Here is a 42041-nt window from a genome sequence, read left to right on the forward strand (position 1 = left end):
TGGCGCTGGGGCAAGAAGAAGTAGGTCGATGCACAAAGACTACACCTGCAAGAAATCATCTGGCCGCGCGGCGTGAACCGCGTATAATTGGCTCGCTGCCGCAAGGCGGCAAACGCTAGGGGTCCTGCCTTTCGCTGTGGAAACACAGTGCAAGCGCGGGTGAGAAATACCCTCCGAACCTGATCTGGATAATGCCAGCGAAGGGAAGCTTTAGGATGAACGCACCCCGCCTTTCCGCGTGCGCGCAGCCGAACCTCCTTAGCTGGCTCCAGGCTTAAAAATAGTCTAGCCAAGGAGCCAAAATGAACGCCAACCCGAAATTCCTCTCCGCCACCGCCACGGTCGACGCAGCCGCCATCGCGCCGCTGCCCAATTCGCGCAAGATCTACGTCGAAGGCAGCCGCCCCGACATTCGCGTGCCCATGCGCGAAATCAGCCAGTCCGACACGGAAGCGTCGTTCGGCGGCGAAAAGAATCCGCCGATCTACGTCTACGACACCTCCGGCCCCTACACGGACCCGGACGTGCAGATCGACATCCGCTCGGGCCTCGATACGCCGCGCCTGCCGTGGATCATGGAGCGGGCCGACACGGAAGAATTGCCCGGCCCCACCTCCGACTACGGCATCGCCCGCCTGGCGGACCCGAAACTGGCCGAGCTGCGTTTCAACTTGCACCGCAAGCCGCGCCGCGCCATCGCCGGCAAGAACGTGACGCAAATGCACTATGCGCGCCGTGGGCTGATCACGCCGGAAATGGAATTCGTCGCCATCCGCGAAAACATGCGCCGCCAGGAGTATTTGCGCGAACTGCAAGCCTCCGGTCCCATGGGCGAACGCCTGGCCGACCTGATGGGCCGCCAGCATCCGGGCCAGTCGTTCGGCGCCAGCATCCCGGCCGAAATCACGCCGGAATTCGTGCGCGAGGAAATCGCCCGCGGCCGCGCCATCATTCCCGCCAACATCAACCACCCGGAAGTGGAACCGATGATCATCGGCCGCAATTTCCTGGTGAAAATCAACGCCAACATCGGCAATTCGGCCGTCACCTCGTCGATCGGCGAGGAAGTGGAAAAGATGACCTGGGCCATCCGCTGGGGCGGCGATAACGTGATGGACTTGTCCACCGGCAAGCATATCCATGAAACGCGCGAATGGATCGTGCGCAACAGCCCCGTGCCCATCGGCACCGTGCCCATCTACCAGGCGCTGGAAAAGGTCAATGGCAAGGCCGAAGATTTAACTTGGGAAATCTTCCGCGACACCCTCATCGAGCAGGCGGAGCAGGGCGTCGACTATTTCACCATCCACGCAGGCGTGCTGCTGCGCTATGTGCCGATGACGGCCAAGCGCCTGACGGGCATCGTCTCGCGCGGCGGCTCCATCATGGCGAAATGGTGTCTGGCGCACCATCAGGAATCGTTCCTGTACACGCATTTCGAAGACATCTGCGAAATCATGAAGGCGTACGACGTGTCGTTCTCGCTGGGCGACGGCCTGCGCCCCGGCTCCATCTACGACGCCAATGACGAGGCACAGCTGGGCGAACTGAAAACCCTGGGCGAGCTGACGCAGGTTGCATGGAAGCACGATGTACAGGTGATGATCGAAGGTCCGGGCCACGTGCCGATGCAACTGATCAAGGAAAACATGGACTTGCAGCTGGAGCAGTGCGGCGAGGCGCCGTTCTACACGCTGGGACCATTGACCACCGATATCGCGCCCGGCTACGACCACATCACCTCGGGCATCGGCGCGGCCATGATCGGCTGGTATGGCACGGCCATGCTGTGCTACGTGACGCCGAAGGAACACCTGGGCCTGCCCAACAAGGCGGATGTGAAGGACGGCATCATCACCTACAAGATCGCGGCGCATGCGGCCGACCTTGCCAAGGGCCATCCGGGCGCGCAGATCCGCGATAACGCCCTGTCGAAAGCCCGTTTCGAATTCCGCTGGGACGACCAGTTCAACATCGGCCTGGACCCGGACAAGGCGCGCGAATTCCACGATGAAACCTTGCCCAAGGATTCGGCCAAGGTGGCGCATTTCTGCTCCATGTGCGGCCCCCATTTCTGCTCGATGAAGATCACGCAGGAAGTGCGCGAATACGCGGCCGGCATGGGCATCGCGGAAGACCAGGCGCTCAAGCAGGGGATGGAGGTGAAAGCCATCGAATTCGTCAAGAACGGCGCCGAGCTGTACCGCAAGGTCTGAAGGAGAGCGTGATGCCTGCATTGATATCCATCACGCTCAACGGCGCGCCGCACCAGGTGCCGCCGGGACAGACACTCGATCAATTGATTGCCGCGCTGGCGCTGGAAAACCAGGCGCTGGCGCTGGCCGTCAACCGCAACGTCGTGCCGCGCAAGGCGTGGCCGGGCAAGACCTTGCAAAGCCAGGATCAAGTGGAAATAGTCCGCGCCATCGGCGGCGGCTAGACTAAGGAAAAAGCAATGACAAGTAATAACAACGACGACCTGCTGACCATCGCAGGCAAACAGTATCAATCGCGCTTGCTGGTGGGCAGCGGCAAGTACAAGGATTTGCCGCAGACGCGCGAGGCGACGGACGCGGCCGAGGCGCAAATCATCACGGTGGCCATCCGGCGCGTGAATATCGGGCAAGACCCGAACGCGCCCAGCCTGCTCGACTTCGTGCCGCCGGACCAGTACACGATTTTGCCGAACACGGCCGGCTGCTACAACGCGAAAGACGCCGTCTATACCCTGCAACTGGCGCGCGAACTGCTGGGCGGGCGCAATCTGGTGAAGCTCGAAGTACTGGGCGACGAAAAGACCCTGTTTCCGCACATGCCGGAAACGTTGATTGCGGCCGAAGCGCTGGTCAAGGACGGTTTTGACGTGATGGTTTACTGCAGCGACGACCCCATCCAGGCGAAGATTCTGGAAGACATCGGTTGCGTGGCCGTCATGCCGCTGGCCTCCCTGATCGGCTCGGGCATGGGCATTTTGAATCCGTGGAATCTGTCGCTGATCATCGACCAGGCGAAAGTGCCCGTGCTCGTCGATGCTGGCGTGGGCACGGCGTCGGATGCGGCCATCGCCATGGAACTCGGTTGCGATGGCGTGCTGATGAATACGGCGATTGCCGGCGCGCGCGACCCCGTGCGCATGGCCCGCGCGATGAAGCTGGCCGTGCGGGCCGGGCGCGAAGCGTTTCTGGCGGGACGCATGCCGCGTAAATTTGCTGCGTCGCCGTCGTCGCCGATGGCGGGCCGCCTGGCGTGATGGTGCCAACGTTGCCGACGGTGCTGGTGTTTGCCGGCGCCGATCCTTCGGGCGGCGCCGGCATCGCCGCCGATATTGTCGCCATTGCGGCGCAGGGCGCGCATGCGCTGCCCGTCATCACGGCGCTGACGGTGCAGGACAATGACCGCGTGTTTGCTGTCGAGCCTGTGGCGCCGGCATTGCTGCGCCGGCAGGCGCAGGCGCTGATCGACCAGATGGCGATTCATGCCGTGAAAATCGGCATCCCCGGCAGCGCCGCGAATGCGGCCGTCATCGCGCAACTGATCGCGCAATTGCGGCAGGCCCGCCCAAGCTTGCCTGTCGTGCTCGATCCCGTGCTGGCCAGCGGCCATGGCGACGTGCTCAGCCGGGACGACGCCGTGCTGGCGCTGGCGCCCTTGCTGCCGCTGACGACCGTGATCGTACCGAACGGGCCGGAAGCGCTGGCCCTCGGTGGCGCAGAAAACCTGCGCGCGCGAGGCTGCCAGCACGTGCTGGTGACGGGCGGCCATGGCGAAGGCGAGGTGATCATCAACCGCTGGTTTGACGCCGGTGGCGGCGAGCGCGAGTGGCGCTGGCCCCGTCTTCCCGGCGAATTCCACGGCAGCGGCTGTACCCTGGCCTCCGCCATCGCGGCGCGCCTGGCGTTGGGACAGGCGCTGCCCGAAGCGCTGGATCTGGCGCAAAGCTATTGCCATGCGGCCCTGGCCGGCGCGTATGCGATTGCGCCAGGTCAACTCATGCCGCAACGATTTTTTACATAAGGAAAACATCATGCGTGGACTGTATCTGGTCACCCCGAACTGGGATGACACCGACCGCCTGCTCGACGTGAGCGAGCAAGCCCTGCAGGAAGGCGTGGCGCTGCTGCAATATCGCCACAAGAGCGCCGAGGCACAGCAGCGGCGCGAGCAGGCGGGCGCCTTGCTGGCGCTGGCCCGCAAGTATGGCGTGCCCTTCATCATCAATGACTTTATCGAACTGTGCGAAGAACTGGACGCGGACGGCGTGCACGTGGGTGGCACGGATGCGTCCGTCGCGCAGGTGCGCGCGCGCTTGGGCAAGGACAAGATCGTCGGCGCTTCCTGCTATGGCGACATGGCCCTGGCACGGACGGCCGAGGCGGGCGGCGCCAGCTATGTGGCCTTCGGCGGTTTTTATCCGTCGTTGGTGAAAAAGTACCCGGTGACCACGCCCCTCGATATCGTGCTGCAAGCGAAACGCGAGATCGCCTTGCCGTGCGTGGTGATCGGCGGCATGACGCCGGACAACGCGGCACCGCTGGTCGCGCGCGGCGCCGATATGGTGGCGGCCATCAGCAGCGTATTTGGCAAGGACTACCAAGCAGATGATGTGGATATCGCGGTGCAGCAATTCAATCACTTGTTTGCGGCATGAACACGGGCAGGGAGGGCTGATTTGAGGGAATAATCGGCATATAATAAGAGCATCATTCATTACCGAGGTCCCCCACCCATGAGCCAGCCAGCCGCCGCGAAACGCCTTATCCTGATCGTTGACGATGACCAGCTCCTGTTGGAATTCCTCGGCGAAGTCCTGCGCCATGCCGGCTACGAGACGGCCCTGGCCAATTCGGCCGAAGTGGCGCTGCAGCTGGTCGCCCAGCGCGAGCCGGACCTGGCCTTGCTCGACATCCACATGCCGGGCATGTCCGGCCTGGAACTGGCCAAGCGCCTGCATGGCGAGACGGGCGTGCCGTTCATGTTCCTGTCCGGCAGCGGCGACAGTGAATCGGGCAAGCAGGCAGCCGCCTACGGCGCCGTCGGCTATGTCGTCAAACCCGTTGATGAAGGCCGCTTGATGCCCGCGTTCGAAGCGGGCCTGGCGCGTGCCGACGAGATCCGCCAGCTGCGGCGCACCGAGCTGAACCTGAACGCGGCGCTGGCCGCCGGGCGCGAAACGAGTTTGGCCGTTGGCTTGCTGATGGGCAAGTTCCAGACGGACCGCAACACGGCCTTCGAGGTCCTGCGCGACCACGCCCGCTCCAGCCGCCGCAAGATCAATGAAATCGCCAGCCAGCTGCTGCTGGCCGAGGAAACCCTGAACGGCTTGCACGGCGCTTTCCTCAACCGCGCGAAAACCAAGTAAGCGTTTCAACCATACACAGGACATACATGAAAACCAAAGCAGCGATTGCATGGAAGGCGGGCGCGCCTTTGACCATCGAAGAAGTCGATCTGGCCGGCCCGCGCGAGGGCGAGGTACTGGTCGAAATCAAGGCCACCGGCATTTGCCACACCGATTACTACACCCTGTCGGGCGCCGACCCGGAAGGCATCTTTCCGTCCATCCTCGGCCATGAAGGCGCCGGCATCGTCGTCGATGTGGGCCCTGGCGTGAAAAGCCTGAAAAAGGATGACCACGTCATTCCCCTGTACACGCCGGAATGCCGCCAGTGCAAATTCTGCCTGTCGCAAAAGACGAACCTGTGCCAGTCGATCCGCTCGACGCAGGGCCGCGGCCTGATGCCGGACGCGACCTCGCGCTTTTCCATCGACGGCAAGCCCATCTTCCACTACATGGGCACGTCCACTTTCTCGAACTACATCGTCGTGCCGGAAATTGCCCTGGCCAAGATCCGCGAAGACGCGCCGTTCGACAAAGTCTGCTACATCGGTTGCGGCGTGACGACGGGCGTGGGCGCCGTGCTGTTCACGGCCAAGGTCGAGGCGGGCGCGAACGTGGTCGTGTTCGGCCTGGGCGGCATCGGCCTGAACGTGATCCAGGCGGCCAAGATGGTCGGCGCAGATAAAATCATCGGCGTCGACATCAACCCCGCGCGTCAGGCCATCGCGCGCAAGTTCGGCATGACGCATTTTGTCAACGCCAACGAAGTGGAAAACGTGGTCGATACCATCGTGCAGCTGACGGACGGCGGCGCCGACTATTCATTTGAATGCATCGGCAACACCACCACCATGCGCCAGTCGCTCGAGTGCTGCCACAAGGGCTGGGGCCAGTCCATCATCATCGGCGTGGCGGCGGCCGGCCAGGAAATCTCCACGCGTCCATTCCAGCTGGTGACGGGGCGCGTATGGAAGGGTTCCGCCTTCGGCGGCGCGCGCGGCCGCACGGACGTGCCGAAGATCGTCGACTGGTATATGGAAGGCAAGCTCAATATCGACGATTTGATCACGCACCGTTTGAAACTGGAAGATATCAACCAGGGTTTCGACTTGATGAAGAGCGGCGAATCGATCCGCTCCGTCGTGCTGTATTAATGAATTGAAATACGCCGTACCACGGCGTTTTTGCGGAGGCTGCGGCCTCCGTTTTTTTTTGCCCCGCTTCCATCCATCGTCTATGCTTGCCGTCCAGGCAGGGTTTTTTGCGGCCTGTCGCAGCGCGCTGGAGGCCAGGTTCACTTGCCGCTACAGTCAACGCTCCACTACTTTTGCGACGAGGCAGCCATGTCCATTTCCCACCGTTTGATCCTCAGCCTGGCCGGTATCGTGCTTGGCGGCAGCGCGCTGGCCGTGCAGCCGCCGCAGCCGACCGCGCCACCGGCCCCGCCCGCGCCGCCCAGCAAGCAAATCAATATTTCCATGGGCAGCGGCGATGGCTATGCGCTCGTCGACAGCAGCGAGGATAGCGTCACCATGGCCGGCACCGATGTCGATGGCCAGCAGATCAAGCAGCTGCAGCGCTCGCTCAAGGGGCAGTTCTTGTGGTTCCGCGACCAGGGCAAGGGCTATGTGACGCAGGACGCCGCGCTGCTGGCCCGCGTGCGCGACGCCTGGAAGCCGTCGCAAGATCTGGGTTTTCAGATGAGCGGCCTGGGCAAGCAGATGAGCGAGCATGGCAAGGCGATGGGCGAACTGGGCAGCAAGATGGGCGCCCATGGCGCGGCGCAGGCGAACGTCGGTGCGCGCGATGTGGCGCAACTGCAGGCGCTGGGGCGCCAGCAGCAGGAACTGGGCCGCAAGATGGGCGAGGCGGCACGCCGCCAGGCGCAGGCGACCACGGAGACGGCGCGCCGCGCGGCCGGACGCGAGGTGGAACGCCTGCAGCAGCAGATGGAAGATGCGCAGGACGCCATGGAAGAGGTCAACGACCGCATTGCCGCCGCGCAAGAACGCGAGGCGGACAAGGTGGATGTGCTGTCGCGCCAGATGGATCAGCGCGGCAAGCCGATGGAAACGCTGGGCAAGCAAATGGAAGCGCTGGGACGCCAGCAGGAAAAGGCGACAAAAGCCGCCGACAAGACCACGCGCCAGGTGATCGCCCAGGCGCTCAGCGAAGGCAAGGCCAAGCTGGTGCGCTAGATTTGGTTCCAGGCGGCCGCCACGGCCCGGTATTGCGCCGGCAGCTGCCCCCTGGCCTCGTCCGCGCTGGCATACACCTCATCCTGCACGGTTTCCCAGCGAGAGTCGCAGCTGAAACGGTACACGCGCGCCTCGTCGCCGTAGCGGCATACGGCCAGGCCGTGGATGGCGATGGGGGCGGCGCCGTGCTCGTCGGCGACATGGCCGAACGGCAGGTCGGACCAGGCCCAGGCCAGTACGCGGGCGCCGTCGAGGTGGGTGGGTGGTGTCATGGGATACAGGCCGCTGTGTGGGGACGCCGATTGTAGCGCGCACATGGAAAACTGGCGCGACCGCTGGACAAATGCACAGTATTTTTAGCCATGCCGGTATAATCACGGGATGCAAAATCTTCTTCACAACCTCAATCCCGAACAATACGCCGCCGTCACCTTGCCGGCCCAGCATGCGCTGATCCTGGCGGGCGCCGGTTCGGGCAAGACCCGCGTGCTGACCACCCGCATCGCGTGGCTGATCCAGACCCAGCAGGTATCGCCGCCCGGCATCCTGGCCGTGACGTTTACCAATAAAGCCGCCAAGGAAATGCTCACGCGCCTGTCGGCCATGCTGCCAATCAACACGCGCGGCATGTGGATCGGCACCTTCCACGGCCTGTGCAACCGCTTGCTGCGCACGCATTACCGCGACGCGGCCTTGCCGCAGACATTCCAGATCCTCGATTCGCAGGATCAGTTGTCCGTGATCAAGCGCTTGTTGAAGGCGAACAATATCGATGATGAGAAATTCCCGCCGAAGACGGTGATGTATTTCATCAACAACGCCAAGGACCAGGGTTTGCGCGCCACGGATGTGGAAGCGTATGACGCGCACGAGCGCAAGATGGTCGAGCTGTACCAGCTGTACGACGACCAGTGCCAGCGCGAAGGCGTCGTCGATTTTGCCGAATTGCTGCTGCGCACGTACGAATTGCTGAGCCGCAACCAACCGCTGCGCGAACACTACCAGGCGCGCTTCCGCCACATTTTGGTGGACGAGTTCCAGGATACGAATAATCTGCAATACAACTGGTTGAAATTGCTGGCCGGCCACGGCAGCCGCGATGGCGGCGCCCTGTTTGCCGTGGGCGACGATGACCAGAGCATTTACGCCTTCCGCGGCGCGAATGTGGGCAACATGAGTGCCTTCGAGCACGAGTTCCAGGTGAAGAACTTGATCAAGCTGGAGCAGAACTACCGCTCGCACGGCCACATCCTCGACAGCGCCAACGTGTTGATCGCGAACAATAGCAAGCGCCTGGGCAAGAATCTGCGCACGGACGCGGGCCATGGCGAGCAGGTGCGCGTGTATGAAGCCAGTTCCGATTTGCAGGAAGCGCAGTGGATCATCGAAGAGGCAAAAAGCCTGATTGCCGATGGCGCCTCGCGCAGCGAAATCGCGATTCTGTACCGCTCGAATGCGCAGTCGCGCGTGATCGAACACGCGCTGTTCTCGGCCAGCATTCCGTACCACGTGTACGGCGGCCAGCGCTACTTCCAGCGCGCCGAGGTCAAGCACGCGATTGCCTATTTGCAATTGATGGACAATCCGCACAATGACTCCGCTTTCTTGCGCGTGGTCAATTTCCCCACGCGCGGCATCGGCATGCGCTCGATCGAGCAATTGCAGGCCGCGTCGGAACAGTACGGCATTTCGCTGTACGCGTCCGTGCCGTATGTGGCGGGCAAGGCGGGCAGCGTGCTGGCCGGCTTCGTCAAGCTGATCGAAGGCGTGCGTTTTGAGACGCAGCAATTGTCGCTGCCGGAAATGGTCAGAGTCGTGCTGGAAGCGAGTACCTTGCTGCAACACTATCAGAATGAAAAAGAAGGCGCCGACCGCATCGAAAACTTGGAGCAGATGGTCAGCGCGGCCAGCCAGTTCGTTTCCGAAGAAGGTTTCGGCCAGGCGGCACCGGCCCATCTGGGGCCAGCCGCCCAGGCCCAGTCGGGCGCGCCCGTCGTCAACCAGGATGGCATCGAAATTCTGGATGCCGATGCGCCGTTGCCGGCCGTCATGTCGCCGCTCTCCGCGTTTTTATCGCACGCGTCGCTGGAAGCGGGGGACAACCAGGCGCAGGCGGGCCAGGATGCGCTGCAGATGATGACCGTGCACTCGGCCAAGGGCCTGGAGTTCGACAACGTGTTCATTACCGGCCTGGAAGAGGGCTTGTTCCCGCACGAAAGCAGCTCGAAGGAAGACAATGGCGTGGAAGAGGAACGCCGGCTGATGTACGTGGCCATCACGCGCGCGCGCAAGCGGCTGTACATGAGCTTTGCGCAGACGCGCATGCTGCACGGCCAGACGCGCTACAACATGAAGTCGCGCTTCTTTGACGAGTTGCCGGAAGAAGCGCTGAAATGGCTGTCGCCGAAGGTGCAGGCGAACTGGTTCGGCAACCGCAAATCGGCCTGGGACGAGGCGCCCAAGGTGGCCAGCTTGGGTTCGGACAATGCGATTGCGCAAAAGATCGCGCAAAAAGCCACGGGCGGCGGCTGGCGCATCGGCGAATCGGTGGCGCACGCCAAGTTCGGCGAAGGCGTGATCGTCAATATCGAAGGCGGCGGCGGCAATGCGCGCGCGCAAATCAACTTCGGACAGCACGGCATGAAGGTGCTGGATCTGGGAATTGCCAAGCTGGAACGGCTGGGACGGTGATGTAGAACGCGGGATGGCTGACGATGGCGTCGGATTACGCCTTCGGCTAATCCGACCTACGCCTGGAACGGTGATCTGGTCTGGCGCGTAGGTCGGATTAGCGCAGCGTAATCCGACAACATTGTTGGCGTGCAAGGCATTCGATATATAAAAAGGGGCAGCCTGCGCAGGCTGCCCCTTTTTACATCTGACCGGCGATCACTCGCCGGCCTTGTCCAGCGACACCGTCTTGCCCTCATCGACGGGCACGCCGAAGATCTGGCGGTAGGCGGCGTAGAACGAGCAATGCATGATGATGGTGAGTATCATCGACAGCGGCATCATCAGCTGCATCATCAGCGGCGTGCGGCCAAAGATGACGGCCAGCAACTGGCTGGTGACGACGCTGATGGCGAACCAGGTGGAAGCGAAGACGATGAAGGCCGACAGCGAACGCCAGACGGCGAAAAAGCTGAAGAACAGCGCCTTGCCCAGGCTGACTTGCTGCCAGTAGATCAGCGGCGCGGCAAAGCAGAAGGCCATGGCGGCCGGCACATACAGCACGATGGCCAGCAGGATGCCCAGACCCAGGCGCGATTCGGGGATGGCGGCGCGCGCCGCTTCTTCCGTCAATTGCCCGGTGACCAGTTGCCACAGCAAGCCGTCGTCCACCAGGGTCGAGGCGCCGATGGCAACGATGGCCATCAGGATGTACAGCACGCCCAGGCCCAGCAGGGAAGGAAGCGCGGGCTTGCGGAAACCCGAGATCAACAGGCTGGGCAAGACGCGCTTGCCCTGGTCGATATTCAGGCAGCCTTGCACGAAGGCGATGGAAAACACGGGCACGAGGATGACGGGCAGCATTTGTCCCAGCACGGGCACGATGCTGACGGCCAGCATGCAGAACATATAGCCGAGAAACAGCATCGACATGCCGCCAGGTTGCTTGCGAAACAGGGAGAATCCCTGTTTCACCCATTGCCAACCTGTACTTGCAGGTAATTTTTCCATGTTTAAAACAGTTCCGGGGCAGGTGTGGCGATACGTTCGCGCAGAATGCGTTCGAAATGCGTGGGGTCGTGCGGGGTCAGCATTTCCGCTTCGCGCGGCTGGTAATAATCGTACAGGCGCGACAGCCAGAAGCGCAGCGCGGCGGCGCGCAGCATCGCTTGCCATGCCGTCTGTTCTTCGTGCGTGAACGGGCGCACGGCGCGGTAGGCATCGAGCAGGGCGCGCACTCTCGCCTTGTCGAGCACGCCCGTGGCCAGGTCCACGCACCAGTCGTTGACGGTGACGGCCACATCGAACAGCCAGGTGTCGCAGCCGGCAAAGTAAAAGTCGAAAAAGCCCGTCAGGCGCTCGCCGTCAAACATGACGTTGTTGCGGAACAAGTCGGCATGCACGGGACCGCGCGGGATGGCTTTATAGGTATCGCAGGCAGCAAAGGCGTCCTGGAAATGGATTTCAGCGCGCAGCAAATGCGCCTTGGCATCGTCGAGGTGGTGCAAGACCAGCGGCGTGGTGGCGTTCCACCACTGCAGTCCCCGCAAATTCGGCTGCTGCAGGGGGAAGTCCTGCGCCGCCAGGTGCATCTTCGCCAGCATGGCGCCGACAGCCGCGCAATGCACGGCTTGCGGCGCCATCTGCGAGCTACCGTCGAGTTTGCTGACGATGGCGGCCGGCTTGCCTTGCAGGGCCGTCACCAGCTGGCCATCCGCGTTGGCGATCGGCGCGGGCACCAGCACGCCCCGGTCCGCCAAATGGCGCATCAGTTGTAGATAGAACGGCAATTGCTCGAAGCTGAGGTTTTCAAAGATCGTCAGCACGTACTCGCCGCGCTCCGTGCTCAGGAAGAAATTGCTGTTTTCGATGCCGGACGCGATGCCCTTGAGCGCCAGAGGTTTGCCGAGTGGAAACTGCGTGATCCACTGGCCGATATCGTCCAGGTGTAGCGCGGTAAAAACTGCCATGGGAAAGGGAAGAATGGTCTAAAAGGTCAAAAAAAAAGCCGGCTGCCCCGCAAGTGGCCGGGGCAGGGCAGAAGAGAGTGGCTGCTTACTTCGCTGCTGCGGGCGGTGCTGGCGCGTCCGCTGCCTCTTCATCGCGTTGTTTCTGTTTCTTCTTGCCCAGATCAAATTCCAGCACTTTCCATTGCGGGCCGCGCAGGGCGTTGCCGTTGGCCTGGTCGGCGCCGGCGGCCGGTTTCATGTAATAGGTGCTGCCGCCGCTGGTGACTTTCACTTCGCTGGTGACACCCGCTTCGCGTTTTTCGGTAATCTGCTGCTTGGCGGGGGCCGGCGCCACGGTGATGGGCGCTTCGCCCATTTCCTCGATACGTTCGAGCTGTGGCGGCGCTTCGCTCGGTTTGGCCGGCGTCTGGGCGCTGGCAATGGCCGAACCTGCCAGCAGGGGCAGGGCGAGGAATGTCCAGAGTGTCGATGTACGCATCATGATGGGTTCGCTTCCATGTGTGGGACTGCAGCGCGTGCAGTGGTGTAATGCCGTCAATTTATCTATAAGGCATTGTAACAAACTGGTAGGCAATGCTGTTTAAATGAGGCGAAATGGCTGGCAGTGGCAGCCCGCGTGCCCGCACGGGGCCGCCAGAGTGGCAAAAACGGCAGGAACGAGACGCGTTGCGGCCGGTGGCGCGGGCCTAAACTCTGCGATAATTGGGCGAACTTCCACCCGCCCGCCGCTGTTTCTTCCCGGTTGGCGCGGCTCACCTTATTTTATTGGCATTATGCAAAACACCCTGCTGTTAGTCGACGGTTCCAGTTACCTTTATCGCGCCTTCCATGCGCTGCCCGACCTGCGCAGCCCGGACGGCTATCCCACGGGCGCCATGCACGGCATGGTCAACATGCTGCGCCGCCTGCGCGCCGATTATCCGGCCGCTTACATCGCCTGCGTGTTCGATGCCAAGGGTAAAACTTTCCGCGATGATATGTATCCCGAGTACAAGGCCACGCGCGCCTCGATGCCGGACGACCTGCGCTTGCAGATCGAACCCATCCACGAAGCCGTGCGCGCCATGGGCTGGCCCATTTTGATGGTCGACGGCGTGGAAGCCGATGACGTGATTGGCACCCTGGCCGTGCAGGCGGCCGCCGCCGGCATGAACGTGGTGGTGTCCACGGGCGACAAGGACCTGGCGCAGCTGGTCAACAGCCAGGTGACCCTGATCAATACCATGAGCAATGAAAAGCTCGACGAAGCGGCCGTGCTGGCCAAGTTCGGCGTGCCGCCGAACCGCATCATCGATTATCTGTCGCTGATCGGCGATACCGTGGACAACGTGCCGGGTGTATCGAAATGCGGCCCGAAGACGGCCGTCAAGTGGCTGACCTTGTATGACAGCCTGGAAGGCGTGATGGAAAACGCGGCCAAGGTGGGCGGCGCCGTGGGCGAACACCTGCGCACGGCCCTGCCATGGCTGCCGCAGGCGCGCGCCTTGATCACCGTCAAGACCGATTGCGATCTGTCGGGGCACATGACGACCATCGCCGACTCGCTGGTGGCGAAGCACGAAGACAAGGAAGCGCTGCTGGCCTTCTTCAACCGCTACGGCTTCAAGGCCCTGCTGCGCGAGCTGGGCGCGGCGCCGCCTTTGACGTCGCCAGTCGGCGCACCGGTAGCCACGACGAACACCACGGGCGACATGTTCGCCGATGCCACACCTAAGGTGGAAGCCGAGTATGAAACCGTGCTGACGGACGAACAGCTGGATAAATGGATTGCCCTGATCGATGCGGCGCCGTTGACGGCCGTGGATACGGAAACCACCTCGCTGGAACCGATGACGGCGCAAATGGTCGGCATTTCCCTCTCTGTGGCCGAGCACGCCGCCTGCTACATCCCGCTGGCGCACGACTACGCGGGTGCGCCAGATCAGCTGATGCGCGAACATGTGCTGGCGAAGTTGCGCCCGTGGCTCGAAGACGAGACTAAACCCAAGCTGGGGCAGAACCTGAAATATGACAGCCACATCTTCGCCAACCATGGCGTGGCCCTGCGCGGCATCGTCCACGATACCTTGCTTGAATCGTATGTGTTCGAGTCGCACAAGAAACACGACATGGACAGCCTGGCCCTGCGCCACCTGAATTACACGACGATCCCGTTCGAGGATGTGTGCGGCAAGGGCGCCAAGCAGATCACTTTTAATCAGGTGGAGGTGGAACAGGCGGCCAGGTATGCGGCCGAAGATGCCGACGTCACTTTGCGCTTGCACAATGCCATGTGGGGCAATGTGGCGAATGATGAAAAACTCACCTTCATCTATGAAAAGATCGAGATGCCGACGGCCGTGGTCCTGCAAAAGATCGAGCGCAACGGTGTGCTGATCGACGATGCATTGCTCAATATTCAGTCGGCCGAGTTGGCCATCAAAATCCTGGAGCTGGAAAAGAAGGCGTATGAACTGGCCGAGCAGCCGTTCAACCTGGGTTCGCCCAAGCAGATCGGCGAAATTTTCTTTGAAAAGTTGAAGTTGCCGGTAATTAAAAAAACCCCGACGGGCGCGCCCTCAACGGACGAGGAAGTGCTGCAAAAGCTGGCCGAGGATTATCCTCTGCCGAAAGTGCTGCTCGAATACCGGGGCATGGCCAAGCTGAAGTCGACCTACACGGATAAATTGCCGAAGATGATCAACGTCACCACGGGCAGGGTGCACACGAACTATGCGCAAGCCGTGGCCGTGACGGGCCGATTGGCGTCGAACGACCCGAACTTGCAGAATATCCCCATCCGCAGCGCGGAAGGCCGGCGCATCCGTGAAGCGTTCATCGCGCCGCCCGGCAGCCACATCGTTTCGGCCGACTATTCGCAGATCGAATTGCGCATCATGGCGCATATCTCGGGCGATGAAGCCATGCTGCGCGCATTTGCCGACGGCATCGACATTCACCGCGCCACAGCGGCCGAGATCTTTGGCGTGCCGGCTGCGGAAGTGCAGAGCGAGCAGCGCCGCTACGCCAAGGTCATCAACTTCGGTTTGATCTACGGCATGAGCGCGTTCGGCCTGGCCGGTAACCTGGGCGTGGACCGCACGGCCGCGCAAAGCTATATCGACCGCTACTTTGCCCGTTTCTCCGGCGTAAAACAGTATATGGAAGACACGCGCCAGCAAGCGAAGGCGCGCGGCTACGTGGAAACCGTGTTCGGCCGCCGTTTGTGGTTGCCGGAAATCAATTCGCCAAACGGCCCGCGCCGCCAGGGCGCGGAACGGGCCGCGATCAACGCGCCGATGCAGGGCACGGCCGCCGACCTGATCAAGCTGGCCATGATCGCCGTGCAAGGCTGGCTGGAAACGGACGGCTTGCAAACAAAAATGATCATGCAGGTGCACGATGAACTGGTGCTGGAAGTGCCGGACGCGGAGCTGGAACTGGTCAAGCGCAAGCTGCCGGAACTGATGGCGGGCGTGGCCGAGCTGAAAGTGCCGTTGACGGCCGAGGTAGGCGTAGGCAAGAACTGGGACGAAGCGCATTGATGCTGCGTCGGCTTACGCGGGGCATGCCCCGCTAAGCCGACCTACATGTTTACTTGAGTTACTTGAGCAATGACCGTAGGTCGGCTTAGCGCAGCGTAAGCCGACATTTTTTTGTCAACACACCTTTCAGGAGAAACGCATGAGCGACATGATCACCGATTGTGAAAGTTTGCTGGGCCAGAGCAGCTTGTCCGGGCCGGACGGCCGGCGTGGTTTCCTGAAGGTGGCGCTGGGCGCGGGCTTTGCCGTGGCCGTGCTGCCCGTGGCGGCGCAAAACGTCATCAAGACGGATTCCGCCGGGCTCGTCGCGGGCACCATGTCGGTGATGGTCGATGGCCAGGCCGTGCCCGTGTATGCGGCCCAGCCGGAGGGCAAGACGGGTTTGCCCGTCGTGTTGGTCATTTCGGAAATCTTTGGCGTGCATGAACATATCGCCGACATGGCGCGCCGCTTCGCCAAGCAGGGCTACCTGGCGCTGGCACCCGACCTGTTCGTGCGCCAGGGCGATCCCACCAAGGTCAGCAGTATTCCGGAACTCATGAAAGGCATCATCGCCAAGACGCCGGATGCGCAAGTGATGACGGACCTCGATGCGGTTGTTGCGTGGGCGAAACAGAATGGCGGCGACACGAGCCGCCTGGGCATCACGGGCTTTTGCTGGGGCGGGCGCATCACCTGGCTGTACGCGGCGCACAATCCGGCCGTCAAGGCGGGCGTGGCCTGGTATGGCCGCCTGGTGGGCGAAGCGACTGCCTTGCAGCCGAGCAACCCCATCGATATCGCCCCGACCTTGAAAGTCCCCGTGCTGGGCTTGTATGGCGGCAAGGATACGGGCATCACGCAGGAATCGATCGCGAAGATGAAGGAGGCGCTGGCCAAGGGCGGCAACCAATCCGAGTTTGTCGTGTATCCCGATGCCGGCCACGCCTTCAACGCCGATTACCGCCCCAGCTACGTGGCGGCCGATGCAAAAGACGGCTATGCGCGTTGTTTAGCCTGGTTCAAGACACACGGCGTGGCGTGAGCCACAACAGAAAATACCTGAATTTTCCGGAAATTGAACCGAAAGACGCACCGGGCTGTAATGCCCGCTGCGCGCCAATGCAGTACAATTGCATCTTCATCGCGCCACGCTGTCGCCAAACGCGCAAAAAAATTAAATAATAGATAACAACGCATTCATCAGGCCAGACGCCAGCATCGCGGGCGCCAGTGACCCGGCGCCATTTTGAGGTAAGAAAATCATCGATCCCGTCCTTATATCCATTTTGCTCGCGACCACGATCGCGGGCGTCTTCAGCATTACCGCGGCGGCGATCTTTTCGTTTGCATTCCTGTCCAAGGTGGTCGAGCGCATGGTCAGCTTGTCCGTCGGCATCATGCTGTCGACGTCCTTGCTGCACGCCTTGCCCGAAGCGTTCGAATCGCAAGCGGACCCGCGCAGCCTGTTCGCCACCCTGCTGGCGGGCTTGCTGGCCTTCTTCATGCTGGAAAAATTCGCCATCCTGCGCCATTCGCACCACCACGAAGGCGATGGTCACCAGCATGCGCACGGCCACGACAAGCACGAGGCGGGCAAGGCCGGCTGGATGATCCTGGTCGGCGACGGCATGCACAATTTCACGGATGGCATTTTGATCGCCGCCGCCTTCCTGGCCGACCCGAAGCTGGGTCTGGTCACGGGCCTGGCCATCATCGCGCATGAAATCCCGCAGGAAATCGGCGATTTTATCGTGCTGCTCAATGCGGGCTTTTCGCGCCTGCGTGCCTACATCTTCAATCTGCTGTGCAGCCTGATGGCCGTGGCCGGTGGCTTGCTCGGCTATTTCACCCTGGACCGCGCCAGCAATTTGATTCCTTACGTGCTCGTGTTCGCCTCTTCCGGTTTCATCTATATTGCGTTGTCCGACCTGATGCCGCAGATGCAGCGCCGCGCCACCCTGCGCGAAACCATTCCGCAAGTGCTCTTGATCGCATTGGGTGTGTGCATCGTGCTGTTTTTGACGCATAAGCGCCACGGTGGTTGATACGCCATTCTGTCGGCGCAGTGCCACCTATGCTATATTGCCTTTCTGACTAACTTGTCCAGAAAGGAGGAAAATATAATGGAAGAAAATTTGTTGCTCGCCTTGTGGCGCGCACGCTCTTTAAGCGCATTTGCCCGCTCTTGCCCACGTTCTATCGCGCTGCGATAACCTGGCCAGAGCAAAGTTACCCTCCTCTACGAGTCCTTTCCTGGTACTCCGTTGTCGTTAGCGCTCCTGTTAACGCGGATGCTTGCATCCCGAACAAAGACAAGAGCCATGACCACCCTTATCTCTACCCAAGCTTTACAGCTGGATACCCACGACGGTTTCCTCTTCAATGAACTCGCCTTTACCTTGCGCCAGGGCGACCGCATCGGCCTGATCGGCCACAATGGCTGCGGCAAATCCACCTTGCTGGGCTTGCTCAGCGGCACGCGGGAAGCCACTGCCGGCACCATCCACTATGCCCGTGCCTGCCGCTTGCAGCATGTGGAACAGCATTTGCCGTCGGAACTTGCCAGCCTGAGCCTGTACGATGCCTTGCTGGCGCCCGTGCTGGAGCAGCCGGAACTGCATTGGCGTGTCGACAGCCTGCTGGCCGAGTTAGGCTTCGAGCACGAGACGGCGCAAGTGCCCGTGCATTCCTTGTCTGGCGGCCAGCACACGCGGCTGCTGCTGGGGCGCGCCCTGCTGCAGGAACCGAACGTGCTGCTGCTGGACGAACCGAGCAATCACCTGGACTTGCCGTCGCTGCTGTGGCTGGAGCAATTCCTGCTGACATGGCGCGGCGCCTTCATCCTCGTCTCGCACGATCAGCGCCTGCTCGACAACGTGGCCACGCGCAGCTGGATCTTGCGCGATAGCCGCCTGTACGACTTCGACTTGCCGTGCGGCCCCGCGCTGGCGGCGCTGGCCGAGGCGGACGTGGCTGCCGCCGCCCGGCATGCGGCCGAACAGAAGGAAATCGACCGCCTGGCCGTCAGCAGCACCCGCCTGGCCTTGTGGGGCAAGATTTACGATAACGTCGGCATGGCGCGCAAGGCCAAAAGCATGCAGCGGCGCATCGACAAGCTGCAGGACGAGCAATCGTTCGTCAGTGATGGCGCACCCTGGCGTTTGAGTTTGCGCGGCAAGGCGCTGGCGGCCGACCAGCTGCTGGCGCTGGACGGGCTGGACGGGCTGGACGTGCGCGCCGTGCCCGCTTCTCCCGCGCTGTTCCAGATGGGTCAGCTGTGGCTGAAACCGGGCGACCGGGTCGCCTTGCTGGGCGCCAACGGCAGCGGCAAGTCGTCCTTGCTGCGCCTGTGCTGGCAAGCGATCCAGGCGCAGGAGGAACGTGCTGACTTGCGCTACCACCACGCGGCCAACATCGGTTACTACGACCAGTCGCTCAGGCAACTGGCCGACGATGCGGATTTGTCCGACGCCTTGTACCCGTTTGCCGTGCAGAACGAGGCTGCGCGCAGCCAGGTGGCGCGCAAGCAAGCCTTGATTTCAGCCGGTTTCCCGTATGCGCGCCATGGCCAGACGGTGGCCACCCTGAGCGGTGGCGAGCGGGCGCGGCTGCTGTTCCTGGGGCTGTCGCTGGCCAGCTATCATTTATTGTTGCTCGATGAACCCAGCAACCACCTGGACATGCAGGGCAAGGCGGAGCTGGGGCAAGCCTTGCGCGGCTTTGCAGGCGGCTGTTTATTGGTGTCGCATGACCGCGACCTGATCGAAACGGCCTGCAACCGCTTTTGGGTGGTGGCCGACGGCCAGCTGGAAGAGTGGCCAGACGCGGCCAGCGCATATGCACGGCTGAGCGCCGAGGACGGGCCGGCGTTGACGCCCGCGCCGCGCGTGGAGCATGCGTCTGCGGTGCTGACGGACATCGACCTGCAGCTGGAGCGTTTGTGCGAACTCGAGCAATTGCTGGCGGAAGACCAGGCGAGAAAACCGCGCCACCAGAAGCCTGCCAGCCAGCAGGCGTGGCAGGCGGAGCTGGCGCAGTTGAATCAGGTGCTGGGGATAAGTTAATAGTTATCCACGGGTGAAAAAATAGCGGACCATCTGGTCCGCCATTTTTTTAGCTGCCCGTCGCCACCGGCCGCGCCGGATCGGCGCACCATTCGCTCCACGAACCGGGATACAGGGCCGCGCCGCTTAAACCGGCCACTTCCAGGGCCAGCAGGTTGTGGCACGCCGTCACGCCGGAGCCGCACTGCATGATGGCCGCTTGCGGAGCGTCAAACAGGGCGCCGAAATCGCGCCGCAGTTCCTCCGCGTTTTTGAAGCGGCCGTCCGCCTGCAAGTTATCCTTGAAGAAACGGTTTTTCGCGCCCGGGATATGGCCGCCCACGGGGTCGATGGTTTCGTTTTCGCCGCGATACCGGTCGGGGGCGCGCGCGTCGATCACGCTCAATGCCTGGGTTTCCAGGTTGGCGATGACGTCCTGCACGCTGACCGTGCGCGTCAGGCTGGCTTTTTCCCTCAGATTGCCGACAGGGCGCGGTGCCACGGGCGTGACCAATGGGAAACCTTGCGCCTGCCAGGCGGCCAGGCCGCCGTCGAGCACGGCGACGGCTGGGTGGCCGAGCCAGCGCAGCAGCCACCACAAACGGGCGGCGAACATGCCGCCCTGGCCGTCATAGGCGACCACTTGCGTGTCGTCATCGATGCCCCAGCCGCGCAAGTTGGCCAGCAGGGCGTTGCGGTCGGGCAAGGGATGCCGTCCCGTAAAGTCCGCGCCGCGCGCCGTCTTGGGACCGGACAGGGCCGTGTCGATATCGGCAAACTGCGCGTTCTGGATGTGGCCGGCGGCAAACGCGTCGCTGCCGGCCGTCGGGTTGAGCAAGTCGTGGCGGCAATCGAGGATGACCCAGTCGCTGTCATTCAGGTGGCTGGCCAGTTCGCTGGCCTGGATCAAGGTGGTGTACATCAGGAAACGCTCCTTTACACTTCGCTGGCGATGGGATCCGTGCGCGCGATCGCCGCGCCACGGGCCGTGTTGCGGGTATTGTAATAGGTGGCGGCGATGCCGGAGGCGAGAATGATGCCGATGCCGGCCCAGCCATGCCAGTCGAACAGGTCGCCAAAGATCACCACGCCCCAGAAGCTGGAAAAGACGATGCCTGTGTATTGCAAATTGGCAACAACGAGCGTTTTGCCCAGGCGGTAGGCGCGCGTCATGGCCATCTGCGCCATGGTGGCGCACAGGCCGATGGCGGCCAGCAAGCCGATGCCGTAGGCGCTCGTGTGCGCATGCCAGACGACGGGGCCGCCGCCGGCGCTGGCCACGTTGCCGATCACGCCGGCGAGGAAATTGACGACCGAGAAATAGAAGACGACCCGGTATTCGGGCTCGCCCAGCAAGCCCAGTTTGCGCACCTGCAAGTAGGCGAGGGCGGACAGCATGCCGGAAATCAAGGCCGTGATGGCGCCACCCAGCTGGTCCGTCTCGAACACGGGTTGCAGCAGCAGGGTCACGCCGACAAAGCTCATGGCAATGGCCGCCACCAGCGGCCACTCGACCTGTTGCATGCCCTTCCACCAGCCGCCCGCGAGCAAAATCACGGCGATCCAGATGGGCGCCATGTAATTGAGCGTCATGGCCGTGGCCAGCGGCAGGATGGCGATGGCATAAAACCACAACCACAGGGCGATCACGCCCACCACGCCGCGCCACAGATGCTGGCCCGGCATCGTGGTTCTGAAGCTGCCACCTTGATAGAGGATCGTGCAAGTCATGACGGTCATGCCGATGATGCCGCGGTACATGACGATTTCGGACGTCGAATACATCTCCGACGCCAGTTTCACGCACACGCCCATGATGGCGAACATGAAACTGGCGAATAACATCCAAAGTGACTGCATGAGTAAATCCTGACGATGAAAATGAAAAAGGGCCGCGCAATGCGGCCCTTGAGGGAATTACAGTTCGATATTGCTGCGGTACCACTCGTGGAAATGCTGCATGCCGTCTTCCATCGGTGATTGGTAAGGGCCCACTTCGTTCTCGCCGCGCGCCATCAGGGCCTTGCGACCCGCATCCATGCGCAGGGCGATTTCATCGTCCTCGACGCAGGTTTCCATGTAGGCAGCCCGTTCCGCGTCGACGAAGTCGCGCTCGAACAGCACGATTTCCTCTGGGTAATAGAACTCCACCACGTTGCGCGTCTTTTGCGGACCGTCGGGCCACAGGGTCGAGACGATCAGCACGTGCGGATACCATTCGACCATGATGTTCGGATACAAGGTCAGCCAGATGGCACCATACGGTGGTGCTTCGCCGCCACGAAATTGCAGTACTTGCTCCTGCCATTTCTTGTAGGCGGGCGAACCGGCCTGCTGCAGGCCGCGGTGCACGCCCACCGTTTGCACGCTGTAATCCTTGCCGAACTCCCAGCGCAGGTCGTCGCAGCTGACGAAGCTGCCCAGGCCCGGGTGGAACGGTTCCACGTGATAATCCTCGAGGTAGACTTCGATGAAAGTCTTCCAGTTGTAGTCGCACTCGTGGATTTCCACGTGGTCGAACATATAGCCGGAAAAATCGAGTTCTTTCGAAACGGACAAATCTTTCAATTTTTCCATCACGTTGTAGCCATTTTGCTCGAACAGCAAGCCATTCCAGCTTTGCAGCGGCGTTTTCGACAGGTTCAGGCACGGCGTCTCGGGGAAATGCGGCGCGCCGATCAATTCACCCTTGAGGTCGTAGGTCCAGCGGTGCAGCGGGCAGACGATGTTATTGGCATTGCCGCGGCCATTGAACATCAGCGCCTGCCGGTGGCGGCATACGTTGGACAGCACTTCGATGCCATTGGCATTGCGCACGAGCATGCGCCCTTCGTTCTCAGACGCCAGGGTCGCAAAATCGCCGGTTTCCGGCACCATCAGCTCATGCCCGACATAGCGCGGGCCGGCTTGGAACAATTGCTGCATTTCACGCTGCAACAGCGTTTCGTCAAAATAGACGTGGACCGGAAGTTGCGCGTTTGAACGCGCCAGCTTGGCGTGAGTAGCCAGATCGGACATCCCAACCCCCCATAAATGTACAACGGTCAGCAGTGCCCCAGGCCATTCCCTGGGCAACCGCTACAGAGAGAAAGAATCCGCAAAGACCTGAATTCAAATTTGTTGAAACGGTATTTCGGACAGAACCGGCGATTATAGCGCGTATCGGCCTCGGCATTGCCAAACCCCTTCGGCAAATAGGCTACTCTAATGATAAACATTGTCATTTACCGTGCAATTTCCGACCGATGGGGGGGATTGCGCTAGAATTCACTGCCAAGCTGGTAACGTCTTCCCCTTTGAGCACGCCGATTGCGCTTAAGTTTTCACTTAATAGTGTGGTTTGTTCTAAAATAACGCTTCTATGCTGGCCGGGAGTCCCCGGCGTCTCCCTACATACCCCTCGTGCCACGAAGAGATCTGAGTCTATGTCGAAGAAATTAACTGCCGCTGCCGCAGCGCCGGCCTCGTTTGAAGAGGCGATGGCGGAACTGGCGCAGCTGGTAACGCAAATGGAAGCGGGCCAGTTGCCGCTGGAAGCATCGGTCGCGGCGTATCAGCGCGGCTCGGAACTGGTCAAGTATTGCGCTACCCAGCTCGATAGCGTCGAGGCGCAGGTGAAAGTACTGGAAGGCGACATGTTGAAACCGTTCGTGGATGCCGGCGAGGCCGCTCAATGATGGCCAGCGTGCACGGCGTCACCTTCGGCGACTGGATGCAAGCCACCCAATCCGGTGTGGAAGGCCGGCTCGACCAATTCCTGCCTGCGGCAGACGTAGTGCCGCACAAGCTGCACGCGGCCATGCGCTACGCGCTGTTGGGCGGCGGCAAGCGCGTGCGTCCGCTGCTGGTGATGGCGGCCGGTGAATTGTTTGATGCCGATCAAGATACCCTCGCGCGCGCCGCTTGCGCGCTGGAAATGATTCACGTGTATTCACTCGTGCATGACGACATGCCGTGCATGGATGACGATGCCTTGCGCCGTGGCAAGCCCACCGTGCACATCGCTTACGATGAAGCGACGGCCCTGCTGGTCGGCGACGCGCTGCAATCGCAGGCGTTCATGCTGCTGGCCGATGGCGCGGCGATTCCGCCCGCGCGGCAAATGGCCATGCTCCAGCTGCTGGCGCACGCGTCCGGGTCAAGCGGCATGTGCGGCGGCCAGGCGATCGACCTCGACAGTGTCGGCCTGGCCTTGACCTTGCCGCAGCTGGAACAGATGCATCAACTCAAAACGGGCGCCTTGCTGCGCGCGGCCGTGATCCTGGGCGCGCTGGCGGGCAAGGACTTGACGCCAGACGAGATGACGGCGCTGAACGCGTATGCGCGCGCCGTCGGCCTGGCCTTCCAGGTGGTGGACGACGTGCTCGACGCCACGGCCGATTCGGCCACCCTGGGCAAGACGGCGGGCAAGGATGCGGCCGCCAACAAGCCCACTTACGTATCGATACTGGGGCTGGAACCATCGCGAGCCCTGGCAGAACAATTGCGGTGCGACGCCCATGCGGCGCTGGCGCCATTCGGGGACAAGGCACGCCGTCTGCGCGAGCTGGCAGACCTGGTCGTGCAGCGGAAGGCATAAATGAAACTGTTAGAAACCATCAATGAACCAGCGCAAGTGCGCAAGCTGGCCCGCTCGCAACTGGTGCCGCTGGCGCAGGAATTGCGCAGCTTCCTGCTCGATTCCGTCTCCAAGACGGGCGGCCACCTGTCGTCCAACCTGGGCACGGTCGAGCTGACCGTCGCGCTGCACTACGTGTTCAACACGCCGCACGACCGTATCGTCTGGGACGTGGGCCACCAGACCTATTCGCACAAGATTCTCACCGGCCGGCGCGAGCGCATGCACACGCTGCGCCAGAAGGATGGCATTTCCGGCTTCCCGAAGCGCGACGAGAGCGAATACGACACGTTTGGCACGGCGCACTCGTCAACGTCCATTTCCGCCGCGCTGGGCATGGCGCAGGCGGCCAAGATCAAGGGCGACCCGCTGCACGCGATCGCCGTGATCGGCGATGGTTCGATGACGGCCGGCATGGCTTTCGAGGCGATGAACAATGCTGGCGTGCAAGAAGACGTCAACCTGCTCGTGATCCTGAACGACAACGACATGTCGATCTCGCCGCCCGTGGGCGCGCTGAACCGCCACCTGGCGCGGCTGATGTCGGGCCAGTTCTATGCGGCAGCCAAGAATGTCGGCAAGTCCGTCTTGCCCGGCCCCGTGCTGGAATTGGCGAAGCGCTTCGAAGAGCACGCCAAGGGCATGGTCGTGCCCGCCACCATGTTCGAGGAATTCGGTTTTAACTATATCGGCCCCATCGATGGCCACGACCTCGATTCGCTGATCCCGACCTTGCAAAATATCAAGCAATTGAAGGGTCCGCAATTCCTGCACGTGGTGACCAAGAAGGGGCAAGGCTACAAGCTGGCCGAGGCGGAGCCGATCCTGTACCACGGCACGCCGAAGTTCAATCCCCTGGAAGGCATCAAGCCGGCCACGGCGCCGGGCAAGATGACGTACACGGAAGTGTTCGGCAATTGGCTGTGCGACATGGCCGCGCACGACAAGCGCCTGGTGGGCATCACGCCCGCCATGCGCGAAGGCTCGGGCATGGTCAAGTTCGAACAGCAATTCCCCAACCGTTACTTTGACGTTGGCATTGCCGAGCAGCATTCCGTGACCTTCGCCGCAGGCCTCGCTTGCGAGGGCTTGAAACCCGTCGTGGCCATCTATTCCACGTTCCTGCAGCGCGCCTACGACCAGCTGATCCACGACGTGGCCCTGCAAAACCTGGACGTGACGTTCGCGCTGGACCGCGCCGGCCTGGTGGGCGCCGACGGCGCCACGCACGCGGGCAATTACGACATGGCGTTTTTGCGCTGCATCCCGAACATGGTCGTCATGGCCGCGTCCGACGAAAACGAATGCCGTCAAATGTTGACGACGGGTTACCACTATCCGGGCCCGGCCGCCATCCGCTATCCGCGCGGCGCCGGTGCCGGCGTGGCCATCGTGCCGGAACTGACCAGCATCGAGATCGGCAAGGGCGAGCTCAAGCGCCAGGGCAAGCGCATCGCCATCCTGGCCTTCGGTTCCATGGTGGCGCCGAGCGTGGCGGCGGGCGAGAAGCTCGACGCGACGGTGGCCAACATGCGTTTCGTCAAGCCGCTCGACGTGGCGCTGGTGAAGCAACTGGCGCATGACCACGATTACCTGGTGACGGTGGAAGAGGGCTGCATCATGGGCGGCGCCGGTTCGGCCGTGGCCGAGGCGCTGGCTGCCGAAGGGATCGTCAAGCCGATTTTGATGCTGGGCTTGCCCGACGTCTTCATCGACCATGGCGACCCCGTGCAACTGCTGAAAAGCGTGGGCCTGGACGCTGCCGGCATCGCCGCCTCGATCGAACAGCGTTTCCCGGCAGTAGGGCCGCGCCTGGCGATGGTCAGTTGATCTTGATATTGCCCCAATAAAAAAGCGACGCCATGCGTCGCTTTTTTATTGGGCTGTGGCCGGCTATTTGCGCAGCGGCTTACACTTGAGTAAGAGGTAAATCGTGTAAATATGCGCTGCCAGCGTGATGAAGGGGCCAAGTATCATGCCCAGCACATAGCCAGCCAAAAAGACCAAGCCTATCTTTTTCAGATGCTGTTTGACGACAGACCAGCGCTTGATGGCAATGGCGATCATGACGGGGACAGTGATCAGTCCCGACATGGCCAGACCGAGCAAGGCCATGATGCCATATTTGGAAAAATAGCCGGCGGCCAGTATCAATCCCGCAAACAGCACGGCGATGCCGAAAAACAGGGGCAGCACGGACGGGGCGTGGCCACCGTCTTCCATCGGCAGGGGCGGTGGCAGCCTGTATTGCGTGACCTTGTTGGCCGCATCGTAGGGGGTATCCATATACGAAACGCCAGCGTCGATCTGTTCCTGGCGCGTGGCGCCCACCCCCAGATCGTTATTGGCAAAGATACCGCTCATTTCACGTTCGTTGTCCATTTTTTCGCCGGTGATTACATGAAACGTGCATGGGTCGTCTGGGGATATGGCGCACCGAGCAGTTCTGCGGTTTCCTTGCTCCGAATGGGGAAACTGCGGCCCAGATGCGTGGCATCGAGCGTAAACAACGGCGTGCGATCAGTGGGATCGAGGGCAACGACGGCATCGACGACAAAAACCACGCGGTATTCAAACTGGTGGACGTGGGCGGCGACCGTATGGCCCAGCAGGATGACCGGTAATGACAGCGCCTTGCCGTCAGGATTGGCGACCTTTGCCAGCCTGCTTTCAATGTGGCGCGCAGCGTCTTCACTGGGCGGCCGGAATATGGCTGACTGCGCCGCTTGCGAGGCAGGCACGCTACCGCCGAGCACCAACAATCGCCAGCTGTCGCGCTGTATGCCCGGCGTGTTCGGTTTGGCGAAGTACAGCTCGCGGTCCTCGGACCAGGCCAGCTGAAACGGGAAGCCCTTTTCCTTGTCGTCATAGTGTTGCAGCTGCAAGGGCTCGGCCTTCCGATAGTAGATGGAAAAGTGCTTGTTGGCACGGGCGTCCGCAAAGGCCGCGTCGAGCAGGGCGCGATTCGAGCGGATCAAGTCCGTGCGTTGAAAACTGTCTTGTACTTTCGGAAAACCTGCAATGAAATCGACGGCCAGCAGGGTGTCGTCGCGCTTGGCTGCTGACCAGTACATCTGGCGAAAATGCTCCGAAATCCGGGTTTCTTCTGCATTTGGCTCTTGCGGGGAAGCAGGACCGGCGATGTATGCCGCAAGCGGCAGCAAGGCCTCGCGCTGTAATTGAGGAATGCCGTCCTGCCCTATGCTCGCGCCAGATCCGGCGTCTGCGTTGCTACTGGTGCTGACGGGAGCCGGGGCGCTGGCGACGGCGGCAGTTTGCTGATCGCAGCCGCCGAGCAGCAAGGTGGCAAGCAATATATAAAGTGTCGGGTGCAATGACATGGGCGGCTTTTCATGGGAAGACAGGGCATCGAGTGGATGAATATATTTCCATTAATAATGGAAACATCGCTAAGCTTGCGCATTGTCGATGCAAAAGCATGGCAGCGGTTTCATTCAAACTGATGATATTGTGTTGGCGCCCATGCCGGCATAATGCGCCAGGCCGCCAAAACAAATCCATGATGTATTTCTTCTTTTAAAAGATCCGGGACGCCAAATGAAACTGGATATGGAGCAGTGGGATAAATCGTTGGGCGACTTATATCAGACGGTGCTGCAGCCTGCATTGCTGACGCCTGCGCTCACGGGTATCAACGCCATGATGGATTCCGATTTTTGCCACTTGTTCGGTATTACCTCGGCAGGCGAGGAATCATTCACCATCGTCACTAACAAGGATAGAGTAGCGGCGGTGGAACAGTATGCGCAGGAATATGGAAGAATTGATCCGCGTCGCCATTTTGTCGACAGCGTCCCGACGGGACAGACTTATCGCTGCAGTTCCATTTGCGGCCCGGCTTTCGTCGCGCGCAGCGAGTTTTATCAGGATTATCTGATTCCCCATGATTTGCGTTATCTCATCGGTGCGTGCTTGTACCGTGGCGAGCAGCAGAGTATTTACGTGGGATTCAATCACGGCGCGGGACGCGCTGATTTTACGGATGAGGAACACCGGCATTTCAGCGCGCTCGGCACGCACCTGAAACGCACGGTGGAAGCGCTGATCCAGGCTGCACCGGTCACCCAGGCATTTGCCGTCAGCGAATTTGCCTTGAATGCGCTGCATTATGGCGTGATTGGCATCAATGCCTTGCGCAATGTTACCTTTGCCAATCAGTTTGCGGAAAACTGCATACTCGGACGGCCCCGTCCCGATGTGGTGAGTGGCAAACTGGTCGATGGCAGCGAACTGGACATGCTGTTCCGGCAAGTGCGTGCGGATGGCCGCGTGCATAGCCTGCGCATGCGCTCGATCACGCCGCTGTATGTGACGGCGCTGCCGTTTTCCTGCGATCCAGGCGAACACGGCTACAACGCCTTGCAAGCCACGGTGGGGACGGCGGTGGTGCTGATCTTTAGCTTGGGAAAGAGCAAGAAGATGGCGTCGCCCAGCCAGTTGATGCAGTGGTTTCCGCTGACGCCGGCCGAAGCGCGGCTGGCACATGAACTCGGTAGTGGAATGTCGATCGATGACTATGCGCATAAATATCACGTGGGGGTGCCGACGGCCCGTACCCAGTTGCGGGCATTGCTGAAAAAAACGGGTGAGGAGCGCCAGCAAGATTTGGTGCGGATGTTAATTTCATTGCCATCCCCTGCCATATTCTCCTAAGTAGCATCGCCACATTACGCTGCACTGCAACATTTTTGTGACTGACGGTGATACGATGACGCTTTGATACCTTTCTCAAAGTCCACCTTGCATTTCAGGAAACTTCACCGCCGTTCGCGTGCACTGGCCGGCCGCTGGCTGACGGGCATGCACGCCTATACCGACAAGCTGGCGCAGCGCCGTCCCCTGTGGATGGTCAGCCTGGCCATCGATGAAACGAATCTGTCCGAGGGCTTGCGGGCCGCCTGCGCTTCCAGCGCCATGCTGCTGTTGGGCTTGCTGTTCGACCACCCCGATTTTTCCTGGGCCGCCATCGGCGCCTTCTGGACTTGCCTGGCCGACGCGGCCGGCACGCGGCGCATGCGCTTCGTCTCGATGCTGGGCTTCGGCCTGCTGTCGACCGTGGCCGGCGGCCTGACGGCGCTGGCGGCCGGCCATGGCGTGGCGACGGCGGCCGTCGCCGTGCTGCTGTTTTCCTGGGCCGGCGCGCTGGCGCGCATCTGGGGCGCGGCCACGGCGCAAGTGGCCATTCTGGCGGCCACGGCCTGCGTGGTGATGGTCACGCACCCATTGGAATCGATGACGCAGACGGCGCCTTTCCTGGGCCTGTATATGTTCGGCTGCCTGTTTGCCACCGTGCTCAGTTTTACCGTCTGGCGCATCCACCCGTTCAACCCTGCCAGGCGCGCCATCCGCGCCGCGTATTCGCGCCTGGCCGGCATCGCGCGCGACAATGCGCGCTTCCTCGAACATGACGCCGCGCAGGCGGGTGTTGCCGCGCATGGCGCCAGCTACCGCTCGCAGGCGCGCGCCGCGCTGGAAGCGGCGCGCGTGGCGCTGGCCGCCGTGCCGCCCGCGCGCGCCGGGCGCAGCGCCCTGTACGACAACTTGCTGCTGGCGCTCAGCGACGCCGAGCGCATCTTCGCCTATCTGATCGCCGTCACGCATACGTGCGAGCGCGAGCAGCAGCGCCTGCGCCAGGACCCGCGTGCGCGGCGCAGCCTGGAAGTGATGGCCGTGCTGCTGCGCCGCCTGGGGCAAGCCGTGCAGCGCCAGCCGGAAACGCCGCCCCTGGAATTGCAGCGCCGCCTGGCCGGCTGCGGACGACGCCTGGAAGCGGCGCTGGGTGCCTTGCTGCCGCTGCGCCTGAATGTCGACTTCATGGAACTGGGCTTGCCGCGCGCGGCGCAGCTGCCGTGGCGCGAAGCGGCTTTCCTGGCGCTGGGGCAGGCGTGGCAAACGGCGAAAGTCAACGCCACGCCGCGGTCGCTGAGCTGGCGCCATGCGGCGCGCGTGTCGCTGGCGACGACGGCCGGCTTCCTGCTGGTCGAGGCGCTGCATATTCCGTTCGGCTATTGGGCCACCATGGCGACCTTATTGATACTGCAGCCGTCCGTGTCGACCACCTGGCCGCGCGGCATCGAGCGGGTCGCTGGCAGCGTGCTGGGCGCCGTGCTGGCCGTGCTGATCGGCCTGGCCGTGCATACCCCGCTGGCGATTTCGCTGGTGGTGTTTCCCCTGATCGTCGCCACCATGGCGTTGCGCCGCGTCAGCTACAGCCTGCACGTGCTGTTCATGACGCCCGCCTTCGTGCTGGTGGCCGACTATGCGGCGCCCGCCAGCGAGATGGTGTATGCGGCTAGCCGCCTGGGCAACAATGTGCTCGGTTGCGTGCTGGCCTTGCTGGCCACGTTTTTCCTGTGGCCGGACCGCGAAGCGGACGACCTGGACCAGCGCCTGGCAAAAGCCGTGTCCGCCAACCTGAAATATTTGCTGGCCGTACTGGCGGCCGGCGGTAAATGGGATAGCGCCATCGCGCGCCTGCGCCGCGAGGCGGGGCTGGCCAGCAATAACGCGGAACAAGTGCTGCAGCGCCTGCGCATCGAGCGCCGCCTCGACCGCAGCGCCGGCGTGGGCCTGGCGGCGCTGCGCACCTTGCCGCTGCTGCGCCGCGTGGCGGGCAGCACGGCGCGCATCAGCCTGAGTCCCCAGGCCGAGCCGGCGCCGCCCGAGCTGCAGCAGTGGATTGCCGCCGTCAGCGCGGAAATCGATGCGCTGTTGCGCGGTGAAGCCGATGCCGGCGCGCCTGGTCCTTGTGCTGCCGAGGGTTTGACTGCCTTGCAGGCCGACGCCGTGGGGCAAGTGCAGTTGCTGCGCGGCTTGCTGCGCGAGCATGTGCAGGCGCAGGCGGAGGGAAGTCCGGGAAACTTGACGCAGGTCACAAAATAGAACCGGCCGCACGCGTTCATGCGGTGACTGCAATTGCTCATTGTTATCATTTGCCGATACCAATATGGATGTAGGGCAGGGCAGAGTCATGACAGCTGGGTGGATGAAAAAAAATGCGGCGCTGGCCGTGCTGGCCACGGCAGCCGGACTGCTGTTCAGCCAGGGCGGCGCGGCGCGTGAAGCGTCGTCGTCGTCGACGGACTGCGCCACGCACGATGGCTGGGATCTGGCCTGTTTGCGCCAGATCTATGTCCGGCCCATCGCCGGCTGGCCCCGTCCGCACGTGCCCGCTGGCGTGACGCCGCAGGAAATGGTGCCCGTCTCCGCCATCCCCGTGGTCCTTGTCGCGCCGGCCGTCGCGGCGCTGGGGCTGCGCCTGTTCAACGACCCGCGCTTGTCGCGCTCGAACGCGGTCGCCTGCATCAGCTGCCACAGTCCCGCGCACAGCTTTGCCGACAGCAAGCGTGTTTCCGTCGGGCATGCGGGACGCCTGGGCCAGCGCAATACGCCGGGTTTGCTGGGCGTGGCGCAGATCACGCCGCTGTTCTGGGATGGCCGCGCCAGCACCCTGGAAGAGCAGGCGCTGGGACCCTTGCAGCATCCCGATGAAATGGCCATGGATGCAGCGGCGTTGCCGGCCAAGCTGGTCGCGCTGAACGATTACCCGGCGCAATTCGATGCTGCTTTCGGCAAGAAAGATGGCGTGACCCTGGCGCGCATCCTGACGGCGCTGGCCGATTACCAGCGTACCTTGCTGCCGCCCGTCACGCGTTTCGATACCTTCCTGGAAGGCCAGCGCTCGGCCCTGAACGACCGCGAGCTGCTGGGCCTGCATCTGTTCCGCACCAAGGCGCGCTGCATGACCTGCCACAGCGGCGCCCTGCTGACGGACCAGCAATTCCACAACCTGGGGCTGAGCAATTACGGCAGCCGCAAGTATGAAGACCTGGGGCGCTACCTGGCGACGGGCAAGCATGAGGACGTGGGCAAATTCCGCACGCCGGGCCTGCGCGGCGTGGCCGCTTCGGGCCCGTGGATGCACAATGGCGCGTTTGCGCAGATGGTGGGGATGCTGAACATGTACAACGCGGGCATGTCGCGCCCCGTGCCGCACAACGCGCAGCAGGCGGCCGATCCGAAGTTTCCCGTCACCTCGCCCCTGCTGCAGCCATTGCAGCTGACGTCCGATGAAATCATCGCGCTGAAGAGCTTTCTGGAAGCCCTGTAGCCGCTCGGCCGGTTGCGCCCGCAACCGGCCTTTCCTGCTTGCGGCGCCGACATTGTATAGACGTTTGGTGCGCCGCAATCTCTCCAAATGCCACATTTCAGGGGCATTGCCCGTATATTTTCCAAATTGGAAATTTATCGAAAGGAAACGTTGACTCTAAAATAAGTGCGGTCTATATTCGTTTTTGTAGCAAGCAGTGACGAAATCTGTATTAATTTTTTACGACTGGTCTGACGCGATTGCCTGAGGCAATGGCTAACATGGAGAGTATTAAATGAAAAAGATTGCCGCATTTATTTTTACCCTGGGATTGAGTGCTTCCTATGCCATCGCTTCCGATATCGGCTGCTCTAGCTGCGAGGAGGAATTGCGGGAATGCACGATGATGAATGGCGACAGATCCCCATTTTGCATCGGCAGTTACAAAGCCTGTCTGAGAGTCTGCCAAATCGGCTCCTGATATCTATTTTTGCATTGCATTGCGAGGCGGCCGGCAAGCGTATGCGGCGTCGGCCGCCCTCGATCATCTACGCCTCTGACAATACTTATGATGCAGAAAAAAATTAAGATTATTGCCATGTATGGCTTGATCCTGGTCGCCGGCCTGGGCAGCGGTTATGGCTTGTCCTTGTTGCCTGGCTTGCTCAAAGCGGATTACACGGAAGGCAATTACGCCGCGTATTTCCCGAATGCCCAGGCGAAGGTCGTGTTGTACGGCACGGACTGGTGCGGCTATTGCGCCAAGACGCGCGCGTACTTCAAGGAAAACAAGATCGAATTCGTCGATCTCGATATCGAGAAATCGCCGGCAGCAAAACAAGCCCATAAAGCACTCGGTGGCGGCGGCGTGCCCGTGGTGCTGATCGGCAACCGCAAGATCACCGGCTACGACACCGGCGCTTTCCAGGCGGCGTTGAAGAATACCGCTGGCTGATTCCATTCCTGATTTTTGTGCGCAACATGAATCGACGGGGTGTTGCGTGTTTTATTTTACGTCGCCCATAAAAGGAATAGCATGTTTAAAAAAATCGCTTTTTTTCTTTTTGTTGCAGGTGCCAGTCTGTCGTTCAACAAGGCCGCGAACAGTACGCCGAGCTGTGGTTTTCAGTGTGCCCAACTGAGGGGAATTTGCCTCGATGAAGGCCGGGGCGATGCTTCTTGCCGCGACAACTACAATTTCTGCCTTGAAAATTGCCGCAATGGCATTTATCCGGACATGCCGGAATAAGCGGTAACACGCCGTGGCGGCATGGCCGCGTCATCTGGCGCGGTCATGTCGCCACAGCACGTCGCTGCCGCCGGCAAAGCGGTTCAGCACGCGCGACAGCACAAACAGCAGGTCCGACAGGCGGTTCACGTACTGGCGCGGATGTTCATGGATAGGCTCCGCATTCGCCAGCGCGACGATGCTGCGCTCGGCGCGGCGGCACACGGTGCGGCATACATGCGCCAGCGAGGCGGCGCGCGAACCGGCCGGCAGGATGAATTCACTCAAGGCGGGCAAGTCCGCATTGTATTTCGCCAGTAAATCATCGAGGCGCAGCACATGCTCTTCCTTGATCAGCTGGTAGCCGGGGATGCAGATTTCCCCGCCCAGGTCGAACAGGTCGTGCTGGATGGCCACCAGCTCTTCGCGCAAGGCGTCGGGCATGGCTTCGCACAGCAGCAAGCCGATATTGGAATTGAGTTCGTCCACGTCGCCCATGGCGTGGATGCGGGCGCTATCCTTGCTGGTGCGGCTGCCGTCGCCCAGGCCGGTGCTGCCATTGTCGCCCGTGCGCGTGGCGATTTTCGAGAGTCGATTGCCCATGATGCTGATCCTGTCAATGAAGAATGGGGGCAGCATACGACACTGCGCGCCGCCTGGCCGCGGATTTGGCGTCGAAATGGACAAAAAAAACGCTGCGCGCCACTTTTGTGCTTACAATCGTTGCACGCCCATGCCCTTTCCCCCCCATCTTATGCTCAATGCTGCTCCTGAATCCGGATTGACCGCCGCGCGCCAGCAAGCCGTCGTCGCGGCCCTGCTGGCCGTGCTGCCGGCCCGCTGCGTGCTGTCCGACGCCGAAGATACGCGCCCGTACGAATGCGACGGCCTGGCCGCCTACCGCCAACTGCCGATGGTGGTCACCCTGCCGGATACGGAGGAACAGGTCATCGCCATCCTCGGCGTCTGCCGGGAACTGAAGGTGCCGATCGTGCCGCGCGGCGCCGGCACCGGCTTGTCGGGTGGCGCCTTGCCGATTGCCGACGGCGTGGTGCTGTCGACGGCGCGCCTGAACCGCATCGTGCGTCTGGACGCCTACGCGCGCACGGCCGTGGTGCAGCCGGGCGTGCGCAACCTGGCCATTTCCGAAGCGGCGGCACCCTACGCGCTGTACTACGCGCCCGATCCCTCCTCGCAGATCGCCTGCAGCATCGGCGGCAACGTGGCGGAAAACTCGGGCGGCGTGCATTGCCTGAAATACGGCCTGACCGTGCACAATGTGCTGCGCGTGCGCATCGTCACCATCGATGGCGACGTGCTGGAGCTGGGCGGCGAATGCCTCGACTCTCCGGGCCTCGACCTGCTGGCCGTCTTCATCGGCTCCGAAGGCATGCTGGGCATCGTCACGGAAGTGACCGTGAAACTGATCCCGAAACCGGCCACGGCCAGAGTCATCATGGCGTCCTTTGACGACGTCGTCACGGGCGGTAACGCCGTGGCCAACGTGATTGCCGCCGGCATCATCCCGGCCGGGCTGGAAATGATGGACCAAACCTCCTCGCGCATGGTCGAACCGTTCGTCAAGGCCGGCTACGACATCGACGCGGCCGCCATTTTGCTGTGCGAAGCGGACGGCACGCACGAGGAAGTGGAAGAGGAAATCGCCCGCATGACGGCCGTGCTGGAAGGGGCGGGCGCCAGCGCCATCGCCGTCTCGCAGTCGGAAGCGGAGCGCATGAAGTTCTGGTCCGGCCGCAAGAACGCGTTTCCCGCCGCCGGGCGCATCTCGCCCGATTATTACTGCATGGACGGCACCATCCCGCGAAAAAAACTGGCGCAAGTCCTGACGGGCATCGCCGGCATGGAAACGACGCATGGCTTGCGCTGCGCGAATGTGTTCCACGCGGGCGATGGCAATCTGCACCCGCTGATCCTGTTCGATGCCAACAAGCCCGGTGAATTCGAGCGCGCCGAAGCGTTTGGCGCCGACATCCTGGCCCTGTGCGTGGCCGTCGGCGGCACCATCACGGGCGAGCATGGCGTGGGCATGGAAAAGATCAATTCCATGTGCGTGCAGTTTACGCGCGCCGAACTCGATGCCTTCTTTGCCGTCAAGCGCGCCTTCGACCCGCATACCCTGCTGAACCCGGACAAGGCGATACCCACCTTGAACCGCTGCGCCGAATTCGGCAAGATGCATGTGACGGCAGGGCGCCTGCCGTTCGCCAACCTGCCCCGTTTTTAATTTGCCGGAGACTCCTTTGCAAGCGATAGTGGAACAATTCAGGCAGGCCATCCTGGCGGCCAGCGCGGCGGGCAAGACCTTGCGCCTGCGCGGTGGCGGCACGAAAGACTGGTATGGCCAGCAATTCGACGGCGAGGTGCTCGACACGCGCGCGTATGCTGGCATCATCGACTATGAACCGACGGAGCTGGTGATTACGGCCCGTTGCGGCACGCCGCTGGCGGAAATCGAGGCGGCGCTGGCCGCGCGCAACCAGATGCTGGCCTTCGAGCCGCCGCACTTCGGTCCTGGCGCCACGCTGGGCGGCGTCGTCGCCAGCGCGCTGTCCGGCCCGCGCCGCGCCAGCGCGGGCGCGTTGCGTGATTTCGTGCTGGGCGCCGTGCTGATGGACGGCCATGGCGAACGCCTGGCTTTCGGCGGGCAAGTCATGAAAAACGTGGCCGGCTACGATGTCTCGCGCCTGCTGGCGGGGTCCATGGGCACGCTGGGCCTGATCCTGGAAGTGTCGCTGAAGGTATTGCCCTTGCCGCTGCGCGAAGCGACGTTGCGCGTGGCGTGCGCGGAAATCGCCGCCTTGCGCTTGCTCAATGAATGGGCGGGCAAGCCGCTGCCGATATCGGCCAGCTGCTGGCACGACGGCGTGCTGACGGTGCGCCTGTCCGGCGCCGAGGCGGCCGTGTCGGCGGCGCTGCGCACGCTGGGTGGCGAGCTGCTGGCGCCCGAAGACGCGGCCGCCTTCTGGCTGGCCGTGCGCGAGCAGACGCACGCTTTCTTTGCTGGCGCGGGCAGCCTGTGGCGCTTGTCGCTGCCGCCGCACGCCAGCGCCGTGATTTTAAAAGGACGCCAGATGATCGAGTGGGGCGGCGCGCAGCGCTGGCTGAAGCTTGAAGGCGACGCCGATGCGGCCAGCAGCGAGTCCATCCGCCAGGCCGTGGCCGCGCTTGGGGGCCACGCCACCCTGTTCCGCGGCGGCGACAAGGCGGTGGGCGTGTTCCACCCGCTGGCGCCCGCCATCACCACCATCCACCAGCGCCTGCGGCAGGCTTTCGACCCTGCCGGCATCTTCAACCCGCACAGAATGTATTGAGCGCGCATGCAAACCAATCTCGCCGATTTCATCAAGAATACGCCGGCAGGCGACGAAGCCGAAGCCATCTTGCGCGCCTGCGTGCATTGCGGCTTTTGCACGGCCACCTGTCCCACCTACCAGCTGCTGGGCGACGAGCTCGATGGCCCGCGCGGACGCATCTACCTGATCAAGCAAGTGCTAGAAGGCGCGCCCGTCACGGCCAAGACGCAGACGCACCTGGACCGCTGTCTGACCTGCCGCAACTGCGAGTCGACCTGTCCCTCTGGCGTGCAGTACGGGCGCCTGGTCGACATCGGCCGCAACGTCGTCGAACAGCGCGTGCAGCGCCCCTTGCGCGAACGCGCCTTGCGCTTCGCCCTGAAGGAAGCTCTGCCGCGCCGCTGGCTGTTTACGCCCGTGTACAAGGCGGGGCAGGCGCTGCGGCCCTTGCTGTCAAAAGGCTTGCAGGATAAATTGCGCCCGGGCGCCGCCGCCGGCGCATGGCCCGCGCGCCAGCACGCGCGCAGCATGCTGCTGCTCGACGGCTGCGTGCAGCCGGCCATGTCGCCCAACATCAACGCGGCCACGGCGCGCGTGCTCGATGCGCTCGGCGTGCAATTGATCGTCGCGCCGAAGGCCGGTTGCTGCGGTGCGCTGCGCCATCACCTGAACGACCAGGAGGCGGCGCTGGACGACATGCGCCGCAATATCGACGCCTGGTGGCCGTATGTCGACAGTGCGGAAGCCATCGTCATGACGGCGTCCGGCTGCGGCGCCACGGTGAAGGAATACGGCCATCTGCTGGCGCACGACGCACAGTATGCGCAGAAGGCGCGGCGCATCGCGGAACTGACGCGCGATTTGTCCGAGATCATGCCGGCGTTTGAAAACGAGCTGGTGGCGCAGCTGAAAGGGCGCATCGGCAAAAAGGTCGCGTATCACCCGCCGTGCACCCTGCAGCACGGCCAGCAAATCCGCGGCAAGGTGGAGCAGGTGCTGCGCGCCGTCGGCGTCGACGTGCGCCTGTGCGCCGACAGCCATCTGTGCTGCGGTTCGGCGGGCACGTATTCGATCCTGCAGCCGGCCCTGTCGCAGCAGCTGCGCGACAACAAGGTGGCCAACCTGGAAGCATGCGAGCCCGATGAAATTGTGTCGGCCAATATCGGCTGCCTGAGCCATTTGCAGTCGGGCACGCAGACGCCCGTGCGGCACTGGGTCGAGCTGATCGACTCCGCTTTGTCTCAGGTCAAATAGACACTTCGCTGTATTGCGCAGTTTTCCATTGCGGCGCCGGGATGAAATTGTGCGCCCACTCCAGCACGGCGTCGGCCGGCATGGGGCGGGCGATGCCGTAGCCTTGCGCCAGGTCGCAGCCCAGCTGGATCAGGCGCGCGCCATGTTCGACGCTTTCCACGCCTTCGGCGATCACCGTCAGGCTGAATGAACGGGCCAGGCCGATGACGGCGCGCACCAGGTGCAGGTCGTCTCGGTCGTTGAGCATGTTGCGCACGAAGCTCTGGTCGATCTTGACGATGTTCGCCGGCAGGCGCTTCAAATACGACATCGACGAGTAGCCGGTGCCGAAATCGTCGAGCGCGAACGTGATGCCCAGCGCCTGGCAGGCGCGGATGATGCGGCGCACGTCCTCGATGTCGTGCAGGGCCGACGATTCGAGGATTTCCAGTTCCAGCATGCTGGCGCACACGCCGGGAAACTCGCCGAGGATGGTTTCCAGGCGCGAGACGAAGTCGGGTCGCTGGAAGTGGCGCGCCGCGATATTCACGCTGACCACCCAGTGCTTGCCGCAAGCCACCCAGCGCTGCATCTGCCACAGGGCCTGGCGCAGCACCCATTCGCCGATGTCGATGATCAGGTCCGTCTGCTCCACCAGTGGCAGGAATTGCGCCGGCGCCAGCACGCCGCGGCGCGCATGCTGCCAGCGCAGCAGCGCTTCCATGCCCACCACGGTGCCGGCGCGCATGTTCACCTTGGGCTGGTAGTACAGCCGCAGTTCGCCGTTGATCAGGGCCTGGCGCACTTCCGTGCGCTGGTTGTGGTGGGTGCGTACTTCTTCGTCGAGGTTGGTGTCGAAGAAGTGATACTGGTTGCGCCCCGTCAATTTCGCCTGGTAGACGGCGTGGTCGGCGTGGCGCAGCAGGCTTTCTGTATTCAAGTCCTTGCCCGCATAGACGGCGATGCCGGCGCTGGCCGTCATGTGCAGCGCCTGCTGGTCGCACTGGTAGGGGCGGCTCAGTTCCTGCAGCAATTGCGTGACGTTCTGTTCGATGCTGGCGATATTGGCCTGGCCGCACAGCAGCATGACGAATTCATCGCCGCCCAGGCGCGCCGCGTAATGGACCTGGCCCGTAAAATCGTGCAGGCGGCCCGCCACCTGCTTGAGGATTTCATCGCCCGCTTCGGCGCCGTAACGGTCGTTGATGACCTGGAAGTGGTCGAGGTCGAACAGGCAGACGGCCAGCAGGCGCTGGCGTTCGCGTGCCAGGAACAGTTCCTGTTCGAAACGGGCGGCCAGCGCGGCACGGTTGGGCAAACCCGTCAGTACATCATTGTAGTTTTGCCATGATAGTTTTTGCAGCGCCTGCTGCATGTGCACGGTTTCGTTCAGCTGCTCGCCCAGCTGGCGCTGGCTGGTCTTCAGCGAGGAAAACAGTTCTTCGACATCGCCGGCCATGCTGTTGAACGAGTGCGACACGGCTTGTGCTTCGGGCGTGGCGCCAGCCGCCAGGCGCACGGCGAAGTTGCCTTCGCGGAAGCGGTCGGTCGCTTGCACCAGCCGCGCCAGCAAGCGCCGGTGCGTGGCCAGGATCAAGCCCAGCAGCAGGAAGACCAGCACGATATTGATGCCGCTGAGGATGGCTTGCTCGCGCACCCGCTGCCACACTTGCGCCAGTGGCAGGCCGGGCGTGTAGTGCAGGGCGAGGATGCCGTCGCCGCCGTCCGGCAGCGCCACCGTCAGGCGGCTGCGGATGGCATTGATGCCGGCCAGGCGCGCGAACCACGCGGGCACCGTGGCCAGTGTGTCGCCAGGCTTGCTGTCGGCCAGCACTTCGACATGCCCGTCAGCCGTATCCCAGCGCGCGGAGGCGAGGCTGCGGTTCAGCGGCAGGGCGCTGCGCAGCACCTGGCGCACGCTGTCATGCATCGCGTGACTGTCCGCGTGCACGGCCAGCGGCAGCACGCTATTGGCCAGGAACAGGTCGAGTTGCCGCGCATCGCTCTGGTAGCGCGCCTTGGCCAGCGCCGTTTCCGTACCGAGCAGGGCGTGATAGCGAACGGCGGAAACGGCGAGTATCAGGAAGAAAATAGGAAGAAAGAGGCGGGAATAAATTCCCATCCGCATCCATGAAGATAATATTTTCCCAAAGACTGGCATCGTTTTTTGATCGATATCTGCGAATAATTATGCAAACATTATCACCGAAATTTGCTATTGGAAACACAATATTGATATCAAGTATGAAATAAATACGGATAGCTTGATTTCATTGTTTGTTGTTTTAAATCAAACCATCGAATTGCTATTCCTGTAGCAATTGCCGAATGTCGGCCGCCAGGCTGGCCGGTTTGCTGGCCGTCGCGTAGCGGCGAAATACGCTGCCATCCTTGCGCACCAAAAACTTGGTGAAATTCCATTTGATCGACTGCGTGCCGAATATGCCGGGCGCCGCCTGTTTTAATTGCGCAAATACGGGATGGGTATGCGGACCATTCACGTCGATCTTGGCAAACAGGGGAAAGGTGACGCCGAAGTTTTTCTCGCAAAAGGTTTTGATTTCCCCGTTCGAGCCCGGTTCCTGCTGGCGGAATTGATTGCAGGGAAAACCCAGCACGACCAGGCCCTGGTCGTGAAATTCGCGGTACAGCGCTTCCAGGCCCTGGTATTGCGGCGTGAAACCGCAGGCGCTGGCCGTGTTGACGATCAGCATTACCTTGCCCTTGTAGCGTGCCAGGTCGACCGGCGTGCCGTCCAGCGCATCGGCCTGGAAATCGTGGATGTTGCTCATGTCAGAGGAGTCCCAGTGTGGTGGCGCCCGTTTGCGGGGCCGGTTCCGGCGCCGTTGCGCCCTTGAGCTTGATCGCCAGGCGCAGGTCGTTGACGGAATCGGCATTGCGCAGCGCGTCTTCATGGCTGATGGCGCCCGCTTCGTGCAGGTCGAACAGGGCCTGGTCGAACGTCTGCATGCCGTGCTCGCGCGATTTCTTCATCAGCTCCTTGATCTCGTGCACCTGGCCCTTGAAGATCAGGTCGCTCATCAGCGGCGAATTGAGCAGGATTTCCAGCGCCGCCTTGCGCCCGCCGCCGTCCTTGTTGGGGACCAGCCGCTGCGAAATCATGCCCTTCAAATTGAGCGACAGATCCATCAGCAGCTGCTGGCGCCGCTCTTCGGGGAAGAAATTGATGATGCGGTCCAGCGCCTGGTTGGCGTTGTTCGCGTGCAGGGTCGCCAGGCACAGATGGCCCGTCTCGGCGAATGCGATGGCGTGGTCCATGGTCTCGCGGTCGCGGATCTCGCCGATCTGGATCACGTCGGGCGCCTGGCGCAGGGTGTTTTTCAGGGCCGTGGCCCAGTCGTCCGTATCGACGCCCACCTCGCGCTGGGTGACGATGCAGTTGCCGTGCGGATGGATGAATTCCACGGGGTCTTCGATGGTGATGATGTGGCCGTGGCTGTGCGCGTTGCGGTGGCCCAGCATGGCCGCCAAGGTGGTCGACTTGCCGCAGCCCGTGGCGCCCACCATGATGACGAGGCCCCGCTTGCTCATCACGATGTCTTGCAGGATGGCGGGCAGGCCCAATCCATCGAGCGTGGGGATGGCGGTATTGATCAATCGCAAGACCATGCCTGCCTGACCCATCTGCACGAAGGCGGACACGCGGAAACGCCCGAGGCCGTCCGGGCTGATGGCGAAATTGGCTTCGCGGCTGGACGCGAACTCGGCCGCCTGGCGTTCGTTCATGACGGCGCGCACGTAGCCGGCCGCCTGCTGCGCATCGAGCGCGCCGCCCGCCAGCGGCGTCAGCTT

General features: G+C 62.3%; 40 protein-coding genes and 1 riboswitch (1 of these 41 cut by a window edge). Of the genes, 26 read left to right on the forward strand and 14 right to left on the reverse strand.

Annotation, left to right across the window (positions count from 1 at the left end; all coding sequences use genetic code 11):
• The 9 genes from K0F86_RS14410 to K0F86_RS14450 form a co-directional block, all read left to right on the forward strand.
• On the forward strand, positions 1-24 hold the 3' end of the coding sequence (locus K0F86_RS14410) for a hypothetical protein (RefSeq protein ID WP_219135000.1). 231 nt of this gene lie to the left of the window's left edge; the window shows 24 of its 255 coding nt (coding positions 232-255); its start codon lies off the left edge, out of view; it ends in the stop codon at positions 22-24.
• 83 nt (positions 25-107) lie between these two features.
• Positions 108-223: riboswitch (TPP riboswitch) on the forward strand.
• A gap of 79 nt (positions 224-302) precedes the next feature.
• Positions 303-2216, forward strand: a complete 1914-nt coding sequence (thiC, locus tag K0F86_RS14415; RefSeq protein WP_219135001.1) for a phosphomethylpyrimidine synthase ThiC — start codon at positions 303-305, stop codon at positions 2214-2216.
• A 20-nt stretch (positions 2217-2236) separates the two neighbouring features.
• Entirely contained in the window at positions 2237-2440 is a 204-nt protein-coding gene (gene thiS / locus K0F86_RS14420) for a sulfur carrier protein ThiS (RefSeq protein WP_374197294.1), read from the forward strand.
• A 15-nt stretch (positions 2441-2455) separates the two neighbouring features.
• A complete protein-coding gene (locus K0F86_RS14425) occupies positions 2456-3250 on the forward strand; it encodes a thiazole synthase (protein WP_071079473.1) in 795 nt (264 codons plus the stop codon).
• Positions 3250-4014 carry a hydroxymethylpyrimidine/phosphomethylpyrimidine kinase gene (locus tag K0F86_RS14430; protein ID WP_219135145.1) on the forward strand — a complete coding sequence of 255 codons (765 nt, stop codon included), beginning with the start codon at positions 3250-3252 and terminating at the stop codon, positions 4012-4014. The genes K0F86_RS14425 and K0F86_RS14430 overlap by 1 nt, the downstream gene beginning before the upstream one ends.
• 10 nt (positions 4015-4024) lie before the next feature.
• Positions 4025-4648, forward strand: a complete 624-nt coding sequence (gene thiE, locus K0F86_RS14435) for a thiamine phosphate synthase (protein ID WP_219135003.1) — start codon at positions 4025-4027, stop codon at positions 4646-4648.
• Positions 4649-4726: 78 nt separating this feature from the next.
• Positions 4727-5359: an ANTAR domain-containing response regulator gene (locus K0F86_RS14440; RefSeq protein ID WP_070222669.1), complete on the forward strand. Its 633-nt coding sequence runs from the start codon at positions 4727-4729 to the stop codon at positions 5357-5359.
• A 26-nt stretch (positions 5360-5385) separates the two neighbouring features.
• On the forward strand, positions 5386-6492 hold the full coding sequence (locus K0F86_RS14445; RefSeq protein ID WP_070253806.1) for an S-(hydroxymethyl)glutathione dehydrogenase/class III alcohol dehydrogenase: 1107 nt from the start codon (positions 5386-5388) through the stop codon (positions 6490-6492).
• A 189-nt stretch (positions 6493-6681) separates the two neighbouring features.
• Entirely contained in the window at positions 6682-7536 is an 855-nt protein-coding gene (locus K0F86_RS14450) for a hypothetical protein (protein WP_219135004.1), read from the forward strand.
• On the opposite strand, the gene K0F86_RS14455 is transcribed toward K0F86_RS14450, so the two are convergent.
• Positions 7533-7808: a hypothetical protein gene (locus tag K0F86_RS14455; protein WP_219135005.1), complete on the reverse strand. Its 276-nt coding sequence runs from the start codon at positions 7806-7808 to the stop codon at positions 7533-7535. The genes K0F86_RS14450 and K0F86_RS14455 overlap by 4 nt on opposite strands.
• 109 nt (positions 7809-7917) lie before the next feature.
• On the opposite strand from K0F86_RS14455, the gene K0F86_RS14460 reads away from it, so the two are divergent.
• Complete coding sequence (locus K0F86_RS14460; RefSeq protein WP_219135006.1) at positions 7918-10227, forward strand: UvrD-helicase domain-containing protein; 2310 nt, start codon at positions 7918-7920, stop codon at positions 10225-10227.
• 198 nt (positions 10228-10425) lie between these two features.
• On the opposite strand, the gene K0F86_RS14465 is transcribed toward K0F86_RS14460, so the two are convergent.
• The 3 genes from K0F86_RS14465 to K0F86_RS14475 form a co-directional block, all read right to left on the reverse strand.
• Positions 10426-11217: a BPSS1780 family membrane protein gene (locus K0F86_RS14465; RefSeq protein ID WP_219135007.1), complete on the reverse strand. Its 792-nt coding sequence runs from the start codon at positions 11215-11217 to the stop codon at positions 10426-10428.
• 2 nt (positions 11218-11219) lie between these two features.
• A complete protein-coding gene (locus K0F86_RS14470) occupies positions 11220-12176 on the reverse strand; it encodes a homoserine kinase (RefSeq protein WP_219135008.1) in 957 nt (318 codons plus the stop codon).
• An 85-nt stretch (positions 12177-12261) separates the two neighbouring features.
• The gene (locus K0F86_RS14475; protein ID WP_219135009.1) at positions 12262-12657 is read right to left on the reverse strand and encodes a hypothetical protein; all 396 of its coding nucleotides are present in this window, start codon (positions 12655-12657) and stop codon (positions 12262-12264) included.
• Between the two features lie 292 nt (positions 12658-12949).
• Here K0F86_RS14475 and polA point away from each other — a divergent pair, with 292 nt between their 5' ends.
• Together polA and K0F86_RS14485 are read left to right on the forward strand one after the other, a co-directional pair.
• Positions 12950-15700 (forward strand): DNA polymerase I, encoded by a 2751-nt coding sequence (gene polA, locus K0F86_RS14480; RefSeq protein WP_219135010.1) that lies wholly within the window; start codon positions 12950-12952, stop codon positions 15698-15700.
• A 139-nt stretch (positions 15701-15839) separates the two neighbouring features.
• Complete coding sequence (locus tag K0F86_RS14485; RefSeq protein WP_219135011.1) at positions 15840-16724, forward strand: dienelactone hydrolase family protein; 885 nt, start codon at positions 15840-15842, stop codon at positions 16722-16724.
• A gap of 132 nt (positions 16725-16856) precedes the next feature.
• Here the strand turns inward: K0F86_RS14485 and K0F86_RS27545 are convergent, their stop codons facing one another.
• Positions 16857-17081 (reverse strand): hypothetical protein, encoded by a 225-nt coding sequence (locus K0F86_RS27545; protein WP_257572169.1) that lies wholly within the window; start codon positions 17079-17081, stop codon positions 16857-16859.
• On the opposite strand from K0F86_RS27545, the gene K0F86_RS14490 reads away from it, so the two are divergent.
• Positions 16984-17727 carry a ZIP family metal transporter gene (locus tag K0F86_RS14490; RefSeq protein WP_306823202.1) on the forward strand — a complete coding sequence of 248 codons (744 nt, stop codon included), beginning with the start codon at positions 16984-16986 and terminating at the stop codon, positions 17725-17727. The genes K0F86_RS27545 and K0F86_RS14490 overlap by 98 nt on opposite strands.
• 276 nt (positions 17728-18003) lie before the next feature.
• Entirely contained in the window at positions 18004-19746 is a 1743-nt protein-coding gene (locus tag K0F86_RS14495; RefSeq protein WP_219135013.1) for an ABC-F family ATP-binding cassette domain-containing protein, read from the forward strand.
• 49 nt (positions 19747-19795) lie between these two features.
• Here K0F86_RS14495 and K0F86_RS14500 read toward each other — a convergent pair whose 3' ends face one another.
• The 3 genes from K0F86_RS14500 to K0F86_RS14510 are packed head-to-tail and all read right to left on the reverse strand — an operon-like array spanning position 19796 to position 22743.
• The gene (locus K0F86_RS14500) at positions 19796-20647 is read right to left on the reverse strand and encodes a sulfurtransferase (protein ID WP_219135014.1); all 852 of its coding nucleotides are present in this window, start codon (positions 20645-20647) and stop codon (positions 19796-19798) included.
• A gap of 14 nt (positions 20648-20661) precedes the next feature.
• Positions 20662-21585, reverse strand: a complete 924-nt coding sequence (locus K0F86_RS14505; RefSeq protein WP_219135015.1) for a DMT family transporter — start codon at positions 21583-21585, stop codon at positions 20662-20664.
• Between the two features lie 57 nt (positions 21586-21642).
• Positions 21643-22743 carry an aromatic ring-hydroxylating dioxygenase subunit alpha gene (locus K0F86_RS14510; RefSeq protein ID WP_219135016.1) on the reverse strand — a complete coding sequence of 367 codons (1101 nt, stop codon included), beginning with the start codon at positions 22741-22743 and terminating at the stop codon, positions 21643-21645.
• A gap of 407 nt (positions 22744-23150) precedes the next feature.
• Between K0F86_RS14510 and K0F86_RS14515 the strand changes: the two genes are divergently transcribed.
• From K0F86_RS14515 to dxs, 3 genes are read left to right on the forward strand one after another with little or no spacing between them, the layout of a single operon-like run.
• Complete coding sequence (locus K0F86_RS14515; RefSeq protein ID WP_046683420.1) at positions 23151-23402, forward strand: exodeoxyribonuclease VII small subunit; 252 nt, start codon at positions 23151-23153, stop codon at positions 23400-23402.
• Positions 23399-24304, forward strand: coding sequence for a polyprenyl synthetase family protein (locus K0F86_RS14520; RefSeq protein WP_374197291.1), 906 nt, complete (start codon positions 23399-23401; stop codon positions 24302-24304). The genes K0F86_RS14515 and K0F86_RS14520 overlap by 4 nt, the downstream gene beginning before the upstream one ends.
• Complete coding sequence (dxs, locus tag K0F86_RS14525) at positions 24305-26173, forward strand: 1-deoxy-D-xylulose-5-phosphate synthase (protein ID WP_219135017.1); 1869 nt, start codon at positions 24305-24307, stop codon at positions 26171-26173.
• A gap of 63 nt (positions 26174-26236) precedes the next feature.
• Here dxs and K0F86_RS14530 read toward each other — a convergent pair whose 3' ends face one another.
• Together K0F86_RS14530 and K0F86_RS14535 are read right to left on the reverse strand one after the other, a co-directional pair.
• Positions 26237-26725: a hypothetical protein gene (locus tag K0F86_RS14530; protein WP_219135018.1), complete on the reverse strand. Its 489-nt coding sequence runs from the start codon at positions 26723-26725 to the stop codon at positions 26237-26239.
• 14 nt (positions 26726-26739) lie between these two features.
• A complete protein-coding gene (locus tag K0F86_RS14535) occupies positions 26740-27684 on the reverse strand; it encodes a hypothetical protein (RefSeq protein ID WP_219135019.1) in 945 nt (314 codons plus the stop codon).
• Positions 27685-27901: 217 nt separating this feature from the next.
• Here K0F86_RS14535 and K0F86_RS14540 point away from each other — a divergent pair, with 217 nt between their 5' ends.
• The 6 genes from K0F86_RS14540 (at position 27902) to K0F86_RS14565 (ending at position 33702) form a co-directional block, all read left to right on the forward strand.
• Positions 27902-29017, forward strand: coding sequence for a helix-turn-helix transcriptional regulator (locus K0F86_RS14540; protein ID WP_219135020.1), 1116 nt, complete (start codon positions 27902-27904; stop codon positions 29015-29017).
• A gap of 147 nt (positions 29018-29164) precedes the next feature.
• Complete coding sequence (locus K0F86_RS14545) at positions 29165-31246, forward strand: FUSC family protein (RefSeq protein WP_219135021.1); 2082 nt, start codon at positions 29165-29167, stop codon at positions 31244-31246.
• A gap of 103 nt (positions 31247-31349) precedes the next feature.
• Entirely contained in the window at positions 31350-32474 is a 1125-nt protein-coding gene (locus K0F86_RS14550) for a cytochrome-c peroxidase (protein WP_219135022.1), read from the forward strand.
• Positions 32475-32748: 274 nt separating this feature from the next.
• Complete coding sequence (locus tag K0F86_RS14555; RefSeq protein ID WP_219135023.1) at positions 32749-32934, forward strand: hypothetical protein; 186 nt, start codon at positions 32749-32751, stop codon at positions 32932-32934.
• Between the two features lie 117 nt (positions 32935-33051).
• Positions 33052-33408 carry a glutaredoxin domain-containing protein gene (locus tag K0F86_RS14560; protein WP_257572161.1) on the forward strand — a complete coding sequence of 119 codons (357 nt, stop codon included), beginning with the start codon at positions 33052-33054 and terminating at the stop codon, positions 33406-33408.
• Positions 33409-33489: 81 nt separating this feature from the next.
• Positions 33490-33702 carry a hypothetical protein gene (locus tag K0F86_RS14565; protein WP_219135024.1) on the forward strand — a complete coding sequence of 71 codons (213 nt, stop codon included), beginning with the start codon at positions 33490-33492 and terminating at the stop codon, positions 33700-33702.
• 30 nt (positions 33703-33732) lie between these two features.
• Here K0F86_RS14565 and K0F86_RS14570 read toward each other — a convergent pair whose 3' ends face one another.
• Complete coding sequence (locus K0F86_RS14570; protein WP_219135025.1) at positions 33733-34284, reverse strand: cob(I)yrinic acid a,c-diamide adenosyltransferase; 552 nt, start codon at positions 34282-34284, stop codon at positions 33733-33735.
• A 151-nt stretch (positions 34285-34435) separates the two neighbouring features.
• Here K0F86_RS14570 and K0F86_RS14575 point away from each other — a divergent pair, with 151 nt between their 5' ends.
• Genes K0F86_RS14575 through glcF form a run of 3 tightly spaced genes read left to right on the forward strand, consistent with a single transcriptional unit; the run spans position 34436 to position 38249 of the window.
• On the forward strand, positions 34436-35926 hold the full coding sequence (locus K0F86_RS14575; protein WP_219135150.1) for an FAD-linked oxidase C-terminal domain-containing protein: 1491 nt from the start codon (positions 34436-34438) through the stop codon (positions 35924-35926).
• Positions 35927-35942: 16 nt separating this feature from the next.
• The gene (gene glcE / locus K0F86_RS14580; RefSeq protein ID WP_219135026.1) at positions 35943-37013 is read left to right on the forward strand and encodes a glycolate oxidase subunit GlcE; all 1071 of its coding nucleotides are present in this window, start codon (positions 35943-35945) and stop codon (positions 37011-37013) included.
• 6 nt (positions 37014-37019) lie between these two features.
• On the forward strand, positions 37020-38249 hold the full coding sequence (gene glcF, locus K0F86_RS14585) for a glycolate oxidase subunit GlcF (protein ID WP_219135027.1): 1230 nt from the start codon (positions 37020-37022) through the stop codon (positions 38247-38249).
• On the opposite strand, the gene K0F86_RS14590 is transcribed toward glcF, so the two are convergent.
• The 3 genes from K0F86_RS14590 to K0F86_RS14600 form a co-directional block, all read right to left on the reverse strand.
• Positions 38242-40350, reverse strand: a complete 2109-nt coding sequence (locus K0F86_RS14590) for a bifunctional diguanylate cyclase/phosphodiesterase (protein ID WP_219135028.1) — start codon at positions 40348-40350, stop codon at positions 38242-38244. The two genes, glcF and K0F86_RS14590, sit on opposite strands and share 8 nt — an antisense overlap.
• 184 nt (positions 40351-40534) lie before the next feature.
• On the reverse strand, positions 40535-41020 hold the full coding sequence (locus tag K0F86_RS14595) for a glutathione peroxidase (RefSeq protein ID WP_257572162.1): 486 nt from the start codon (positions 41018-41020) through the stop codon (positions 40535-40537).
• 1 nt (position 41021) lies between these two features.
• Positions 41022-42041 (reverse strand): PilT/PilU family type 4a pilus ATPase (locus K0F86_RS14600; RefSeq protein WP_219135029.1); only part of this gene is annotated, 1020 nt, incomplete at its 5' end.

It is taken from the genome of Janthinobacterium sp. UMAB-60 (genome assembly GCF_900095235.1).
Classification (GTDB): Bacteria; Pseudomonadota; Gammaproteobacteria; order Burkholderiales; family Burkholderiaceae_D; genus Janthinobacterium.

Bases quoted from the DNA above. Each gene is read 5' to 3' on its own strand.
- thiC (WP_219135001.1), top strand. From the start codon at position 303: ATGAACGCCAACCCGAAATTCCTCTCCGCCACCGCCACGGTCGACGCA.
- K0F86_RS14425 (WP_071079473.1), top strand. From the start codon at position 2,456: ATGACAAGTAATAACAACGACGACCTGCTGACCATCGCAGGCAAACAG.
- K0F86_RS14430 (WP_219135145.1), top strand. From the start codon at position 3,250: ATGGTGCCAACGTTGCCGACGGTGCTGGTGTTTGCCGGCGCCGATCCT.
- thiE (WP_219135003.1), top strand. From the start codon at position 4,025: ATGCGTGGACTGTATCTGGTCACCCCGAACTGGGATGACACCGACCGC.
- K0F86_RS14440 (WP_070222669.1), top strand. From the start codon at position 4,727: ATGAGCCAGCCAGCCGCCGCGAAACGCCTTATCCTGATCGTTGACGAT.
- K0F86_RS14445 (WP_070253806.1), top strand. From the start codon at position 5,386: ATGAAAACCAAAGCAGCGATTGCATGGAAGGCGGGCGCGCCTTTGACC.
- K0F86_RS14450 (WP_219135004.1), top strand. From the start codon at position 6,682: ATGTCCATTTCCCACCGTTTGATCCTCAGCCTGGCCGGTATCGTGCTT.
- K0F86_RS14455 (WP_219135005.1), bottom strand. From the start codon at position 7,808: ATGACACCACCCACCCACCTCGACGGCGCCCGCGTACTGGCCTGGGCC.
- K0F86_RS14460 (WP_219135006.1), top strand. From the start codon at position 7,918: ATGCAAAATCTTCTTCACAACCTCAATCCCGAACAATACGCCGCCGTC.
- K0F86_RS14465 (WP_219135007.1), bottom strand. From the start codon at position 11,217: ATGGAAAAATTACCTGCAAGTACAGGTTGGCAATGGGTGAAACAGGGA.
- K0F86_RS14470 (WP_219135008.1), bottom strand. From the start codon at position 12,176: ATGGCAGTTTTTACCGCGCTACACCTGGACGATATCGGCCAGTGGATC.
- K0F86_RS14475 (WP_219135009.1), bottom strand. From the start codon at position 12,657: ATGATGCGTACATCGACACTCTGGACATTCCTCGCCCTGCCCCTGCTG.
- polA (WP_219135010.1), top strand. From the start codon at position 12,950: ATGCAAAACACCCTGCTGTTAGTCGACGGTTCCAGTTACCTTTATCGC.
- K0F86_RS14485 (WP_219135011.1), top strand. From the start codon at position 15,840: ATGAGCGACATGATCACCGATTGTGAAAGTTTGCTGGGCCAGAGCAGC.
- K0F86_RS27545 (WP_257572169.1), bottom strand. From the start codon at position 17,081: ATGATGCCGACGGACAAGCTGACCATGCGCTCGACCACCTTGGACAGG.
- K0F86_RS14495 (WP_219135013.1), top strand. From the start codon at position 18,004: ATGACCACCCTTATCTCTACCCAAGCTTTACAGCTGGATACCCACGAC.
- K0F86_RS14500 (WP_219135014.1), bottom strand. From the start codon at position 20,647: ATGTACACCACCTTGATCCAGGCCAGCGAACTGGCCAGCCACCTGAAT.
- K0F86_RS14505 (WP_219135015.1), bottom strand. From the start codon at position 21,585: ATGCAGTCACTTTGGATGTTATTCGCCAGTTTCATGTTCGCCATCATG.
- K0F86_RS14510 (WP_219135016.1), bottom strand. From the start codon at position 22,743: ATGTCCGATCTGGCTACTCACGCCAAGCTGGCGCGTTCAAACGCGCAA.
- K0F86_RS14515 (WP_046683420.1), top strand. From the start codon at position 23,151: ATGTCGAAGAAATTAACTGCCGCTGCCGCAGCGCCGGCCTCGTTTGAA.
- K0F86_RS14520 (WP_374197291.1), top strand. From the start codon at position 23,399: ATGATGGCCAGCGTGCACGGCGTCACCTTCGGCGACTGGATGCAAGCC.
- dxs (WP_219135017.1), top strand. From the start codon at position 24,305: ATGAAACTGTTAGAAACCATCAATGAACCAGCGCAAGTGCGCAAGCTG.
- K0F86_RS14530 (WP_219135018.1), bottom strand. From the start codon at position 26,725: ATGGACAACGAACGTGAAATGAGCGGTATCTTTGCCAATAACGATCTG.
- K0F86_RS14535 (WP_219135019.1), bottom strand. From the start codon at position 27,684: ATGTCATTGCACCCGACACTTTATATATTGCTTGCCACCTTGCTGCTC.
- K0F86_RS14540 (WP_219135020.1), top strand. From the start codon at position 27,902: ATGAAACTGGATATGGAGCAGTGGGATAAATCGTTGGGCGACTTATAT.
- K0F86_RS14545 (WP_219135021.1), top strand. From the start codon at position 29,165: ATGCACGCCTATACCGACAAGCTGGCGCAGCGCCGTCCCCTGTGGATG.
- K0F86_RS14550 (WP_219135022.1), top strand. From the start codon at position 31,350: ATGAAAAAAAATGCGGCGCTGGCCGTGCTGGCCACGGCAGCCGGACTG.
- K0F86_RS14555 (WP_219135023.1), top strand. From the start codon at position 32,749: ATGAAAAAGATTGCCGCATTTATTTTTACCCTGGGATTGAGTGCTTCC.
- K0F86_RS14560 (WP_257572161.1), top strand. From the start codon at position 33,052: ATGTATGGCTTGATCCTGGTCGCCGGCCTGGGCAGCGGTTATGGCTTG.
- K0F86_RS14565 (WP_219135024.1), top strand. From the start codon at position 33,490: ATGTTTAAAAAAATCGCTTTTTTTCTTTTTGTTGCAGGTGCCAGTCTG.
- K0F86_RS14570 (WP_219135025.1), bottom strand. From the start codon at position 34,284: ATGGGCAATCGACTCTCGAAAATCGCCACGCGCACGGGCGACAATGGC.
- K0F86_RS14575 (WP_219135150.1), top strand. From the start codon at position 34,436: ATGCTCAATGCTGCTCCTGAATCCGGATTGACCGCCGCGCGCCAGCAA.
- glcF (WP_219135027.1), top strand. From the start codon at position 37,020: ATGCAAACCAATCTCGCCGATTTCATCAAGAATACGCCGGCAGGCGAC.
- K0F86_RS14590 (WP_219135028.1), bottom strand. From the start codon at position 40,350: ATGGGAATTTATTCCCGCCTCTTTCTTCCTATTTTCTTCCTGATACTC.
- K0F86_RS14595 (WP_257572162.1), bottom strand. From the start codon at position 41,020: ATGAGCAACATCCACGATTTCCAGGCCGATGCGCTGGACGGCACGCCG.